Source organism: Nocardia sp. CA-120079 (assembly GCF_050955745.1).
Lineage (GTDB): Bacteria > Actinomycetota > Actinomycetes > Mycobacteriales > Mycobacteriaceae > Nocardia.
The window spans coordinates 5,197,562-5,254,564 of sequence record NZ_CP192088.1; the positions used below are offsets into that span (position 1 = coordinate 5,197,562).

Annotated in this window: 56 protein-coding genes and 4 pseudogenes (2 of these 60 only partly in view); 29 read left to right on the forward strand and 31 right to left on the reverse strand. The window is 65.2% G+C overall.

All coding sequences use genetic code 11. The features are described from left to right. From ACQPYR_RS23895 to ACQPYR_RS23910, 4 genes are all read left to right on the forward strand, one after another. Positions 1-1,066: the 3' portion of an amidohydrolase family protein gene (locus tag ACQPYR_RS23895; RefSeq protein WP_433621186.1), read on the forward strand. The gene continues 233 nt to the left of window position 1, outside the view; only the last 1,066 of its 1,299 coding nucleotides appear in the window; its start codon lies off the left edge, out of view; the stop codon is at positions 1,064-1,066. A gap of 2 nt (positions 1,067-1,068) precedes the next feature. After that, positions 1,069-2,577 (forward strand): class I adenylate-forming enzyme family protein, encoded by a 1,509-nt coding sequence (locus ACQPYR_RS23900; protein ID WP_433621187.1) that lies wholly within the window; start codon positions 1,069-1,071, stop codon positions 2,575-2,577. After that, on the forward strand, positions 2,574-2,873 hold the full coding sequence (locus ACQPYR_RS23905) for a hypothetical protein (RefSeq protein WP_433621188.1): 300 nt from the start codon (positions 2,574-2,576) through the stop codon (positions 2,871-2,873). Before ACQPYR_RS23900 ends, ACQPYR_RS23905 begins: the two co-directional genes overlap by 4 nt. A gap of 82 nt (positions 2,874-2,955) precedes the next feature. After that, the gene (locus ACQPYR_RS23910; RefSeq protein WP_433621189.1) at positions 2,956-3,357 is read left to right on the forward strand and encodes a PPOX class F420-dependent oxidoreductase; all 402 of its coding nucleotides are present in this window, start codon (positions 2,956-2,958) and stop codon (positions 3,355-3,357) included. A gap of 97 nt (positions 3,358-3,454) precedes the next feature. Here ACQPYR_RS23910 and ACQPYR_RS23915 read toward each other — a convergent pair whose 3' ends face one another. The 3 genes and pseudogenes from ACQPYR_RS23915 to ACQPYR_RS23925 form a co-directional block, all read right to left on the reverse strand. Continuing rightward, positions 3,455-3,850, reverse strand: a complete 396-nt coding sequence (locus tag ACQPYR_RS23915) for a hypothetical protein (RefSeq protein ID WP_433621190.1) — start codon at positions 3,848-3,850, stop codon at positions 3,455-3,457. A gap of 143 nt (positions 3,851-3,993) precedes the next feature. Beyond that, entirely contained in the window at positions 3,994-4,395 is a 402-nt protein-coding gene (locus ACQPYR_RS23920) for a hypothetical protein (protein WP_433621191.1), read from the reverse strand. 184 nt (positions 4,396-4,579) lie between these two features. After that, positions 4,580-5,548: pseudogene (locus ACQPYR_RS23925) on the reverse strand (transposase). A 54-nt stretch (positions 5,549-5,602) separates the two neighbouring features. On the opposite strand from ACQPYR_RS23925, the gene ACQPYR_RS23930 reads away from it, so the two are divergent. Then, on the forward strand, positions 5,603-5,965 hold the full coding sequence (locus tag ACQPYR_RS23930) for a hypothetical protein (RefSeq protein WP_433621192.1): 363 nt from the start codon (positions 5,603-5,605) through the stop codon (positions 5,963-5,965). 12 nt (positions 5,966-5,977) lie between these two features. Here ACQPYR_RS23930 and ACQPYR_RS23935 read toward each other — a convergent pair whose 3' ends face one another. Continuing rightward, entirely contained in the window at positions 5,978-6,259 is a 282-nt protein-coding gene (locus ACQPYR_RS23935) for a hypothetical protein (protein WP_433621193.1), read from the reverse strand. Positions 6,260-6,826: 567 nt separating this feature from the next. On the opposite strand from ACQPYR_RS23935, the gene ACQPYR_RS23940 reads away from it, so the two are divergent. Together ACQPYR_RS23940 and ACQPYR_RS23945 are read left to right on the forward strand one after the other, a co-directional pair. Then, positions 6,827-7,354: a DUF6879 family protein gene (locus ACQPYR_RS23940; protein ID WP_433621194.1), complete on the forward strand. Its 528-nt coding sequence runs from the start codon at positions 6,827-6,829 to the stop codon at positions 7,352-7,354. Then, a complete protein-coding gene (locus ACQPYR_RS23945) occupies positions 7,351-8,202 on the forward strand; it encodes a helix-turn-helix domain-containing protein (RefSeq protein WP_433621195.1) in 852 nt (283 codons plus the stop codon). Before ACQPYR_RS23940 ends, ACQPYR_RS23945 begins: the two co-directional genes overlap by 4 nt. A gap of 302 nt (positions 8,203-8,504) precedes the next feature. On the opposite strand, the gene ACQPYR_RS23950 is transcribed toward ACQPYR_RS23945, so the two are convergent. From ACQPYR_RS23950 to ACQPYR_RS23965, 4 genes are all read right to left on the reverse strand, one after another. After that, the gene (locus ACQPYR_RS23950) at positions 8,505-9,434 is read right to left on the reverse strand and encodes an alpha/beta hydrolase (RefSeq protein ID WP_433621196.1); all 930 of its coding nucleotides are present in this window, start codon (positions 9,432-9,434) and stop codon (positions 8,505-8,507) included. After that, positions 9,431-11,074: a thiolase C-terminal domain-containing protein gene (locus ACQPYR_RS23955; RefSeq protein WP_433621197.1), complete on the reverse strand. Its 1,644-nt coding sequence runs from the start codon at positions 11,072-11,074 to the stop codon at positions 9,431-9,433. Before ACQPYR_RS23955 ends, ACQPYR_RS23950 begins: the two co-directional genes overlap by 4 nt. Before the next feature lie 5 nt (positions 11,075-11,079). Further along, entirely contained in the window at positions 11,080-12,312 is a 1,233-nt protein-coding gene (locus tag ACQPYR_RS23960; protein WP_433621198.1) for an amidohydrolase family protein, read from the reverse strand. A 61-nt stretch (positions 12,313-12,373) separates the two neighbouring features. Continuing rightward, complete coding sequence (locus ACQPYR_RS23965; protein WP_433621199.1) at positions 12,374-12,766, reverse strand: pyridoxamine 5'-phosphate oxidase family protein; 393 nt, start codon at positions 12,764-12,766, stop codon at positions 12,374-12,376. A 155-nt stretch (positions 12,767-12,921) separates the two neighbouring features. On the opposite strand from ACQPYR_RS23965, the gene ACQPYR_RS23970 reads away from it, so the two are divergent. Beyond that, on the forward strand, positions 12,922-13,338 hold the full coding sequence (locus ACQPYR_RS23970; protein ID WP_433621200.1) for a Zn-ribbon domain-containing OB-fold protein: 417 nt from the start codon (positions 12,922-12,924) through the stop codon (positions 13,336-13,338). A 17-nt stretch (positions 13,339-13,355) separates the two neighbouring features. Beyond that, entirely contained in the window at positions 13,356-14,504 is a 1,149-nt protein-coding gene (locus tag ACQPYR_RS23975) for a thiolase family protein (RefSeq protein ID WP_433621201.1), read from the forward strand. A 298-nt stretch (positions 14,505-14,802) separates the two neighbouring features. Here the strand turns inward: ACQPYR_RS23975 and ACQPYR_RS23980 are convergent, their stop codons facing one another. The 3 genes from ACQPYR_RS23980 to ACQPYR_RS23990 all read right to left on the reverse strand — a co-directional run bounded on the left by ACQPYR_RS23980 (position 14,803) and on the right by ACQPYR_RS23990 (position 17,424). Further along, the gene (locus ACQPYR_RS23980; protein WP_433621202.1) at positions 14,803-15,423 is read right to left on the reverse strand and encodes a cysteine hydrolase; all 621 of its coding nucleotides are present in this window, start codon (positions 15,421-15,423) and stop codon (positions 14,803-14,805) included. Further along, a complete protein-coding gene (locus ACQPYR_RS23985) occupies positions 15,420-16,421 on the reverse strand; it encodes an aromatic ring-hydroxylating oxygenase subunit alpha (protein WP_433621203.1) in 1,002 nt (333 codons plus the stop codon). The genes ACQPYR_RS23980 and ACQPYR_RS23985 overlap by 4 nt, the downstream gene beginning before the upstream one ends. 88 nt (positions 16,422-16,509) lie before the next feature. Next, complete coding sequence (locus tag ACQPYR_RS23990; protein WP_433621204.1) at positions 16,510-17,424, reverse strand: TIGR03619 family F420-dependent LLM class oxidoreductase; 915 nt, start codon at positions 17,422-17,424, stop codon at positions 16,510-16,512. Positions 17,425-17,444: 20 nt separating this feature from the next. On the opposite strand from ACQPYR_RS23990, the gene ACQPYR_RS23995 reads away from it, so the two are divergent. Next, positions 17,445-17,591, forward strand: a complete 147-nt coding sequence (locus ACQPYR_RS23995) for a hypothetical protein (protein ID WP_433621205.1) — start codon at positions 17,445-17,447, stop codon at positions 17,589-17,591. A gap of 68 nt (positions 17,592-17,659) precedes the next feature. Here the strand turns inward: ACQPYR_RS23995 and ACQPYR_RS24000 are convergent, their stop codons facing one another. From ACQPYR_RS24000 to ACQPYR_RS24025, 6 genes are all read right to left on the reverse strand, one after another. Continuing rightward, positions 17,660-18,856 carry an acyl-CoA dehydrogenase family protein gene (locus tag ACQPYR_RS24000; RefSeq protein ID WP_433621206.1) on the reverse strand — a complete coding sequence of 399 codons (1,197 nt, stop codon included), beginning with the start codon at positions 18,854-18,856 and terminating at the stop codon, positions 17,660-17,662. A 13-nt stretch (positions 18,857-18,869) separates the two neighbouring features. Continuing rightward, complete coding sequence (locus tag ACQPYR_RS24005) at positions 18,870-19,904, reverse strand: acyl-CoA dehydrogenase family protein (RefSeq protein WP_433621207.1); 1,035 nt, start codon at positions 19,902-19,904, stop codon at positions 18,870-18,872. A 31-nt stretch (positions 19,905-19,935) separates the two neighbouring features. Beyond that, on the reverse strand, positions 19,936-20,775 hold the full coding sequence (locus ACQPYR_RS24010) for an amidohydrolase family protein (protein ID WP_433621208.1): 840 nt from the start codon (positions 20,773-20,775) through the stop codon (positions 19,936-19,938). Next, complete coding sequence (locus tag ACQPYR_RS24015) at positions 20,772-22,397, reverse strand: AMP-binding protein (RefSeq protein WP_433635228.1); 1,626 nt, start codon at positions 22,395-22,397, stop codon at positions 20,772-20,774. The genes ACQPYR_RS24010 and ACQPYR_RS24015 overlap by 4 nt, the downstream gene beginning before the upstream one ends. A gap of 13 nt (positions 22,398-22,410) precedes the next feature. Next, positions 22,411-23,613, reverse strand: coding sequence for an amidohydrolase family protein (locus tag ACQPYR_RS24020; RefSeq protein ID WP_433621209.1), 1,203 nt, complete (start codon positions 23,611-23,613; stop codon positions 22,411-22,413). A gap of 330 nt (positions 23,614-23,943) precedes the next feature. Then, complete coding sequence (locus tag ACQPYR_RS24025; protein WP_433621210.1) at positions 23,944-24,633, reverse strand: hypothetical protein; 690 nt, start codon at positions 24,631-24,633, stop codon at positions 23,944-23,946. Here ACQPYR_RS24025 and ACQPYR_RS24030 point away from each other — a divergent pair. Beyond that, on the forward strand, positions 24,608-25,438 hold the full coding sequence (locus ACQPYR_RS24030; RefSeq protein ID WP_433621211.1) for an SDR family oxidoreductase: 831 nt from the start codon (positions 24,608-24,610) through the stop codon (positions 25,436-25,438). The two genes, ACQPYR_RS24025 and ACQPYR_RS24030, sit on opposite strands and share 26 nt — an antisense overlap. A 114-nt stretch (positions 25,439-25,552) precedes the next feature. Here the strand turns inward: ACQPYR_RS24030 and ACQPYR_RS24035 are convergent, their stop codons facing one another. Continuing rightward, positions 25,553-27,049, reverse strand: coding sequence for an acyl-CoA carboxylase subunit beta (locus ACQPYR_RS24035; protein ID WP_433621212.1), 1,497 nt, complete (start codon positions 27,047-27,049; stop codon positions 25,553-25,555). 47 nt (positions 27,050-27,096) lie between these two features. After that, the gene (locus tag ACQPYR_RS24040; protein WP_433621213.1) at positions 27,097-28,332 is read right to left on the reverse strand and encodes a cytochrome P450; all 1,236 of its coding nucleotides are present in this window, start codon (positions 28,330-28,332) and stop codon (positions 27,097-27,099) included. A 154-nt stretch (positions 28,333-28,486) separates the two neighbouring features. Here ACQPYR_RS24040 and ACQPYR_RS24045 point away from each other — a divergent pair, with 154 nt between their 5' ends. The 6 genes from ACQPYR_RS24045 to ACQPYR_RS24070 all read left to right on the forward strand — a co-directional run bounded on the left by ACQPYR_RS24045 (position 28,487) and on the right by ACQPYR_RS24070 (position 34,458). After that, positions 28,487-29,272: an SDR family oxidoreductase gene (locus ACQPYR_RS24045; RefSeq protein ID WP_433621214.1), complete on the forward strand. Its 786-nt coding sequence runs from the start codon at positions 28,487-28,489 to the stop codon at positions 29,270-29,272. Positions 29,273-29,385: 113 nt separating this feature from the next. Beyond that, positions 29,386-30,597 (forward strand): cytochrome P450, encoded by a 1,212-nt coding sequence (locus tag ACQPYR_RS24050; RefSeq protein WP_433621215.1) that lies wholly within the window; start codon positions 29,386-29,388, stop codon positions 30,595-30,597. Between the two features lie 44 nt (positions 30,598-30,641). Next, positions 30,642-31,406 (forward strand): SDR family NAD(P)-dependent oxidoreductase, encoded by a 765-nt coding sequence (locus tag ACQPYR_RS24055; RefSeq protein WP_433621216.1) that lies wholly within the window; start codon positions 30,642-30,644, stop codon positions 31,404-31,406. Then, a complete protein-coding gene (locus tag ACQPYR_RS24060; RefSeq protein WP_433621217.1) occupies positions 31,406-32,638 on the forward strand; it encodes a CaiB/BaiF CoA transferase family protein in 1,233 nt (410 codons plus the stop codon). Before ACQPYR_RS24055 ends, ACQPYR_RS24060 begins: the two co-directional genes overlap by 1 nt. A gap of 255 nt (positions 32,639-32,893) precedes the next feature. Continuing rightward, positions 32,894-33,694: an enoyl-CoA hydratase/isomerase family protein gene (locus ACQPYR_RS24065; protein WP_433621218.1), complete on the forward strand. Its 801-nt coding sequence runs from the start codon at positions 32,894-32,896 to the stop codon at positions 33,692-33,694. 2 nt (positions 33,695-33,696) lie between these two features. Further along, positions 33,697-34,458: a TetR/AcrR family transcriptional regulator C-terminal domain-containing protein gene (locus ACQPYR_RS24070; RefSeq protein ID WP_433621219.1), complete on the forward strand. Its 762-nt coding sequence runs from the start codon at positions 33,697-33,699 to the stop codon at positions 34,456-34,458. 66 nt (positions 34,459-34,524) lie between these two features. Here the strand turns inward: ACQPYR_RS24070 and ACQPYR_RS24075 are convergent, their stop codons facing one another. From ACQPYR_RS24075 to ACQPYR_RS24115, 9 genes are all read right to left on the reverse strand, one after another. Then, on the reverse strand, positions 34,525-35,871 hold the full coding sequence (locus tag ACQPYR_RS24075; RefSeq protein ID WP_433621220.1) for an MFS transporter: 1,347 nt from the start codon (positions 35,869-35,871) through the stop codon (positions 34,525-34,527). A 5-nt stretch (positions 35,872-35,876) separates the two neighbouring features. Further along, the gene (locus ACQPYR_RS24080; protein WP_433621221.1) at positions 35,877-36,140 is read right to left on the reverse strand and encodes a hypothetical protein; all 264 of its coding nucleotides are present in this window, start codon (positions 36,138-36,140) and stop codon (positions 35,877-35,879) included. Between the two features lie 308 nt (positions 36,141-36,448). Beyond that, complete coding sequence (locus ACQPYR_RS24085; RefSeq protein WP_433621222.1) at positions 36,449-37,291, reverse strand: acyl-CoA reductase; 843 nt, start codon at positions 37,289-37,291, stop codon at positions 36,449-36,451. 114 nt (positions 37,292-37,405) lie between these two features. Next, entirely contained in the window at positions 37,406-37,597 is a 192-nt protein-coding gene (locus ACQPYR_RS24090) for a hypothetical protein (protein ID WP_433621223.1), read from the reverse strand. A gap of 6 nt (positions 37,598-37,603) precedes the next feature. Further along, positions 37,604-38,350 (reverse strand): hypothetical protein, encoded by a 747-nt coding sequence (locus tag ACQPYR_RS24095; protein ID WP_433621224.1) that lies wholly within the window; start codon positions 38,348-38,350, stop codon positions 37,604-37,606. Beyond that, positions 38,269-38,826, reverse strand: a complete 558-nt coding sequence (locus ACQPYR_RS24100) for a hypothetical protein (RefSeq protein WP_433621225.1) — start codon at positions 38,824-38,826, stop codon at positions 38,269-38,271. Before ACQPYR_RS24100 ends, ACQPYR_RS24095 begins: the two co-directional genes overlap by 82 nt. A gap of 360 nt (positions 38,827-39,186) precedes the next feature. Then, positions 39,187-40,368, reverse strand: coding sequence for an acyl-CoA dehydrogenase family protein (locus ACQPYR_RS24105; protein WP_433621226.1), 1,182 nt, complete (start codon positions 40,366-40,368; stop codon positions 39,187-39,189). Positions 40,369-40,392: 24 nt separating this feature from the next. Beyond that, a complete protein-coding gene (locus tag ACQPYR_RS24110) occupies positions 40,393-42,069 on the reverse strand; it encodes an acyl-CoA synthetase (protein ID WP_433621227.1) in 1,677 nt (558 codons plus the stop codon). An 84-nt stretch (positions 42,070-42,153) separates the two neighbouring features. Next, positions 42,154-43,683 carry an aldehyde dehydrogenase family protein gene (locus ACQPYR_RS24115; protein ID WP_433621228.1) on the reverse strand — a complete coding sequence of 510 codons (1,530 nt, stop codon included), beginning with the start codon at positions 43,681-43,683 and terminating at the stop codon, positions 42,154-42,156. Between the two features lie 138 nt (positions 43,684-43,821). Between ACQPYR_RS24115 and ACQPYR_RS24120 the strand changes: the two are divergent. Continuing rightward, positions 43,822-44,175 (forward strand): annotated as a pseudogene (locus tag ACQPYR_RS24120) (hypothetical protein); the annotation flags it as partial. Positions 44,176-44,279: 104 nt separating this feature from the next. Here ACQPYR_RS24120 and ACQPYR_RS24125 read toward each other — a convergent pair. Continuing rightward, the gene (locus tag ACQPYR_RS24125) at positions 44,280-44,495 is read right to left on the reverse strand and encodes a hypothetical protein (RefSeq protein WP_433635437.1); all 216 of its coding nucleotides are present in this window, start codon (positions 44,493-44,495) and stop codon (positions 44,280-44,282) included. 179 nt (positions 44,496-44,674) lie between these two features. Between ACQPYR_RS24125 and ACQPYR_RS24130 the strand changes: the two genes are divergently transcribed. Continuing rightward, on the forward strand, positions 44,675-45,115 hold the full coding sequence (locus ACQPYR_RS24130) for a hypothetical protein (protein WP_433635438.1): 441 nt from the start codon (positions 44,675-44,677) through the stop codon (positions 45,113-45,115). Positions 45,116-45,148: 33 nt separating this feature from the next. Here the strand turns inward: ACQPYR_RS24130 and ACQPYR_RS24135 are convergent. Further along, positions 45,149-46,362, reverse strand: a pseudogene (locus ACQPYR_RS24135) (IS110 family transposase). A 231-nt stretch (positions 46,363-46,593) separates the two neighbouring features. Here ACQPYR_RS24135 and ACQPYR_RS24140 point away from each other — a divergent pair. The 7 genes and pseudogenes from ACQPYR_RS24140 to ACQPYR_RS24170 all read left to right on the forward strand — a co-directional run bounded on the left by ACQPYR_RS24140 (position 46,594) and on the right by ACQPYR_RS24170 (position 53,446). Continuing rightward, positions 46,594-47,494: pseudogene (locus tag ACQPYR_RS24140) on the forward strand (alpha/beta hydrolase). 196 nt (positions 47,495-47,690) lie between these two features. After that, entirely contained in the window at positions 47,691-48,299 is a 609-nt protein-coding gene (locus tag ACQPYR_RS24145; RefSeq protein ID WP_433621229.1) for a TetR/AcrR family transcriptional regulator, read from the forward strand. Positions 48,300-48,534: 235 nt separating this feature from the next. Continuing rightward, positions 48,535-50,064: a nitric oxide reductase activation protein NorD gene (locus ACQPYR_RS24150; RefSeq protein WP_433621230.1), complete on the forward strand. Its 1,530-nt coding sequence runs from the start codon at positions 48,535-48,537 to the stop codon at positions 50,062-50,064. A 64-nt stretch (positions 50,065-50,128) separates the two neighbouring features. Then, positions 50,129-50,926, forward strand: a complete 798-nt coding sequence (locus tag ACQPYR_RS24155) for a CbbQ/NirQ/NorQ/GpvN family protein (RefSeq protein WP_433621231.1) — start codon at positions 50,129-50,131, stop codon at positions 50,924-50,926. A 148-nt stretch (positions 50,927-51,074) separates the two neighbouring features. Beyond that, positions 51,075-51,803 carry a hypothetical protein gene (locus ACQPYR_RS24160; protein WP_433621232.1) on the forward strand — a complete coding sequence of 243 codons (729 nt, stop codon included), beginning with the start codon at positions 51,075-51,077 and terminating at the stop codon, positions 51,801-51,803. 35 nt (positions 51,804-51,838) lie between these two features. Continuing rightward, complete coding sequence (locus ACQPYR_RS24165) at positions 51,839-52,273, forward strand: hypothetical protein (RefSeq protein ID WP_433621233.1); 435 nt, start codon at positions 51,839-51,841, stop codon at positions 52,271-52,273. Between the two features lie 15 nt (positions 52,274-52,288). Next, positions 52,289-53,446, forward strand: a complete 1,158-nt coding sequence (locus tag ACQPYR_RS24170) for a phosphotransferase family protein (RefSeq protein ID WP_433621234.1) — start codon at positions 52,289-52,291, stop codon at positions 53,444-53,446. Positions 53,447-53,500: 54 nt separating this feature from the next. Here the strand turns inward: ACQPYR_RS24170 and ACQPYR_RS24175 are convergent, their stop codons facing one another. After that, positions 53,501-54,298 (reverse strand): SDR family NAD(P)-dependent oxidoreductase, encoded by a 798-nt coding sequence (locus ACQPYR_RS24175; RefSeq protein WP_433621235.1) that lies wholly within the window; start codon positions 54,296-54,298, stop codon positions 53,501-53,503. Between the two features lie 235 nt (positions 54,299-54,533). Here ACQPYR_RS24175 and ACQPYR_RS24180 point away from each other — a divergent pair, with 235 nt between their 5' ends. From ACQPYR_RS24180 to ACQPYR_RS24190, 3 genes are all read left to right on the forward strand, one after another. Continuing rightward, entirely contained in the window at positions 54,534-55,361 is an 828-nt protein-coding gene (locus ACQPYR_RS24180) for a TetR/AcrR family transcriptional regulator (protein ID WP_433621236.1), read from the forward strand. A gap of 268 nt (positions 55,362-55,629) precedes the next feature. After that, complete coding sequence (locus ACQPYR_RS24185) at positions 55,630-56,397, forward strand: MlaE family ABC transporter permease (protein ID WP_433621238.1); 768 nt, start codon at positions 55,630-55,632, stop codon at positions 56,395-56,397. Between the two features lie 5 nt (positions 56,398-56,402). Further along, on the forward strand, positions 56,403-57,003 hold the 5' portion of the coding sequence (locus tag ACQPYR_RS24190) for an ABC transporter permease (RefSeq protein WP_433621239.1). Its footprint extends 251 nt past the window's final position; only the first 601 of its 852 coding nucleotides appear in the window; it begins with the start codon at positions 56,403-56,405; its stop codon lies beyond the right edge, outside the window.

The window sequence follows — 57,003 nt, forward strand, 5'->3', positions numbered from 1 at the left end:
CGAGATCCGGCCCGGCTGCTACGACGTCGATGAGCGCGTCAAGGATATGAACGCAGGCGGCATTCTGGCGTCGATGAACTTCCCGTCGTTCCCGGGCTTCGCGGCCCGTCTGTTCGCCACCGACGATTCGGACTTCTCGCTGGCGCTGGTGCGGGCCTACAACGACTGGCACATCGATGAGTGGTGCGGCGCCTATCCGGGGCGCTTCATTCCGATGGCGCTGCCGGTGATCTGGGATGCCGAACTGTGCGCGGCCGAGGTGCGCCGCTGCGCGGCCAAGGGTGTGCATTCGCTGACGTTCACGGAGAACCCGGCGGCATTGGGCTATCCCAGTTTCCATGACCCGTACTGGAATCCGCTGTGGCAGGCCCTGGTCGACACCGACACCGTGTGCAGCGTCCACATCGGATCATCGGGGCGGCTCTCGATCCCCGCGGTCGACTCGCCGCCGGATGTGATGATCACCCTGCAGCCGATGAATATCGTGCAGGCCGCCGCGGATCTGTTGTGGTCCAAGCCCGTCAAGAACTACCCGGATCTGAAGATCGCACTGTCCGAGGGCGGCACCGGCTGGATTCCATACTTCCTGGAACGCGTCGACCGCACCTTCGAAATGCATTCGACGTGGACCATGCAGGACTTCGGCGGCAAGCTGCCCTCGGAGGTCTTCCGGGATCATTTCCTGACCTGTTTCATCAGCGATCCGATCGGTGTGCGGCTGCGCAACGAAATCGGCATCGACAACATCTCATGGGAGGCCGACTACCCGCACAGCGACTCGATGTGGCCCGACGCGCCCGAGGCACTGCACGAGGTGCTGCGGCGCGAGCAGGTGCCCGACGACGAGATCGACAAGATGACGCACCTGAATGCGATGCGCTGGTACTCCTTCGACCCGTTCGCCCATGTGCCGCGAGAGAAGGCCACCGTCGGCGCGTTGCGCGCGGCCGCCGCGGATCACGATGTCAGCATCCAGGCTCGCAGCCACAAGTCGACCGCGGCCGAGGAGAAGCTGCGGCAGTTCCAGTCGCAGATCAAAGCTGCCACCACCCAGAACGCGAGCTGAGGTTGAGCGTTTCGCTATTGCTCGACATGGTCGAGGCCGACGATCCCGATCGGCTCGCGGTGGTATCCGGCGCTGTCCGGGTCACCACCGCGGAACTGGATGCCATGGCCCGCGGCGCGGCGGGACTGATCAGTTCGTCGGGCGTCGGACACGTCGCATACGTCGGCACCGGTGGTCTCATGGTGCCTCTGCTCCTGTTCGGCTCCGCCCGAGCGGGACGGGCCTTCACCCCGTTGAACTACCGTCTCAGCGCTTCGGCGCTGCGCGAGCTGATCGACCGGTTGCCCGCACCGCTGGTGGTGGTCGACGCCGAATACGCCGAGGCGGTCGAGGGTGCGGGCAAACAGGTCATCGACACCGATCTGTTCCTCGCCGCCACCCGGGCGGCGGCCTCGACGACCGAGATCGTCGAGGCCGCACCCGAGGACGTCGCGGTCGTGCTGTTCACCTCCGGCACGACCGCACGTCCCAAGGCGGTGGAGCTGACCCATGCCAACCTGACCAGCTACGTCATGGGCACCGTCGACTTCGGCTCGGCCGAGCCGGGCGACGCCGCGCTGATCTGTGTGCCGCCCTATCACATCGCGGGCGTCGGCGCGGCACTGTCGAATCTCTACGCCGGACGAAAGATGGTGTACCTCAGGCAGTTCGAGCCTCGGGAGTGGATTCGGCTGGTCAACGACGAGCAGATCACCAACGCCACCGTGGTGCCGACGATGCTCGATCGGATCGTCACCATGCTCGAAGCCACGCCGGTGGCCCTGCCGACCCTGCGCACCCTCGCCTACGGCGGCTCGAAGGCGCCGCTGCCGCTGGTGCGCAAGACGATGGAACTGCTGCCCGATGTCGACTTGGTGAACGCCTACGGCCTGACCGAGACCAGTTCGACCATCGCGGTACTCACCCCCGACGATCACCGGAAGGCTTACCACGCCGACGATCTCGCCGTCGCGAAACGGCTCGGCTCGGTCGGCCGCGCGGTCCCCGGCATCGAACTGCAGATCCGCGCCGAGGACGGCACGATCACCGCCCCCGGCGAGACCGGCGCGCTGTTCGTCCGCGGCCCGCAGGTGTCGGGCGCCTACGCCGATATCGGTTCGGTACTCGACGGCGAAGGCTGGTTCCCCACCAACGATCTCGCCACGCTCGACGACGAGGGCTACCTGTTCCTCGGCGGCCGCAGCGACGACACCATCATCCGGGGCGGTGAGAACATCGCACCGGCCGAACTCGAGGACGTGCTCGTGGAGCACCCGCACGTCCACGAGACCGCGGTGATCGGCATCCCCGACCCGCAGTGGGGCCAGATCATCGTCGCGGTGGTCGTCCCGGCGCCCGGCAGCGCGCCCGAACCGGAAGCACTGCGCGACCATGTCCGCGCCAACCTGCGCGGGTCGCGAACACCGGACCGCGTCGTATTCCGCGATCAGCTGCCCACCACACCGACCGGGAAAGTGCTGCGGCGCACCCTGATCGAACAACTCACCCAGACCATCGAGGAAGCATCGTGATCAACAGTGGCGCCCGGCTGGAAAGCCAGGTCTGCGAAACCCAGGTGATCGTCATCAGAGCCACCGACGCCCTCGACGGGCTGCGCTGCGGCGGCGCCCCGATGGTGCCGATCGGCGCCGAGAAGACCACCACCGAACTCGACCAGCGCTTCGCCGACGGCACCGCCCTCGGAAAACGCTACGTCCACGAGACCGGGGCCGAAATCCTCGTCACCCGGCCAGGATCGGGCACGCTCGCGGTGCGCGACATCCCGTTGGAACTCAAGCAGGCCAAAGCACTGCCATCCAGCGACTGACACGTAGGAGCAATCGTGCGTAACCCCTGGCTCCCAAGAATGGCGTGGTCGCTGCCGAGGACATCCCCGCTACGCTTCATTGGTGACTTTCACTACGAATGAGCAGCAGTTCCTCGCGGAGGCCGGGATCGGTCGGCTGGCCACGGTATCGCCCGACGGCGTTGTGCAGAACAACCCGACCAGCTATCGGGTGAATGCCGACGGCACCATCGACATCGGCGGTATGCGCATGCAGACCAGCCGAAAGTACCGCAACGTCGAGGCTGGCAGTCGGGTCTCGTTCGTGGTCGACCAGCAGGTCTCGTTGGAGCCGTATGTTATTCGCGGCATCGAGGTGCGCGGCACGGCCGAGGCGCTCGACGACCAGGAGCCGCCGTTCCCGCCCCAGGAGCGCTCGATCATTCGGATCCATCCCGAACGGATCATCTCGTGGGGCATCGACGGCGGCTCCTTCGATTTCACCAGTCGCACGCCCAATAACTGATTCGAAGGCTGTCAGGCGTCGACGAATTCGCCGACGCCTGTGAAGTCGTTGGGCGAGAGAACCTTTCGCTGAACAATGGAGAAGAAGCCGCGCTTCCCTACGACTTGGACACAGCCTCGGACGCCGTCACATCGCGCTGGATCGCCTCGAAGACGCCGATGTCGGTCTTCTGCTGCCACTCCGGCAGTTGATCCCAAGGCGCGATGTAGCCTGGTTTCGGGTCCGGGATACGAGTTAGAATTTGTCCGATCCAGCAGATCGCGACGAACTGCCCTTTCAGCTCTGGGCTCAAACGGGTAGCGGCGCCGTCCGTGAGCTCGATGAAGTCGACCACTTGACAGTAGACCGCCGCCGCACTGGCACGCTCCCAGTCCGGCGTGTTCTCCCACGGCGTGATGTAACTGTCCTTCGGCGTACCGGGGTAATGCGTGGTGACGCCAGTGATCCAGGCTTCGCGAAAGACCTTGCCGCCGTGATCGTCGTCGCTACTCACAGTGCTCCTCATCAGTGTGTGGCGCGCAAGTCAGTGCGAATGCGGCGGCGTAGTTCTCACGGGTGTTACCGGGTGGAGGCCGTACAGTAGCAACAGCTTTCGGGGACGGCAGCCCGATATGACCTGGATCGGTGGCAGTCAGCTTATCCGTGCCGCTCAATGCCTACCCGAAACTCATCCGAATGCGGCCCCGTCACCTCGTAGGTAACAGCAGCCGGCTCCGTCGGCCCGTGTGCGCCGTTCGGTACTCCCGGCACCATTGCCTGCACCAACGCCTTGACCTCATCGAACGTCAACGTCTCCTGTGGCGCTGACGGATCGACGTCGTTGATCTCGCCGCGGTTCAGTGGTGTTCCGCCGTGCCGGGGCCAGTGCACTTCCAGGATGGAGAGCGGTTCAGCGGTCACGATGGCAGCCAACACGTCTTCCACCCCGATCCAGTTGTGCCCATGCTCGGCAGCAATGGCCGTGGCCTGACGCAGCACCCTGATCAACCCCGGAGCTGCTCCAGTAACCGTGACGGTGGATTCGTCGCGTTCGCTCATGCTGGTCAACCCTATCCGCCATACCGGGAACGGCCGCCGAACTCCAGAATCTCCAGTGGTTCCGGGGAGCCGTAGAAGCCACCGAAACACCACAGTTTGGTGGATTTGCCCGGTGCTGGACAGGTGAGGTCAAGTCCAAATGCGTGGTGTAACTGGGGTGGTCACCGCATGATCCGGTTTTCGGTTATGCGGTGAGGGCTGTGGTGGTGGCTTCCTCCTGTTCGGTGGGGTCGGTGGTGCCGCGGGAGCGGGCGAGGACGTCCAGGCCGAGGTAGCGGCGGCCTTCGATCCATTCGTCGTGTTGTTCGGCCAGGACTGCGCCGACGAGGCGGATGATCGCTTGTCGGTCAGGGAAGATGCCGACGACGTCGGTGCGGCGGCGGATCTCTTTGTTCAACCGTTCCTGGGGGTTGTTGGACCAGATTTGGCGCCAGATCTGTTTGGGGAAGGCGGTGAACGCGAGCAGGTCGGCGCGGGCTGCGTCGAGGTGCGCGGCGACTTTCGGCAGCTTCTCCGACAGGGCGTCGAGCATCCGATCATATTGGGCGGCAACAGATTCGGAGTCCGCTTGGTCGAACACCGAGTGCAGCAGCGTGCGCACCCATGGCCACGATGTCTTCGGGGTGATCGACATCAGGTTGACGGTGTAGTGGGTTCTGCAGCGTTGCCAGGACGCGCCGGGCAGGGTCGCGCCGATCGCGGCGACGAGCCCGGCGCGTCGAGCTCGGCGGCCATGACCGAGACCTGCGACTTGGAAAGCTTTGTCACACCGAGTGATTCGACCAGCTTCTCCATCCGGCGCGTCGAGACGCCGAGCAGGTAGCAGGTCGCCACCACCGACGTCAGCGCCCGCTCGGCGCGTTTGCGGCGCTCGAGCAGCCAATCCGGGAAATAGCTGCCTTGACGCAGTTTCGCCGATGGCGACATCGATCGTGCCGACCCGGGTGTCGAAATCCCTGTGCCGGTAACCGTTTCGGGAATTGACCCGATCATCGGAACGCTCACCATAACCTGCACCGCACAGCGTGTCGGCCTCGGCGCCCATGAGGGCTTGGATGAACGTCGACATCATGTTGCGCAGCAGGTCCGGGCTCGCGACAGCGAGTTGATCGGACAGCATCTTGCTCGGGTCGATAGGCTGAATATTGGTCATCGCGTGGTCTTGTTCCTTCGAGTGACTTTGGACGGTCTCTTGAAGGATCACGCGGTGACCACCCACTTCCTGGTTACGACACACCCTGCGCTGCAAGGACGTTCAGGCCGTACACCATCTTCCTGGACTCAACCGACAGGTGATCTTGTCCTGTCGGGTGATGGGTTGTTCGGCGCAGCGGACCACAATGCCGCCACCATCGACGCACTGGTCGATAGTGATCGCCCCCGCCTGGCCCATAGCCAACGTCAGGAAGGTCAGGATAGCCGCGGCGACGAAGCGGAGCCGAAACAGGATGGTACGCATAGCAATTCCCCCTTGGAGCAGACCCATCGAGCGATGTTGAAAGACAACGTCGCTGCCGAACACTGCAGCGACTCGGTCGTATTCAATTGTGTTGTAACGCATTTCGTATGAGATTCGGCAGTGTTAGGCTGCATCGCTCGGGCCGGTGGCGGCTGGTGTTGCCGCTTCCCACCGAGAAAGCAACGTTGCTCCGAGGGCGAACTCGTCGATGCTGCCGACCACCCGATCCTCGGTGAGGTCGACGCCGAATGTGTCAGGTGTCGCACCGGTGACGGCCGAGATCATCTGTTTCGCGGTCGTCGCGATGGCCTTCTTGTCATCGACCGGCGTCCAGCGATCGATCCCTGGTACGTGGATAAGCCACCGGCTGCCGCAGCAGTGAACCTTGACCAGGTACTGGCGCAATGCCTTTCACTCCTCTCGCGTTCAGCTGAAGACGACTCGGCACCAGGAACCACAGTTGACCGGGAGGATCTTCGTCGGTGCTCACTGGTGCCGAGTGCCTGCTGATCGACGCTAGAAGCGCTGAATACACGGCAGCAACGACCTTGCGTAAACTTGCTCGAGAATCCATGAATCGTTGACCGCAAGCTACGCCAGCGGCGACGATGAACCTGCTCAGCAAGCAAGCTGACGCATACTAGTTGGCAGGGGTCTCCATCATGCGCGTACGTTTCCTCGGCAAGAACACCGGCTCTCACCAGTCGCCCACGCTGTATCTCACCGACCGCGGCACCTACGCGGTACAGGGATGGCGGGTACCGGGCCACCCAGAATTGATCGAAATACCGCACCCCCTCCTCGGGTTCCTAGAGCCTGGAACCTGTTTGGGCACACTGCTTCACGACATGGGACACGGGACGTTCACCCTCACGGGAGAACCCGTGACAGATGCGGAAGCATTGGCGCAGATGGACATTCCGCCGCACGAAACGTGTGTCGAGGTCCCGATAGGAAAGGAGATTCGCCGCGATGTACTCGCTGACCGGTGACGAACTCGACAAACTGTTCCGGTCCCCGTGGCAACGTGCCTTCCATCTCGAACTGCAGGACACATATGCCGTATCCGGAGAGTTCGAACCGCTGCGGCAGTTCCTGGCCGGGGAACCCGAAGAGACCACCTGGCAACAGGGCTGGCTCGATCTGGTCCAGGAGATCACCCATGCCGGCAAAGTGGTACAACGGGTACGGGTGGTGACCGAACCACACACCGACTACACCCGGTGGGCACTGTCGGTATCGCCGCGCAACATCGCAGCCGGTGAGGAAATCCGATGGCTGCCACGACATTCGATCGCGTCGTCCGACCTGACCGCTGACGATTACTGGCTGTTCGATGACCACTTGGCGGCGTTTAGCGTGTTCACTTCCACCGGGGAGGGTGCCGGTTTCGCCGTGACGACCGATCCGGTGATCGCGGCGCATTTCCGCAGTGTCCGTGACCGTGTCTGGCCGGTGGCGGTTCCCCACGACGAATACGTGCACGTGCTGCATCAGTGACCAATCCGCGGGAAGCCCGCGAGGCGCTCGGGCAGCGACTGCGCGAGATCCGTAAGGGTGCCGGTCTGACCGGCCGTGCCCTCGCGGATCTCGAGGGGTGGCACGAGTCGAAGGTCTCGAAAATCGAATATGGCAAGCAGACACCCTCCGAAAAGGACCTCCGGGCGTGGTGTCTGCATTGTCATGCCACCAACCAGTTGCCCGACCTGATCGCCACCCTGCACAACGTCGAAGCCGCCTACCTCGAAGTACGGCGCATGCGTATCCCCCAGTGGCAGCGGGTGATCGCCAAAATGGAAGCCGACGCCGAGTTAGTCCGCTGGTACGAGCCTGGCCTGATCCCCGGCCTGCTGCAGACACCGCGCTACATTCGGGGCGTCCTGGAAACCGTCGAAGCCCTCTACGGCGGACCCACCGCCATCGACGCATCGCTGGCGGCCCGGCTGGAGCGACAAACCGTCCTGTACCGAGGACGGCACCGCTTCCACTTCCTCATCGGCGAACAAGCCCTCCGCACGGTTGTCGGCGGCCCGGAGGTGATGATCGAACAATTGGACCGGCTCCTGGTAGCGATGACCCTGCCGCGCGTCGTACTCGGCGTGATCCCCCTGGATGCCGCCTACCGGATACCCCTGATGAACTTCACCATCTTCGACCGAAAGATGGTGCAGGCCGAGACGATCACCGCGCAGCTGACGGTAACTCAGCCGCGCGAAGTTGTGCTGTACGAAAAAGCGTTCACAGCCTTGACCGAACAGGCGGTGATCGGCAACGGTGCCCGCGAACTGATCCGGGCCGCGATGGACCGGTATAGCCGCGGGGCCGACGATGCAGATCCGGGACGTTGATCCGTACCGTCCGACGACACGGGCAGCTCTAGACCGCCTCGGCCCGCATCTCCAAGAACTCCCGAACTTCGGGCACCGCGGCATGGAGGTAGATGTCCCTACGATGCCGTCGAGAGTGGATTCCAACTGCCTGGACGCCAGGTTGCTGATCTGATCGAAGTCGTCGATCAGCAACTGGCAGCCTTCTTGAAACTCGGCAGCCTGAATATACTCGCACCGCAATAGCTTCCGCGCGGTTGCCTATCGCCCCCGGCGTGCAGTGGATCCTCGGCCGTGGTCATTTGAGCGACGAGGCCGGGTGTTCACTCAGGGCTCGGGCGGGGAGCCGGATTTTCGGCCCGCCTGAGGACCGCGCATTCCTCCACGAACGACAACGTGCCGAGATGGTATGCGGCCGCGCCGAATCCGAGACTCAGGTTGTGTCCGGCCTCGGATTGCACATTGGTGACGAATCGCGGTGCGGCGCTGAACATCTGCCGGATCTCCGCCATGGCGGCGGCATCCGATCGCCAGACCCGCTCGAATTCGCCGTGGCTGAATCGCACCGGTACCCGCACCCGGCGGGCCAATTCCGGGAAGGCGGGTGGCCAGTCGCGGACCACCGCCGCCTCGTAGTCGGGGCCGGTAACCGAGATCGACTTGCCGCCGAAAATCTCCGGCGGATACAGGTATCCGGGCTCCCACAGCATTTCCCGAATGGCGGCCCGGCTGCGCGTCACCGACATCTGCGCAATTCGTCGCTCGGCGTCGGGATGTTTGCGCACGCCGGTTCCGGCGAGCTCGAGCCCCAGCAGATGCGCACCGCGTTCGTCGGCGGCCATGCGCAGCGCCAGATCGCAACCCGCCGAATGCGCCAACAGAAACACTCCGGCACCGCGCGGTCGCGACCCGAGCATCGCGTCGACGGTCCGATAGCACGTGTCCACCCGGTGGTCCGGGTCGGCGAAAGTACCGGCGTGCGGAGCCGACTCGCCGTAGCCGGGCCGGTCCACGGCCAGTGCCGTGAATCCGAGGGCCGCGCCGATTCGCAAGAGCGACATCGACGGTCGCCCCGGGCAGTCGAAGTACTGGGATGTGGTCGCGCCACCGTGCACAGCCACCACCACCGCGCGCGGCTGGTCGACTTCCGCGCACAGCGCCGACATCGCGATCCCGTCGATCTCGGCCACCTGGGCCGTCACTCCCCCGGTTACTGCCTCGCCGATCAGCAGATCGGTCTCCTCCGCCGTCACCGGTTCGCCCGCAGCAGCAGCACACCGCTGGGCGTCAGCCCGCCGCTGGTGACGACACCGACCCGAGCGTCGGGAATCTGTCTGACGCCGGCTTGACCCCGGAGCTGGAGTACGGCCTCGCGGACCAGGCCCATGCCGTGGGTGCGGCCGTGCGAGAGCTGCCCGCCGTGGGTGTTGAGCGGCAGCACACCGTCGCGGGCGATGTTCTTGCCTTGCGCCAGAAAGTCTTTCGCCTCCCCGATACCGCAGAAGCCGAGCGCCTCGATCCAGGACAGACAGTTGAAGGTGAATCCGTCGTAGAGCTCGGCCACATCGACGTCGGCGGGCTTCAGATCGGTGCGCGTCCACATGTGCGCGGCCTGGCCGAGCACCTGCGGCTCATGGGTGAGGGTGCTCTGATCCCATTCCAGCCGTTCGATGATCTGGGTTCCGACGGCCTCCACCAGAACCGGTGGCTGCGCCAGATCCCCGGCGGTTTCCCGGGCGGAGACGATCACCGCCACCGCCCCGTCGCACGGCACGTCGCAGTCGTATAGCCCGAACGGGGTGGTGATGGAGCGCGCCGAGAGGTAATCGTCCATGGTGAGCGGGTCGCGGTAGATCGCGGTGTGGTCCAATGCGGCATTGGCGCGTTGGTTTAGTGCGATCCAGCCGAGGGTCTCGCGATCGGTGCCGTACCGGTGGAAGTGGCGCTGCGCGGTCTGCGCCAGCACATGCGCCGCCGATACCGCGCCGAACGGCACCAGCCAGCCGTCGGCGATCCCGCCGGACGGCGAAATGCGCCCGGCACGAACCAATTCCCCGTAGGTGGACTCCCATACGGTGCGGAAGCACAGCACGTGCCGGGCGAGCCCGCTGGCCACCGCCAGCATTGCGGCGACGACCGAACCCCCCGGCCCGAAGGTCTCCGCGCTGCCGTTGTACCAGGTTGGCCGGATACCCAGGGCCGATTCGAGGGCGGTGACACCGCCCTCGCCGAACGGGCCGAAGGCACCGGATCCCGGATAGGTCGACAGCCCGTCGATATCCTCCAGGCGCAGGCCCGCGTCCTCGACCGCCGTCCGGCAGGCCTGCACTGTCAGCGACAGCGGGTCGGCCATCAACCGCCGCCCGAGCTCCGACATCCCGATTCCGGTGAGCGCGACCCTGTCCTCGAACTTCTCCGGTGACGCCATCGGCCGGACATGGCGCGACACCGAGGCAGGGTCGATGTCGTCGGATGGCAAGGGAGCCAATGGCTTCTGCTCGTCCGCCGGACGGAACAGCGGCAGCCACACCGCGCCGAGACGCTCGAACTCTACCTGCATGCGCATACCGAGGGTCAGCTGCTCGGCTTCACATGCCACCGCGTTGGTGGTCAGCCGCACGCGCGGATCCTCTTCCAGGGCAACCTGTGCCACTACGTACGGCGTGGGCAGGCCCGGCACCTGGAAGCGGTGGTTCACGGTGAAACCGATGAGGGTGGCGAAACCGCTCACCACCCGCGCGCCCATCCGGTCGCCGCGGCAATAGCGGCAGACCGGTTGCGGCGGATGGATCAACGCGGCACAGGACAGGCATTCCCGGACGCGCAGGCGGCCGTCCGCGCCGGAGGTCCAGAAGAACTCGTTCTCGGGTGTGATGGACGGCTGGGGACGCATCACGCTCACCGGCTGCTCTCGAACACCGGCGGATGCTGCGCGGCCGGATCGGGATTCGCGATAGGCAAACCCATGAATCGGCGTGCGTTGTCGCCCATGAAGTCCCAGGTGCGGCGCTCGTCCATACCCTCGGCGTACTTCCAGTAGCCCTTCGGCTCCGGGAGTCCCTCGGGGTGGGGATAATCCGAGCCGAACATCACCCGGTCCCAACCGACCGTCTCGACGACGTCGGCGACCGATCCCTCCCAGAACGGGCTGACCCAGATATTGCGCCGGAAAACCTCCAGCGGGTCTTCGGGGAAGTTCTGCGGCATCTTCTTGGTCAGGTCTGCCAAGTCGTGGAAGAGGGGATGAATCCACGAACTGCCGTTCTCCACACTGGCGATGCGCAGCTTGGGGAACCGGGTGAGGGTGCCGTGGCAGATCAGGCTGCCGATCATGTCGGAGATCTCCCGATGCCCGAGCGCCAGCCACCGAAATGAACTCATGGCCATGAAGTTCTTGGTGGCCGGCGGTTCCCACTTGTTGATGTACTCATCGAGCGGCGGCTGGCTGGCATGCAGCACGATCGCCAGGCCGGCGTTCTCCACGTCACGCCAGAACGGATCGAACTCCGGCAGAGCGGGTGATCGCCATCCGTGCAGGCCCTTTACCGGCGCTGGCTTGATCAGGGCCACCTTCGCCCCGCTGTCGAGGAGATACTCGAGTTCGCGCCGGGCGCCGTCGACTTCGGCGCAGTTGATGATCGGCGTGCTGAAGATCCGATCCTGGTAGGCGAAGGTCCAGTGCTCGAGCATCCATTGGTTGAGCGCGTGGATGATGGCCAGGGTCAACTCGGGATCATCGGCCGCGGAGTGCTCGACGAGGCTTGCCAGTGTTGGATAGTTGAGTGTTTCGCGGACACCCTGGCGGTCGAGTTCGATGATCCGGTCGTCCGGATTGCGGGTGGCGGCGGGCGCTTCGATTGCGGCGCCCTGCATTTCACGCAGGGTGAGGCCCTCGGTGTTCGCACCGGCGAAGAACTTCTCGTGCGCGCCCGGCGCGGCGACCCGATCGAAGGTCGGATTCGGGATGAAGTCCGTGATCCGGCCGTTGATGGCGATCCGGGTGTGGCGTCCGATCTGGACGTACTGGACGGCCTGCCGGTACTGCTCGGGCAGGTATCGGGTGAGAGCTTCGGCGGTCTCGTACATGTGTGAATCGGCATCGAAGATCGGGGCGTCTATCGGCTGCGTCATGTCTTGTCTCCTTCGTGGCGCACGAGTGCGGCCGCAACGGCGTAACCGCCTGGCACACAATCTATTTGGCGATGAACCTAGTGGCATCGAGCAGCAGGACGACCCGATCGTGCACGTCGGGCGGCAGGCCCTTCTCGGTTTCGCCGTACACCTCGTTCAACGTCGAATAGAACGAGCCGTCTTCATCGCCTTTGACGGTGACCAGCCATCCCTGCGCCTCCAAGACCCGAGAAGGGGCGTCCGGATCGGTGATGAGGAAGGAATAGTTGGGGTTCGCCTGCAGGCTCGTGAACTTGCGCCGCGGAATCGTATGACTAAGGCGTAGATGTGCGCCGTCCCAGATGAACCGCATAGGCGTCTGGTCCGGGGATCCGTGCGGGGTCACGGTCGCGAGCACGCCGACGATCGGGCGCCGCAGCAGGTCCTCGAATCCGGCAGGCACTTTCGACATCATGATTCCACCACCCGTTCACCACCAGTATCGAAATATATACAGTAATTCTCTCCAGAGTCCGCCGCAAGCGCCGCCCGAACCTGGCGATCGCACGGTTGTGACACCGCTTCCGGTATGGCTTACTGTATGAACATCTGCAACCCGAAGGAACGAATATGCGGAGAATGATTGCCCCTGAGATCTCCAACTGGCCGGACGAAGAGTTCCGGCTGATCGGCGGATCGTGTGGCGAGTGCGGTGCGACCGTCTTCCCGATCCAGGACCTGTGCCCGCGGTGCAGTCGGCAGTCGATCGAACCGATCACACTGCCGCGCGACGGAACCCTGGTGGCCTGGACCACCCAGGGGTTCCTCCCAGGGGCGCCCTACCTCGGCGACGAGACGGCGAAAACCTTCGTTCCCTTCGGGGTCGGTCTGGTCCAGCTCGGCGATGTCATCCGAGTCGAAGGCCGGCTCACCGAAAACGACCCGGACAAGCTGGAATTCGGAGTGGAAGTAACGCTGACAACCGTGCCGCTCGGCACCGACCCCGAAGGCAACCAGGTGCTCACCTTCGCCTTCCAGCCAGCTTGAGGGACAGGACTTTTCACATGACCAACGATGTAGCGATCATCGGCGTGGGTATGCATCCATTCGGCCGCTTCGAAGGCAAGACGGCGATGCAGATGGGGACAGACGCCATTCGCGCCGCACTCGTCGACGCCGGATTGGCATGGCGAGACATTCAATTCGCCGTCGGTGGCAGTTGGGAGGTCGCCAATCCCGACGCGATCGTGAGCCTGATGGGACTGACCGGGATCCCCTTCACCAATGTCTTCAACGCCTGCGCCACCTCGGCCAGTGCCACCGAAGCCTGCGCCGACGGAATCCGGCTCGGCAAGTACGACATCGGAATCGCGATCGGCATGGACAAGCATCCGCGCGGCGCGTTCACCGTCGACCCCACCCTCGTCGGCATGCCCAAGTGGTACGGCGAGAACGGTCAATACCTGACCACACAGTTCTTCGGGATGAAGGCCAACCGCTACCTGCACGACCACGGGATCTCCGTGCAGACCCTGGCCAAGGTCGCCGCCAAGAACTACCGCAACGGCGTATCGAATCCGAACGCTTTCCGCCGCAAGGCGGTCTCCGAGGCGGACATCCTCGCCGCGCCGATGCTCAACTACCCGCTGACCCACTACATGTTCTGCGCGCCGGACGAAGGCGCCGCCGCGGTGATCATGTGCCGAGCCGATATCGCACACCGCTACACCAGCAAGCCGATATACGTGCGCGCCGTCGAGGTGCGGACGCGCAAATACGGCGCGTACGAGGTCAATACGACCTACGCACCGGTGCAGGAAGACGTGTCCCCCTCGGTCTACGCATCCCGCGCGGCGTTCGAGTCCGCGGGTATCTCACCAAGGGACATCGACGTCCTCCAGCTCCAGGACACCGACGCCGGAGCCGAGGTCATCCACATGGCCGAGGCCGGATTCTGCGCCGATGGAGACCAGGAGAAGCTGATCGCCGAGGGGGTCACCGAGATCTCCGGTTCGATGCCGGTGAACACCGACGGCGGACTCATCGCGAACGGCGAGCCTATCGGCGCCTCGGGAATGCGCCAGCTCCACGAACTCGTCCTGCAACTGCGCGGGACCGCCGGCGACCGTCAGGTATCCGGTCATCCCAAGGCGGGCTTCGCGCTTCTCTACGGCGCTCCGGGCACCGCGGGTGCAACGATCGTGACGACCTGATCTCGCCACCGAAAGCCACCGGCGCAGAGACTGCCCGGTTCGGTGCGTGACACCGTATCTGCACACTGCTGTCGCGCACCGAACTGGCGAAGATCCATTTTCCGGCCCCCGCTGGTCGTCGCCCGCGGCCACACCTACGCCTTGACTTCCGGTGATCCGAACTGCCGCACGGACTTCACGACGACGCGGGCCGCCCCCGAGGCGCCTGCACCCGCCGTCTCTCCAGATCCCACAGGCGCTCACACATCCGGTTCCAGCCGTCCGCCGAAGCGGGATCCAGCTCGGCCGCAAGGTATCCCTATCGGCCCCAGGCTTGCAGCAGGTCCTCGGTCGTGGTCACGGCGGCCAGTAGCGACAGCGTGTTCTCGATGACGGCGGCTCCGTACTCCCGTGGCACCCCCGCGACGGCATCGCGGGGCAGCACAACGTGATAGGCGGCATTGACCGCGTCCATGACCAGGTTGGGGATGGCCACATTGAGAGACACCCCGACCGCGACGATGGTCGAGACACCGAGATTGCGGAGCACCGCGTCCAGATCGGTGCCACCCATGGGGCCGAGGCCGTGTTGCCGTGTGAGAACCAGGTCGCTCGATTCCGGCCCGAATTCCGGCAGCAGCGTCGCTCCGACACTGCCGGGAGTTACCTCGACACCACGGCGGCCGACGGCGAAGAGCTTGGCATTGTGATTGGAGCCCTGGCCGTCGGCTCGTCGGGATACCACGCAGTGCACCACCCGAACTCCGACCGCGCGCGCCGCGGGCAGCAACTTGCCGATATTGGGCAGTGCCTCGCGACGCGCCTCATCCGCCAGGGCGGGCAGACCGGCCTCGGGCCCGACGACCGCGCCCTGGCACTCCTGGGTGACGATGGCCGTGTGCTCGGGCGCGACCAGATCCGGCAGCGCGAGCCGACTCACGCGGTGCCGACCGGCGGAATGTCGTAGAACTGGGTGGCCCACTTGCGAAGCGACAGATATGGTTTCGCGTCCTTGGGCGAGAGCGGCGGACGCTCGACGTACTTCTGATGACGCCAGATGCTCAAGTCTTCCCACACGGTGACCAGGAACTGCTTCTCGACGCGCTCGCGAACCGCCGGCGGCGGGACATCGGAATCGTCACCCGGATTGCGCGGCCACCAGATCGAATAGAACAGATCCGAGCATTCGTCGTCGACGGGTGTCGTGGCGAAGATAAGCCGATGCCTGGACGATCCGTCGAACGCGCTGATGGAGCCGCCAAGACCGAACATCTGCGCGTGGATCTTCAATGCCATCTTGTCCGGATCGTCACTGCGCGCGTCGGGCCAGCCGGTGAGGAAGTTCCAGGTGTGGTCGACAACGCTGTAGTCCAGCATCCGCGGGGTGACGGTGGCGCCGTGCACGTACTCGAAATGCAGACTGTCCGGGCCGTTCTCCAACACGACCTGCGGATGCACCGGCTCGCGTTCGGTCTTGCGGGAGAACTCCGGATACGGCCGGTAGAAGTTATCCGGGTCGATCTCGAGTTCCGGGAACAGCCTGAGAATATCGGGCATCTCCCACTGCGGTTCCTTGCCATCGGGCTGATGCCACATGAACACGCAGCCGTTCTGCTCGTTGACCGGATAGACCCGCAACCGCAGCCCGCGGTTGGTCCGGTCCTCGCCGGGAATGCGGCGATTGGTGCCGTCCGGGCCCCAGCGCCAACCGTGGAACGGGCATTCGACGCAGTCGCCGACCACCTTGCCGCCGTAGCCGATATGGGCACCGAGATGGCGGCAGTGCCCGGTCAATATGTGCAGTTCACCGGATTCGTCACGGTAGGCGACCAAGTCCTCGCCGAAGTACCGGAGCGGGCGAACCTCACCTTGCGGAAATTCAGCCGACCACCCCACCATGAACCACCCGGTGACCTTCCAGGTGAAGGGGACCTTCACATGACACCTCCAGTCGAGAGGGCGGAAACCGCCGATACTGATAGAGTTACAGTAATACATATGGCATGGATCTCGCGACCCTCTGTGGTCATCGATCGGCGATGACGACCTTCCCGAACGTCCGGACGAAATTCGCCGCCGCTTCGGGGCTCGAACCGTCGACGTGCACCACCGCCCAACCGGCACCGCGCTTTTCGAGATCGTCGAGGTAGGCCCCGGCCGTGCGCACCGTGTCCGCGTCGGCGAAATCCAGATGCGGGCATACCACCTGCACGTCGACCGAATCCGGGTCACGGCCAGCGGCGGCCAGCCGCCGACGCAGTTCGGTGACGCCGTCACTGAACTGATCGGGATTCTCGATGGCCTTGGTGCGCATCGCGGCGGCCATATCCGCACCCGCGATGATCGGCATCCAGCCATCGCCGTGCTGGACCACCCGCCGCAGAGCCGCCGGACCATTGCCACCGATCCAGATCGGCGGATGCGGTCGTTGCACGGGGGCCTGCAACCACAGCGACCCCGGTGCCGCGAAATCTCTTCCCTCGACCGGCTTTTCGGGTTCGGTCCAGATCCGCCGCAGCGCGCCCAAGGCCTCGTCGAGGAGTTCGGCGCGGCGTTCGTGCAGCACGCCTACGGCGGCGAACTCCGCTCGGAGATAGCCCGCACCGACACCGGCGATCAACCGCCCGCCCGAGACGATATCCAGGCTGCCGAGCGCCTTCGCGGACAGATATGGGTTGCGGAACGGGAGGACATAGAGGTTGGTCAGCAACCGAATTCGCGCGGTGACGCCCGCCATGAAACTCAGCGCCGCGATCGGATCGAGGGTGTTGTGCCCGCCGTTGCGCCGCCATTTCAGCGACGGCGCCGGATGTTCGCTCAATGCCACCGCCGAGAATCCGGACTCCTCGGCCGCCGTGACGATCGCGCGAATCACCTCCGGCCGCAGAAACGCATCGGAGGCGGTCGGCAGCTCGCTCGGATATTCGAGCACGTATTTCATTGCGCTGGTCTCCTTGTCGAGTGCAGCGCGCATTCCTCGACGAACGAGAGCACGCCGAGGTGATCGGCATCGGCGTCGCGCCTCACGCCGATGTTGTGCCCGCTGCCCGCCTGGGGATTGGTCACGAATCGAGGTACGGCGCGAAACAATGCCTGGATGCCGGCTGATGCCGCCGGATCCGACCGCCGAACCCGTTCAACGATCATTTCGTGACGGCATAGCCACATGCTCCTTTTCAGCTCGTCTTCGCCTTGGCCGGCGCGGCATAGTTGGGACGTCCGAGACCGAGCACGTGCTGCGCGATCAGGTTGCGGAAGACCTCGAGTGTGCCGCCGTAGATTCCGCACAGCGGCGCCCAGCGGTAGAGGTATTCGGCGCCGCCGTCATCGATGGCGCCGTCGGTGTCGATCGGCAACGTGGAAGCGGAACCGAGGATGTCCATCAGATCGGGTGCGATGTCACGCATCGCCTGTGCGATCGCGACCCGGCCGAACATATTCGGCGCCGACAGCGCGGCCTCCGTCCGGGCGATGCTGCGGCCGAGCCGATACGCGACTGATCCGTCGTCGAGTAGCCGACTACCGTCCGGACCGCGCCGCGCGGCTATCGCCGTCACCTTGTCCGCCGACGCCGCCATCACCAGGCCCTGATGCACCAGTACCGACACATCCTGCAGGCCGTCCGCCGAAACGTCGACCACGCCGTGCTCGACGCTGAGCGGCTCCATGAGCACGCGCCAGCCCTCGTTCACCTCGCCGAGCCGATACTTGTCATCGATCCGAACGTCGCTGTAGTAGACGATATTGGTGCGGTCACCGTCCACCGTCCGGATGCCTTGAATCTCGATACCAGGGGTGTCCAACGGAACCAGGAACATGGTGAGGCTCTTGTGTTTTCGCGCCTCGGGATCGGTATTGGCGATCAGGAAGACGTACTGGCAATTGTGCGCGCCGGTGGTGAACATCTTGGCGCCGTTGATAACCCACTGGTCCCCGTCGCGAACCGCGCGGGTCTTGCACGTCGCGACATCGGACCCGCCCTCGGGCTCGGTGTAGCCCAGGCACAACCGGACCTCGCCGGTGAGCACCCGCGGCAGCACCTCCGCGCGCAGCTCGGCAGATCCGAACTGTTCGACGGATTGCGCCACGATGATGGTGGTGCCCCAGGTGACCCAGGGCACGTGCACGCGCCGCTTCTCCAGATCCCAGACGCGCCGCTGCACGCGGGTCATCCCGCCGTCGGCGCCGGTGTTCATCTCGGCGGTCAGCCACCCTTCGGCGCCCATGGCCAGATGCACGCCCGCATCGAAGTTGTCGCCGGTTTCGCGATCGCGGCGCCGCACCTCGTCGGTGACATGGGTGTCGAGAAACTTTCGCACCCGATCGTGGAAGGCCGCGTCCTCGGCGGAGAGTTCAACCAGAGAAAAGTCCATTGTCAGCTCCGTCCTAAGCCCGCGCGAACAGTTCGGCGACCCGCACGGCGCTGGCACCCGGATCACCCGCCGCCAGCGGCCAGCCCCGGGCCCGCACCAGATAAGCCGAGGCGGCCGACTCGGTAGTCACACCCAGTCCGCCCTGGACGTGCACGGCCATGGTGGCCGCCTTGGCGGCCTCCTCGGCCATATACACGAAGGCCGCCGCCGCGAGTCCGGGCTGGATATCGGGTTCGTACTCGAGGAACCAGGCGGCCCGCCGAGCCAGGTTGCGCCCGCTCTGCACAACGATCGCGATATTGGCCAGCGGATGGGAGATGCCCTGCAGGGTCGAGATCGGAACACCCATCGTGTAGCGGGTTTTCGCGAATTCGGCCGCGATGCGCATCGTCTCTTCGACGAGCCCGACCAGCGCGGCCGCGGTGAGCACCCGCCACTCGTCGAGGGCGCGCTCATAGTGCGCGAGCGCCTCGGCGCCACTGGCCAGCACGATCCGCCCATCGGCGACCGCCGGATCGACCCACGCCATGGGCAGGCGGCCGATATTGTCGACCTTCGCCGGTCGGGTGGCGAAACTCAGCGCGACGATATCGTCGCCGTCGCGGACGATGATCCGATCGGCGACCGCCCCCGATGGGATGAGCCGGATTCCCGCTGCGGCGTCGATGCGCGGATCCAGCGCGACCAGCTGTCTGCCTTCCACCACATCGGCATCGGCCGCTAACGCGCCCAGCCGGGCCAGCAGACGCGCCGCGCAAACGTGATCGATCCACGGCACCGGCGCGATGGCGCGGCCCAGTTCCTCTGCGACCAGTGCGAGGTCGACCAGCGTCGCGCCGTCACCGCCCACGGATTCGGGCAGCGCCATGGTGGTCGCGCCGGTACCGCACAGCTGCTCCCACAGATTCTTGTCGAATCCCGTCGGTTCGGCCGCGCGCACTACCTCGAGCGGGCACCGGCTTTTGAAGAACTTCGCGTACGCCGCCTGGAGTTCCGTTTGGTCTTCCGACAGGCTGTAATCCTGCCTGCGCAATTCGTAGCGGTCCATATTTCCCTTGCTCCTCGTTCCGGCGCGCGGCTCAGTCGGCGACCGCTGGGTCACCGAAAAAGAATTCCTGTGCGTTGTTGTAGAGATAGTTACCCAGCACGTCTTCGGGGAGGTCGAGCGCCAGTGCTTCCGGCACCACCCTGCTCATGCGAAGCACCGGCCAATCCGAGCCGAAGATCACCTTCTGCTTGCCCCGGGTCCGCATGAAATGCACCAGGCTGTCCGGCAGCCGCTTGGGCGACCACGCCGAGGTCATGAGACGAAGATTCTCGTATTTCATGAGCAGCCGAATCGCGATATCCCACCACGGATCGGCGCCGTGAATCATGCACAGCCGAAGCTCCGGGAATCGGAAACACACCATATCCAGGTAAATGGGATTCTGCACTTCACCGGGAATCGGCGGCCCCGGCAGTCCGGTATTCATGCACAATGGCAGACCCAGCTCGGCACATTTGTAGTACAGCGGATAGTAGACCGCATCGGTGGGCGGGTATCGACCGTCGCCCCAGAAACTGGGCCCCGCCGTCGTGTAGACCACCGGCAGATCTTTCACCAGCGCATCGAGTTCACGCAGGGACGGAATCGGATGCAGGAGATCGACCCCGTTGATCGCCAGACCGAATCGGTCCGGCCGCGCTTCCACGAATTTCAGCGCGGTCTTCGACGGTTTCGCCATCGAATACATCAGGACCGCCTTCTCGACGCCTTGCTCGTCCATCTCGTCGAGCAATTCGGCGAGATCGACCTGCGCGTACAACGACGCCGGTCCCTTGAAATAGTCATCCCTGACCTTCAGCATCCAGTCCGGTTGGTCTCGCTCACCGAAATGCACATTGACCAGGCAGTCGATTACTTTGCGCACTGTCATGCCCCAATTTCCTCCGCGACGCCCGGCACCACACGTTTCGCGGCCCAGCGGTAATCAGGCTTACCGTTGCCGAGGCGTCGGATCTCCGCTACGAAAATGAATTCCTTCGGCACCTTGAATCCGGCGAGCTCGAGTTTGCACACTTGCCGCAGTGCGACATCGGTGACGTCCTCCCCCGCCCGAGGGCACACCAACGCGACGACCTCCTGACCCCAGCGCGGACTCGGCCGTCCCACCACCAATGCGTCGAATACCCCCGGATGCGCCCGCAGCACCTCCTCGACCTCTTCGACGAAAACCTTCTCACCGCCGGTATTGACGACCAGCGAATCGCGACCGAGCAGCCGGAGCGTGCCATCGGCATCGACGCTCGCCCGATCACCGGGAATGGCCATGCGCTGCCCATCGATCTCCGGAAATGTCCGTTCGGTGGCCGCGCGGTCGTCGAAATAGCCCAGGGGAACCCGGCCGATTCGTGCCGCCCACCCGATCTCGGTGTCGCCGGGCGCGAGAAAACGGGTCCGGTCCTGTGACACCGCGGTCGCACCGGGGCCCGGGGCGAAAGTCTCGACCTCGGCACCGTGCCGACTACGCCCGAAGGCCATACCGCCGGTCTCCGAGGCTCCATAACCCTCGACCAGCATGACGTGCGGCAGCAATTCGAGCAGTTGCCGTTTGTGCTGCGGGTTGGTCGCCGCTCCCCCGGTCCCGAGCACGAGCAGCGATGACAAATCGTAAGAGCGCGCACGCATTTCACGCACCAGCGGTCCGGCATAGGCGTCACCGACGATCGTCATCAGCGCGGCGTTCTCGCGCTGGGCGGTTTCCAGCGCGATGCGTGGATCGAAGGGATTGCGATCGTCGTACAGCACGACCGTCTGCCCGGCCAGCAGTCCCGCGAGCGCGGTCATGATGCCCGCGGCGTGCGATAGCGGCGACACCGCGAACCAGACCTGCCCGGTCATCCGCGCGAGATCGTGCAGCGCCACCGCGGAGTCGTGATCGGCGCCGTTCATCGATGACACATACAAATCGCTCTGCCGCCACAGCACACCCTTCGGCCGTCCGGTCGTGCCGCCGGTGCACAGCATGACCACATCGTCGGAGGTCGTCGCGATGACCCGGTCGGCGTCACCGAGACGCACCGCGTCCTCGAAAGCCACCGTGCCCGCCGGCTCGGTGGCGTCGCTACCGTCGTCGACCGATATCAGCAGTTCCACGTCGTCCGGTGCGGCCTCGGCTACCACCGGCCCGAACGACCGGTGGTAGACGATGCCGCGCGGCCGAACATAGGCCAGCAACTCCCGGATCTCGCGCGCGGTGTAGTGGTAGTTGATATTCACCGGGACGACACGCGCCTGCACACACCCGATCAGCGCGTCGAGATACCGGTCGTTGCGCATGAGCAGGGCGATGCGGTCCTGACCGCACTCCCACCGGTCGAGCCGGTGCCGCGGGGTGTGCTCACCGAAACCCCGAGCCGCGACGAAGTTCGCGAACCGTCGGGTCCGCAGCGCCGACTCGCCGAAGGTGCTGCGCCGGTCGCCGCAGACGGTCATCGTCCGGTCCGGCACCGCCGCCGCGACAGCGTCGAAGACGGCCCCGATACTCCATTCGGTCAACACGGCCTCGATTTCACGCGGTGGCTGCGACGGGCAGCCCCAGGAATTCGAGAGCGTTGTCGCGCATGATCTTTCGCACGTCGGTCGCGTCGAACGCGGTCAGCTCTTCGGTGAAGTCCACCGGCTCGGCCAGTCCCTCGCCGTGCGGCCAGTCCGAGCCGAACAGAATGCGCTCGGCGCCTATCTTTTCCGCGAGCAGCGGCAGATCGTCCTCGTAGTACGGGGCCACCCACACGTGCTCGCGCAGGGTGTCGACCGGATCGTTCGGGAAGGCGCGCGGCGACTGGTTGGCCAGCTTCTTCATCCGCTTGGCCAGCCGGTGCACGAAGTCCGAGCCGTTCTCGATGCTGGCGGCCCGCAGCTTCGGATGCCGATCGAAGACGCCGTGGATGATCAGTGAGGCCATGGTGTCGTGGATGGCGCGGTCGTCGACGAGGATCTTGTCCAGCGCGTCCCCGGGTCCGAACGGCTCGAACGTATCCTTGCCGCCCCACATGGCGGCGATCTTCAGATATCCGCTGTCGCCGAGGTGGAATGCGACCGGCACATCAGCCTCCGCCAGTCGCGCCCACACCGGATCGTGCGAGCGATCACCGAGCGAGCGCGGCTTGCCGACACCGGGCACGGGGGCGGGCCGGATATGGATGACACGTGCGCCACGCGCCAGCACGAAATCGACCTCGGCGACCGCGGCCGCCGGATCGGCCAGCGAGATCATCGGCGCCGACAGGATCCGGTGGTCGGGCCGGTCGAAACCCCAGTCCTCGTCCAGCCACAGGTTGAAGGCGTGCAAGGACGCCGCCGTCGCCTCGACATCGTCCCTGAGTGCCTCCTCCACGCCGCAGCCGAAGGTCGGGAACATGAAGATCGTTTCGATCCCCTGCTTGTCGAGCACGGCCACGCGGGCATCCCGATCTTGGTATTCGGGCCGCATTTCCAGGCTTTCGACCTGCATCAGCGTCGCCGGATCCACGCCCTCGGGAACCTGACCCCGGAAGATCAGATCCAGGCAGCCCGGCACGATAATCGGGTTGAAGGTGGGATTGGGAATGAACCGGTTCACCCGGTTGCCGATGATCGCCGTGTGGTACTTGCCGTCTTGGACGATCTGCACGCCCCGCCGCCGGAACTTCTTGTCCAGGTGCCGAGTGAACGCGTCCAGCGGCTCGTAGTAGTGGTTGTCGACGTCGATCGCCTGGTAGTCGAGCGCAGTCATCAGCATCCTTTCAATTCGCCGGATGGTCGTTTCGACCTGTCCGATGGCCGGCCCGAGCACCGGCCTGGACGACAGCGGTGCCCGCGGCCTCGCAGCGCGGTCCAAGCTGGCCGAATAGTGCGGTGTGACAGCCCATTCCGGATGCCACCTCCTGCTACCGAGCGACCTGCCGCAGGTCGAATAGATATGTCTACTGTATACCCATCAGTAGCGCATTGCACAAGGGTTCCACCGAAGGCTGACGCCCGGCCGTGGGCACCGACCGTCCAACGCCGAGCGCCCGAGTACCGAACGTTGTTCCGGTACCCGGGCGCTCTCGGTGCGCGTGAGTCAGCAGGCCGTGGATTGACCCCCCTGCAGCGCCAGTAGGCTACAGAAGGTCGTCGCGGCGACCTTCCACTGCGCGCCGTCCTTGACCGCCTGACCGACCTGATCCGGCAGCACCGGATTGCCACCCATCAGCAGGGTGTAGGTGACATCGGCATGGGCGGCGTCGAGCAACTTCACCGCCGAAACCGTGGCGGAGGTGCCCTGCGCCTGCGGGTTGCCCGATTGCGCCTGCAACACCGGCCCGAAGTCCTGCCCCTTCTCCACGGCCGCGATCCGCTGATCCGCCGGCGCCGCGCCGTTGAAGAAGGTCACGTACGCGTCGGTGACCGCCTTGGTGGTCGCCGAATCAGCCTGGGCCACGGCAGCCGTAGCATTGGACGAGGCGGCCGACGTAGTTGCGGCGGTGCTGGAGTCGTTGTCCGAGCAACCGGTCAGAGCCGCGGCCGCGAGGACCGCCAGACCACAACACGCCGCGGCAGTGCGAAGGAATGAATCGCGCATGGAAATCCCATCTCGGAGTACAGCAAAACAGCCATACTGTAATTGATACAGTAATACCGGCGGGCGGAATTCCTTCGAATCCACCCAGGCGATAATAGCGTTATCCTTGTAGAAGAATACGATTATCGGGCAATGTCGCCCGATCGCATGAATGGAGACGACCGTGGTTCGTGACGTGCTGGTAGTCATCGGCGCCGGTGGAATGGGCCGGGCGATCGCGCGGCGGCAGGCCGGTGGCAAACACGTACTGCTCGCGGATTTCGACGAAATCACACTGCGGACCGCCGCGGACGCCATGGCGGACGAGGGTCACACGGTCACCGCCGCGCACGTGGACGTCTCCGCCCGCGAGTCGGTCGCCGAACTAGCCAAAACGGCGCAAGCCCTCGGACCGATCACCCAGATCGTGCACACCGCCGGGCTCTCCCCCGCACAGGCGCCGACGGCGGCGATCCTGCGGGTGGACCTCCTCGGCGTCGGCCTGGTGCTCGAGGAATTCGGCCAAGTCGTCGCATCCGGCGGGGCCGGTGTGGTCATCGCGAGCATGGGCGGATATATGGGCAGCGTGCCCGCGGATCTGGAAGCGGCGCTGGCCACGACCCCCACCGACGAGTTGCTGAACCTGCCCGCCCTCGCCCCCGATGCGCTCGAACCGGGCCCGGCCTACGCAATCGCCAAGCGGGCCAACCATTTACAGGTCCGGGCCGCGAGCGTGCCGTGGGGCGAACGCGGTGCACGGATCAATACCATCAGCCCTGGCGTCATCTCCACCCCGATGGGGCGTCAGGAACTGTCCTCAGCGGTTACCGGAGACGGGATGCGCGCCATGATCGGCATGTCCGCGGCCAAGCGAACGGGCACACCGGACGATATCGCCGCCGCGGCGGCCTTCCTACTCGGCCCGGACGCGGCCTTCGCCACCGGCACCGATCTGCTGGTGGACGGCGGCGTGGTGGCCGCCTTCCTCGGCATGGCCGCCGCCGAAACACATTGATCCGCAGGATAATTCAACTACCGACGCACTCGTCGGGACACAGGCCGCCAGGAGAGGCGCCGAACGCTTGTCCGGCGCCTCTCGATATCCGAGGCCTCCCCCTGCGAGACTCGGTCAGGGCATGATGACAGTGCGGGTCACCGGTTCGGCAGCTGCCTGCCGGGCATAGATTCCCCGTTGCACGGACCGCAGCAGGGCGTTTCGCGTCTCCTCGGGGCTGATGAGTTCATCGAAACCCATATGCGCCGCGGAATGGTAGGACGCCTGCAATTCCATCTCGCGCAGCGAGGCCGCGAGGTCTTCCTCCGCCTGCGACGCATGACTCAGCGCCGCCGCGCTCATCGCGCCCATGGTGGCTCCGGGGTACGCGAAGGTCGCCTCTTGGCCGTCGAACCCGATCAAGGACATCACCATGGAGCCGAACCCGTACGCCTTGCGCAGGGTCAGGTGCACCTTCAGTGTTGTCGCGGCCGTCTGCGCGACGAACATCCTTGCGCCGCTGCGCAATACGCCTTGCCGCTCGGATTCGCCACCCGGCAGCATGCCCGGATTGTCGGCCAGGAAGATGATCGGCAGATGGAAGGAGTCCGCGACCGTAATGAAATGGGCGGCCTTATCGGCGGCGTCGGCATCGATCGAGCCCGCGAGCACTTGCGGCTGATTGGCCACTACGGCAACCGGGTGGCCACCGAGATGGGCCAGCGCGCAGATGATCGCCGTGCCGAAATCGGGCTGCACCTCGAACCAATCGGTGCCGTCGAACACCACGTCCAGCACGGCGCGCATGTCGTAGGTGTGCCGATTGTCGCGGGAGATGATGTCGAGCAGTTCCGGCGTGGCCCGCGGCCCGGTGGAATCGTCGGGAAGGTACACCGGCGGATAGGACCACGCACTCGGCGGGAAGTAGGACAGGTAGCGACGGATCTCGTCCAGCACGGCCTCGTCGGTCTCGGCGAGATTGTGGATCACCCCACTCGGGAGCGCGACGTCCGGCCCACCGAGATCTTCCTTCGAAATGTCCTCGCCCGTCGACATTTTCACCACCGGCGGCCCGGCGGTGAAAATCGCGCCCTGGCGGCTCATGATCGCGAAATCCGATACCGGCGCGATGAGCGCACCATGCCCGGCCGAGGGACCGAGTACCCCGGTGACCATCGGTACTCGGCCGGAGCATTTCGCCTGGGCCAGCAGATCTGTTGGCGTGCGCCCGTAATGGTCGCCGGTGGGCCGGAAACCCGCGCCCTCCAACAGCATTACCAGCGGCACCTTATCGCGCACCGCCAGTTCGGCCAGCCGATATCGTTTGGCGTTGCTGCCCGGCGCGATGGTGCCCGCCAGCGTCGTGAAGTCCTCCGCTCCGACCATCACCGGCAAGCCGTTGACAAGACCCGAGCCGGTCACGATCGCGTCGGCCGCGATCTCACCGCCGACCAGAGTGCCGAACTCCTGGAACGTACCCGGATCGAGCAGCCGTTCGATGCGCGCCCGGGCGTCCAGCTTGCCTTTTCCGTGGTGCTTGGCGACCCGCTCGGGCCCGCCGAGGCCGTGCACATGCGCCCGGCGCCGCTCGAGATCCTCGAGCGTTTCCTTCCAGGTGTGCGCATTCGTCATCGCTGCGTCCTCATCCGTTGATCGTTCGCGTCGGTCGCGCATTCCGGTCACTTGAGGGAGTAGCGAATCGGAAGATGTTTCAGTCCGCCGACGAAGGTTGTCGCCGTTAATTCGGGCACACCGTTCAGCTCGATCGAGCTCAGCCGCGGCAGCAGTTCGGTGAGGAATTTATTGATCTCCATCCGCGCCAGTCCGGCGCCCAGACAGAAGTGCACACCAAATCCGAAGGCGACATGTTTATTGGGCTCGCGCTCGATGTCGAAGCGGAACGGGTCGTCGAAGGCGTCCTCGTCCCGGTTCGCCGACACATACGACAGCAGGACCGATTCCCCGGCGGCGATCGCGACGTCGTGCACCGAGGTGTCCACGGCCGCGGTGCGCATGAAAGCCTTGACCGGCGTGACCCAGCGGATGATCTCCTCGGTCGCCTGCGGAATCAGCCCCGGGTTGTCGCGCAGCAGCGCCAACTGGTCGGGGTGCTCGATCAGCGCGCGCAGTCCACCGGAGATGCTGCTGCTGGTGGTGTCGTGCCCGGCCGTGGCGATGATGGCGTAGTACGACATGGTGTCGACGTCCGACAGCGGCTCGCCGTCGATCCGGGCGTTGGCGATCGTGGACCCCAGATCGCCGGTGGGGTTCTCCCGCCACGACGCTGTCAGATGCTGGAAGTACTGAAACATCTCGAGCAGCGAGTTCATCGTCTCGTCCGAAGGTGTGCTGCGCTTGAGTTCGTCGTCGTCACTGCCGACCAGTTCCTGGGTAAGTTTCAGCATCCGCGGGAAATCGGTCTCGGGGACGCCGAGCAGCGACATGATCACATACAGCGGGAAGTTCACCGCGACCTCTTGGACGAAGTCGCATTCGCCACCGGCGTCGCGCATCTTGTCGACATAGCGTTTCGCGAGTTGTTCGATCCGTTCGCCCATGGCCTTCATGGCTTTCGGGCTGAACCAATCCGCGGCGATCGCGCGCACGATGCGGTGTTGCGGATCGTCCATATGGATCAGCGTGCGAATACCGACCGCGGCCTGCATGTCGTCGGACGCGGCGGTCATCAGCACCGGCCGTGGCCAATTCGTGAACACCTGGTTGGCACGCTCGATCGACATGACGTCGGCATGTTTGGTGATCGCCCAGAATGGTTTGTACCCGGGCACGTCGACGTGCGATACCGGAGCCTTGGCCCGCAGTTCGGTCAATGCGGCGTGCAATCTCGCCTCATCGGCGTAAGCAGCAGGTTCCGCAAGTACTTTCGCGGCTTCGTCGGCGATCGACATACTCATCAGCGGCACTTCCGTTCCGTCACGGCTGGAGGCGGTCCGACCAGTGGCGCACCACGCCACCGGATCGTTGTAGCGGCCATTAGAGTCGTTTATAGTGACCCTTACTGTCAAGCATTCTATAACGCCTCTCGGCGCGACGGAACGGTGGGTATTCATGGCATCCGAGCAACGCAAAGTCGTCGTGATCGGCGCTGGTTCGGGGATCGGCGCGGCAACAGCCGCGCATTTCCACAACCGCGGCGACTACGTGCTGGCGGTCGACCTGCGTCCGAATGAAACTCCAGCGGCACGGCACGAGCAGTGCGATCTGCGCGACGCCTCGGCCATCGCGGCACTGCTGGATCGGATCGGGCCGGGCTGGGATCTGCTGGCCTATGTCGCGGGCGTGCCGGGCACCGCGCCCGCGGCGGATGTCTTGAAGGTGAACTATCTCGGCATGCGACTGACGGTCGAGGGCATGCTGCCGCTGCTGCGCCACGACGGTGCGATCGTCACGGTCGCGTCGGTGGCGGCACTCGGCTGGCAGCTGCGCCTGGACGAGCTCGCACCCCTGCTCGACGCGACCGATGCCGAAACCGTCGAACGCTGGCAGGCGGGCCAGGATCCCGCCTATCCGGTGTACAGCACCTCCAAGCAGGCCGCGATCATCTACGCGAAGCGGTTGGCGCCGACAGCGTGGCAGAAGTACGGAATCCGGGTGAACACGGTCAGCCCCGGGCCGACCGAGACCCCGATCCTCGCCGATTTCGAGACGTCGATGGGCAAGGACGTGCTCGACACGGTGAAGGCCACGGTCGGCAGGCACGCCACCGTGGACGACATCGTGCCGGTGATCGCATTCCTCGGCTCACCGGCGGCGCGCTGGATCAACGGCCAGGACATTCATGTCGACGGCGGATTCGTGGCGCCACTGGTGGCCGGTACGCCGATCCAGCTCTAGCCGACGCCACGTCGGCTCAGCACGTCATCGAGCGTCTAATTGTCTATACTGTATTGATTACAGTATCTTGTACCACCAACCGGCCACGCGCTGTAACGACGTAGAGGTGAGCTGTGGATATCCCCGTTCAAGACAAATCGGCTGCCGCCGAAAGCACTCTCGACTTCCGTGATCCCTACCCGTTTTTCGCCGCCAAGCGGCGCGACGGGGGTGTCTTCCACGGGACGGTCATGGACTATTCCAAGACGCCGGAGTCGCTGCGCCCGTCCGACTCCTACGCCGCCGTCTCTTATACGGCGGTCAGCACGGCGCTGCGCAACAGTCGAGTGTTCAGTTCCAAGCTCTACGACAACACCATCGGCATCTTCATGGGCCCGACCATTCTCGCGATGGACGGGAAAACCCATCGGGCACACCGGAATCTGGTGGCCACGGCGTTCAAGCCGCAGTCACTGATGCGCTGGGAACCGGAGATCGTGCGACCGATCTGCGACGGACTCATCGACGGGTTCACCGAGCGCGGCAGCGCCGATCTGATCGAGGAATTCACCTTCGAATTTCCGACCAGGGTCATCGCGCGCCTGCTCGGCCTCCCCGAAGAGGATCTGCCGTTCTTCCGCAAGGCCGCCGTGGCGATCATCAGCTACGCCAACAAGGTGCCCGAAGCGCTGCAGGCATCCAACGATCTGAAGGAGTACTTCCTCGGGCATATCGAGCAGCGGCGGTCCAAGCCGACCGACGACATCATCGGTGATCTGGTGAGCGCCGAGGTCGACGGGGAGAAGCTGACCGACGAGGCCATCTACTCGTTCCTGCGGCTGCTGCTGCCCGCCGGACTGGAGACCACCTACCGGTCTTCCGGAAATCTGCTGTACCTGCTGATGCGGCATCCGGAACAGTTCGAGGCGGTGCAGCGCAATCATGACCTGATCGCACAGGCCGTCGAGGAGGGGCTGCGTTACGAAACGCCGCTCACCCTGGTGCAGCGGTACGTGACCGAGGACACCGAACTGGAGGGTGCCGCCATTCCCCGTGGGGCGGTGCTCGACCTGTGCCTGGGTTCGGCGAACCGCGACGAGAACCGCTGGGAGCGACCGGAGGAATTCGACATCTTCCGCACCCATATTCCGCACATCAGCTTCACCGCCGGGGCGCACACCTGCCTCGGCCTGCATCTGGCTCGGATGGAGACCCGGGTCGCGATGGAATCCCTGCTCAGTCGGCTGACCGGATTCACCCTGGTATCCGATGGCGATCCGCACATCTTCGGGCAGCCGTTCCGCTCACCCAACATGCTGCCGGTCACCTTCGATGTGATCGCCTGAGCCGCAGCGGAATCCAACGACATGGACACTACGAGGAGCATGTGATGGTCGACCGTAATCGCTTCGATCTATCGGGCCGGGCAGCGTTGGTCACCGGCGCCGGCGGCGGAATCGGCGCCGCCGTCGCCACGGCGCTGGCCGACCAGGGCGCCGCCGTCCTGGTCACCGATCTCGACGCGGCGGCAGCGGCGAGCACGGCCGAGAAGATCGTCGCCGACGGCGGGCGAGCCGCGAGCGCCGCACTGGACGTCCGCGACGCGGGGGCCGCCGATGCGGCGGTCGCCGCCGCGGCGGAGCTGGCCGACGGCATCTTGCACATCGTGGTGAACAACGCCGGGGTGACCGCGCCCGCGATGTTCGCCGATACCACCGAGGAGTCGGTGCTGCGGCTGGTCGATATCCACGTGCTCGGCGCATTCCGGTGCGCGCGTGCGGCATTGGAATACCTGCCGACCGACGGGACCGGCCGCATCATCAACGTCACATCGTCGGCCGGTTTGGCGGGCGCGCTCGGGCAGGTCAATTACTCGGCGGCTAAGTCCGCCATCGTCGGGCTGACCAAATCACTCGCCCGCGAGCTGGCGCGCAAACAGATCACCGTCAACGCGCTGGCGCCCGCGGCCGCCACTGCTATGACGGCCAAGATCCGCACCGATCCGAAGTTCGCCGACAAGATGCTCGATCGCATTCCGATGCGGCGGTGGGCCGAACCGGATGAGGTCGCCGGGGCCTTCGTATTTCTGGCCTCCGATGCCGCCGCCTACATCACCGGTCAGGTACTGCCGGTGGACGGTGGCCTGGTGATGTGATGGCCGATCCGACCGCGGGCCCGCTCGCCGGAGTCACCGTCGTGGCCCTGGAGCAGGCCGTCTCCGCTCCCATGTGCACCCGCACGCTGGCCGATTTCGGAGCCAGGGTGATCAAGATCGAGAACCCGCGCGGTGGCGACTTCGCCCGCAACTACGACGATGTGGTGAACGGGCTTGCCGCGCATTTCGTTTGGGTGAACCGGGGCAAGGAATCGGTGACGCTCGACCTCAAAGATCCGGAGGGGATAGCGGTCCTGCACCGGTTGCTGGATTCCGCCGACGTATTCGTATCCAATCTGGCACCGGGCGCGACGGCCGCACTCGGCCTGGCCACAGACGAACTGGCGTTGCGGCATCCGGACGTGATCGCGATGGAGATAGACGGCTATGGCCCAGGCGGGCCGCTGTCTCACAAACGAGCCTATGACCTGCTGATCCAAGCCGAATCAGGGGTCTGCGCGGTCACCGGATTCCCGGATGCCCCGGCCAAACCCGGTCCGCCGATCGCTGACGTGTGTTCGGGCCTGTACGCGGCGTTGACGATCGTGGCGATGATCTGCGGCAGACGAGCGTCGCGCGAGCCCGCGACGAAACCAGCCGCGGCGTCGGTGAGCCTGTTCGATACCGCGGCCGAACTGATGGGGTACGCGCTCAACTACACCCGGCACACCGGAATCGATCAGCAGCCGCTCGGCATGAGTTCCCCGGCGGTCGCGCCATACGGCGCCTATCCCACCGGCGACGGCCGCACCGTGGTGCTCGGCACGACGAACGACCGAGAATGGCAGCGCCTCGCTCGCGACATTCTGAACCGGCCCGATCTCGCCGAGGATCCGAGATTCACCACCAACGCCGGACGGGTGCGCCACCGCGCCGAACTCGATGCCACGATCGCGCAGTGGTGCGCGCGGCACGACCTGGCCACCGTCCAGCTGTGCGCCGACGCGGCCGGAATCGGGAACTCCCGCTACAACACCCCCACCGACGTGATCGCCCATCCACACCTCGCCGCGCGCCGACGCTGGCGTCCGATCGAGACACCCGCCGGTCCGGTACCGGCCCTGCTGCCGCCGCCCGTCATCGCCGGATACGAACCGCCCATGGGCGCGATCCCCGCATTGGGGCAGCACACCGAAACCGTCCTGGCCGCAGCCGGATTCAGCGCCGACGACATTGCTCGCCTACGTGACCGCGGTGCCATCGGGCCCGGTGCCGACCAACCCGTCCGCTGATTACGGATATGAAAGGACGAGATTGTGACCGAGCGCAGCGAGGGAACCATAAGCACAGCACCGCCGGTCACGGCAGAGCCGAGCGACAGCGAGGTGGAGCTGTGACCGAGCGCAGCGAGGGAACCATAAGCACAGCACCGCCGGTCACGGCAGAGCCGAGCGACAGCGAGGTGGAGCTGTGACCGAGCGCAGCGAGGGAACCATAAGCACAGCACCGCCGGTCACGGCGGAGCCGAGCGACAGCGAGGTGGAGCTGTGACCGATGAACCGGTATTGCTCACCGAACAGGTGGGCGCGGTGCTGACGCTGACGCTGAATCGCCCGCACCGTAAGAATGCGCTCACCCGCGAGGTGTGGGCGGGGCTACGCGAGGAGTTCCGCCGGATCGCGCACGGTCATGACGTTCGCGCCGTGGTCCTGACCGGGGCCGAGGGCACCTTCTGTTCGGGCGCCGACATCTCCGATGCCGCGGGCATGGATGAATTCCCGGATCCCAGCCGGGAGTTGCGCACCATCAACGAGGTTGTGCAGCAATTGCACGACCTTCCCGTGCCCACGGTCGCGAAGGTGCGCGGGGTGGCGGCGGGTGCGGGGTGGAATCTCGCGCTCGGATGCGATCTGGTGGTGGCGACGCCCGACGCGCGGTTCTGTCAGATCTTCAGTCGGCGGGCACTGTCGCTGGATTGCGGGGGCTCCTGGCTGCTGCCCAAACTCGTCGGCCTGCAGCAGGCCAAGCGCCTGGCATTGCTGGCCGACATGATCGGAGCCGCGGAAGCGCATGCCCTCGGACTCGTGACATGGATACAGCCCGACGAGGCTGTCGACAAGTTCGTCGATGAGCTGGCGGTGCGGCTGGCCGCCGGGCCGCCGTTGGCACTCGCTCAGACCAAGGCGCTGTTGAACGACGGGACGGATCGGACGATGCGCGAGGCGCTCGCCAACGAGGCGCGCGCCCAGACCATCAACCTGTCCGGCGCCGACGTCATCGAGGCGTTCGCGGCGTTCGCCGAGAAGCGCGACCCAGTCTTCACCGGGGCATGGGGTACAGGAGGTTAGCCATGGCAAAACGGATCACCGTCGAGCGACGGCAGCGACGCGAACGCGGCTCGCTGAATCCGGAGGACATCATCGATGGCGCCTTCGAACTCGCGCAACAGGTTTCGATCGACGGCCTGAGCATGCCGCTGTTGGGTAAGCATCTCAATGTCGGGGTCACCAGTATCTATTGGTACTTCCGTAAAAAGGACGATCTGCTCAACGCGATGACCGACCGCGCGCTGCGACTGTATGTGTATGCCGTGCCCTATCCGTCCGTCGAAGCGGACAATTGGCGTGACACGCTGGGCAACCACGCACGCACCATGCGCCGCACCTTCCTGGCGAGCCCGATTCTCTGCGATCTGATTCTGGTCAGATCGGCGCTGAGTCAGCACGCCGGTCGGGTGGGTGCCGAGCAGGTGGAGCGCACGGTGGCCAGCCTGGTGGACGCGGGCCTATCGGTCGAGCAGGCCTTCGACATCTACTCGGCGATCAATCTGCACATCCGCGGATCGGTTGTGCTGCAACGGCTCTACGACAAGAACCAGGAGCTGGACGCGCAGGGCCGTGCATACTACGACAGCATTCTGGTCGAGCCGGAGACCACACCGCTGCTCGCCGAGGCCATGGCCAAAGGCCTGCGATCGGGTGCCCCGGACGACCGGAATTTCGAATACGGTCTGCGCTGCATCCTCGATCACGCGAGCCTGCTGATCCAGTTGAATTCGTCGGCACACGCGAATTCGGCCGCGTCGGACCGACCTGGCGAGGCCGCCTCGTAGGACATCCGAAACAAGATTCGTCGTCCCGGCCGGGCACCCGCCTGCCGGGACGACGAATTTGTCCGGCTAGTGGACGATTCCCGCCGTGCTGGATTTGCGCCCGTGTCGCATGACGATCGCGATGACCAGCGCGACCAGCGCCAGGGCGCCCATCGTCCAGAACGTGAGCACATACGCCCTATCGGCGAACACCTGCGGAATCGGTTGGGCCACTGACCGATTCATGACATTAATATTGGCCGTGACGGGGTTCGCGGACTGGTACGCGGCCATGATCGCACCCCCGATCGCCGCGCCGACGCCCATCGCCACACCGAGCATGCCGGATCCGATACCCTGCTGTTCCTCGGGCAGCGCGTCGACCATCATGATCGACGCGGCGGCGAAGAACATGCCGAACCCGATCCCGAAGATCCCGTTCAGCAGACGGAAGAGCGCCCAACTGTAGTGCGGCGTGGCGAATGCGAATCCCACTCCCGCGCCGATCATCACCACGCACGCGATGATCGCCGGGATCCGCGCGCCGACGCGGCGGCAGAGGATTCCGGCCACCGGCCCGAACACCATGCTCACCACGCCCGCCCAGATACCCAAGTGCGTCGCGAACGACAGCAGGCCGAAACCGCTGCCGTAGTGGTAGGTGGGATCGAGCGATACCTGCACCAGCTGCAGCGGCAGCGTCATCCCGGTCATCTCGTGCGCCTTGTCGACCGCGGCCTGGGCGACGGTGTGCCGCAACTCATCCGAGCTGGGTGTCTGGCTCATGTAGCCCAACGCGGTCGCCACCACGAGCAGCATGCCCGCGGCGAACAGCATCATCAGCATGGTGAGGCTGACCTTCGGGTTGCGCAGCAGCCTCATGTCCATGATCGGTCGGCGGGATCGGGATTCGATCACGACGAACAGCACGACCAGCACCAGCCCGACGAGCACCCACGCCAGCGAGGAGATCCGGCCCCAGCCCCAGTCCTGTCCCTTGGACAGGTACAGCAGGATGCCGAAGATGCCGGCGGACAGCATGATGATGCCGAAGGGCTGGATCGGCTCACGCACGCGCAGCTTGGATTCCGGGACGACGATCGCGAACAGCGCCATCACGACCGCCGTGTAGACCACCAGGAACCAGAACAGCGCACGCCAGTCGTAATGGTCCACCAGGGCACCGGCGATGATCGGGCCGAGCAGGCCGGAGACCCCGACGCCGCCGGCCACCACGCACAGGCCGATCGACAGGTGCTTGCGCGGCAGCAGGTCACGCACGAGGCCGTAGCTCAACACCAGGGTGGCGGTGGAGAACGCCTGCAGCCCCCGTCCCACGAGGAAGAGCGCCCAGTCCGAGGTCACGGCATCGATCAGGCTCCCGATCAGGAACAACGCACCGCACAGCAGGTAGATGCGCTTCTTGCCCCACATATCGCTCAGCTTGCCGAGTAGCGGCGTCGCGGGGCACCGATGACGCCGGTGATGATGATCGCCCAGTTGATATCGGCGCCGACGGTCGAAAACGTCGTCGTCATCTTCTGCAGCGCCGCGCCGACCATGACGGTCTGGAACGCCGAGGTCTCGGTGAGCAGCACAATTGCCGTGAGCACGGCGACGACCCGCACACCCGAGGCGCCGTCGAGCCGCCCGGTGTCGGCTTGTGCGGTGCCCTCGGGTAGCGGAGTGGTAATGGTGGCCATAGGCCCTCCCAGAGTGAGAACTATGAATACGTCACGGGCGATGCCCGCCTGGACCGACGGGCTGGGCAAGACCGCCGCGCCGTCAGTTACTGAGCTTATTACAGTTCATAGCTCTGTTGGTATTTCTGTAAAACTTTCTGCAAATGCAACCGTGAGAATATTTTCGGTCACTCTTCCACGTCCGGCGTACCCGGCCAGGGGCCGTTGAACTGGCTTTATTACGACACAGTCCGCGACCGGCGGCCCCCATGCCGGGGTACGCCGGTCGCGGCGGTAGAACCGCGCAACGGTGGCGGGTCAACCTATCCTCACCCCACCAGATCGGGGGCCTTCCACAGCGGAAAGACGCGGTCCGGATCGCATTGTTCGTCGACGATCCATTTGCACATCCGCCGGATCGGTTCCATCGCGTCCTGCGGAATCGTGAAATTCACACTGGCCGCATATCCGAGTGAGGTGAGCCGTTGCGCGCCGAACAGCGGAAGGCGATCGCGCAGTTCGGTTTTCAGCGACTCGGGATAGATTCCGATCGTCTGCGTATAGGCGTTGACGGCGTCGGTCACCTTGTCGATGCTGTCGACCGGGACGATATTGGCGACCCGCCCGGACAGCATCATCGAATAATGCACCGGCTCGTCGAGTTGGGACACGACGATGGCACCCTCGCCATCCTCGCCGCCGTAGACGCGGTACCAGTCGTCGTTCAACCGCGACCCCTCGACATGCTCGAGCAGCGTGCGGTTGACGACCTTCGGCTTGGTGCTCAGTGATCCGGGCAGGCGCAGCATCGATTCGTAGACGAGTTCACCGAGTCGATTGGCCCGTTCCAATCCCTGCTCATCGGTGCCGCTGAGCACGTAGATGACCCGGGCGTTGACGCAACCCTCCTGGTTGCCCGCACCGACGTCGCAGGCCGCGCGCACGGCCACCTCGCGCAGAGTGTCCTCGCTCTCGAACGCCTCGGATCCGATGATTGTCGCGCTGCGCTTGGGATCGAGCGAGATCAGCTCCAGTCCCGGCTGGATGTACTTCGTCACGTGCTTGACGGAGGCGAAACCGCCCCAGGCGACGATCTTCTCGATGTGCTCGGGCTTGTAGAGCTGCTCCTCGAAGGCGGTGTCGCCGCCCTTCCAGTAGCAGCGGCAGCGCACTGACGTACTTGTGCGGATCCGGCGCCTGGAAGCTGTGCTCGAGACGGGTGCCGAACGGAACCAGATCCTCGGTGATCACCTCACCGCGAATGAACAGCGGAACGGTGAAAGCACTCATGACTGGAACTCCTCGAGAAAGTCGATGGCCTCGTTGTGGACCTCGTGGCTGGCCGCGCACGAGATGCGGTCGTCGTCGACGCCCTGCTTCTCGCTGAAGCGGACGATGTGGTTTTCGAGGGCGACTGTGGTTCGGCCACAAGGACATTCGAGCGACCAGTCGACAGTCACCTCGTCACCGGTGATCACGCCGCCTCAATGGCTCTGGTTGACCAGGTCGTACACCGCGAACCGTCCGGTCTGACGCCCGGCGCGCGGCAACGGCTCGCTGGTATCGGGGTCGAGCACGTACGGAATGACCCACGGCTGCAGGTGATAACGGCCCTCGGCGCACGCGGCGTGGATGCCGTTGTGTTCGGAGAACCCGTATCCCTCCTGCACCTCGTTGCCGTAGAACTCCCTGATGACGTCCATGAATCCGTCGGGCAGCACGTCACCGGCCTTGCGCCCGCCGCCGGTCTGAATCGCCGAATTCGGCGCGAACGCACCGCGGATGCCCTCCGCGAGCCCGGCCGAGGCCAGGTCGTACATGAGTTTGTAGGTGCTGGACATGAACACTCGCTTACCCCGCAGCTGGTTGGTCAATCGCTCTAGGAAATCGCTCACCTCGAGCGGCGCGCGGTGCTGCATGGCGATGAACTCGTCCTTACGGGCTGCCAACGCCGGATCGATCCGCAGGCGATCCAGTTCGCCCTTGGCGGCGGCGGCCCGCATCTTGGCCGCCAGGGACATCATGTCGGTGTCGAGATGGCCGGAGTAGAGGGCATGGAACCGGCTCTCGTCACCACCGGTGAACTCACGCTTGATCCACGGCACCACCCGGGTGTGCCCGACCCGGCCACCGCTGTAGTTCGGCCAGATCACATCGACCACCGGATTGAGCTGATCCTCGGTCGGCTCCTGTCCGAACTGCTGAAACAGCGTCGCCCGCCAGATCTGCATGCCTCGACGGTCGTGAGCTCGTCCTTGGGGATGATGGAGAGCGTTCCGGTCGTGCCCGACGAGGTGATCACCTGCAGCTTGCTGGCGGACTCCACGGCCTCGAGCCACTCGTCGATGGACTCCGCACCGGTTGCGTCGACCTCGGACAGGTCGTGAATGGTGATCTTGGCCAGCCAGCGGGTCATCAGATCGAAGCGCTTATTGTCGATCAGCGCCGGTGGATAGGACTTGTAGGTGGTGTGCGAGAACATCAGCGGCACCACGTCGTTGAACTTGTCGACCGAGGTGATGCCGAGCCGGTCGGCCAGCTTGCGCACCATCTCGATGCCTTCGCGGTGCTGTGCGAACCGCAGCATCATCGCCTCGCGCTGCAACTCCTCGAGTTCCGCACGGGGAAGGCTGTGCATCTTCGTCACGGACTGGTCGAAGTATTCGAAGGGGTGGTCAATGAAGGTCACGACAGTGTGCTTGCTCATCAATGTGCTCCCAGTTCGTCGAGCCTGCGCTCGGCGCCATCTCGGCCTCGTCCCATGCGCTGGATCACACGCGGGACTCTTAAAACATCAGCGGTTTCTTAACCGTACAAGCGTGGCCCCCGCGGACGCAAGAGACGGCGGCGGAATCGAATGACCCTGGTCAATCTATGCATCCGAGCTGCAACAACAGCTACCGATCCGCAGGCATGACCACCCGCTGCAACAACACGAAAAGGGCTTACCGCAAACAACACGGTAAGCCCATTCAGAAATAGCTTCTCGCTATGTCCGATTCAAAAGTGATCGGACAGCCGACGGTCAAGGCCCTGGCGATCCCCTCGGCTCGGCCTCGATCCGGGACTATTTCGCCGCTGAGTAGTTCGGCCGCCCCAGCCCGAGAACGTATTGCGCGATCATATTGCGGAATACATCCAGGGTCCCGCCGTAGATACCGATCAGCGGCGCCCACCGGTAGAGGTATTCGGCCGCACCGTCGGCCACCGCTCCCCCGTCACCGAACGGCAGCGCCGACCCGTCGCCGAGGACGTCCATGAGGTCCGGGGCGATATCCCGCATGGTCTGCGCGATGGCCACCCGCCCGAACAGGCTCGGCGCGCTGAGCGCCGCCTCGATGCGGGCGTGGGCCCGTCCGAGCCGGTAGGCGATCGATCCGTCGTCGAGACGGCGACGGCCGTCGGGCCCGGTCTCGGCGGCCACCGCCGTCACGCGGTCGGCGGCTACCGCCATGGTGGTGCCGAAGCCGCTCATGATCGCGATATCGGCCAGCCCGTTCGGGTCGGCGCCGCCCGCGCCGTGCTCGGCGGACAACGGACCGTTCAGCACCCGCCAGCCGTCGTTCACCTCGCCGAGCCGGTATCGGTCGGGAACCCGGACATCCTGGTAGTAGGTGATATTCGTGCGTTCACCGTCGACGGTCCGCAGGCCCTGGATGTCGATGCCGGGCGAGTCCAGCGGCACCAGGAACATGGTCAGATTCCGATGTCTGCGCCCGTCCGGATCGGTGTTGGTCAGCAGGAATACGTACCGGCAGTTGTGCGCGCCGGAGGTGAACATCTTCTGCCCGTTGACAGTCCAGTCCGCACCCGCGCGCACCGCCCGCGTCGCACAGGCGGCGATATCGGATCCGCCCTCGGGTTCGGTGTAGCCCATGGCGAACCGGACCTCGCCGCGATACACCCCGGGCAGCACCTCCTGGAGCAGCTCCGGCGAGCCGAACTCCCGCACCGCCCGCAGGATCATCATGGTGGCGCCCCAGGTCACCAGCGGCACCTTGGCCCGGCGCCGCTCGAGATCCCAGATCCGGCGCTGCACCGGCGTCAGTCCCCCGTCCGCCGCGCTGATCGCCTCCCGCTCGAGCCACCCCTGCGCCCCCATAGTCAGATGCAGCTCCTCGACGAATCCGTCGCCGGACTCGTGCGCGCGGCGCAGCACGTCCTCGGTCACGGTGGCCGCGAGGAATTCCCGGGCCCGGTCGAGGAATTCCTGATCTTCGGTGGTCGGCTCGACCCTGGCGAAGTCCACTTCGGTTCCCTTCTCTGTCGCGAATCAGCCTGCGGCGATCGCTTGTTCACGAGCCCAGCGGTAGTCGGCCTTACCCACCGGACTGCGCACGATCTCCGGGCAGAACACGACCGCCTTCGGAAGCTTGTACCGCGCAATGGATTCCGCGGCATGGGCGATCAATTCCTCGACACTCGGCTCGGCCCCCTCGGCCGGCGCGACGATCGCGACGACCTCCTGGCCCCATGGCTCGCTCGGGCGGCCCACCACCACGACGTCGGCGACGGCCGGATGCGACGAGATCGCCAGCTCGACCTCCTCCACGAAGATCTTCTCGCCGCCGGAGTTGATCGTGACCGAATCCCGGCCGAGCAGTTCGATGGATCCGTCTGCCAGCAGTCGTGCCCGGTCTCCTGGCAGCACGTACCGCGCACCGTCGATGACCGGGAAGGTGGCCGCGGTCTTGGCGGCATCGCCCTTGTAGCCGAGCGGTGTGAAGCGGCGTTGTGCGAGCCATCCGATACCGTCGTGGCCCGCTGCCAGCACAGAGCCGAAGTCTTCGGCCACCACGCAGGTGTCCGCCCCCGGTATGAACGTGCCGGTCGATACGGAACCGGACGCCGAGACGTGATTCAGCTGGGTGCCGCCCTCCGAGGAGCCGACGGCGTCCATCACGACCAGGCCGGGAATCGCGGCGATCCACCGCTGTTTGAGCAACGGGCTCAACACGGCGCCGCCGCTGGCCAATGCCACCAGCGACGATACGTCCGCCGAACTCGACTCGATCGCGGCGAGCAGCGGTCGGGCCATCGCGTCACCGACCACGATCAGAATCGCTACCCGCTCCCGCTCGATGGCGCGCACGATCTCGTCGGCATCGAGACGATCCACGACCGGGGACAAGACGACGGTCTGTCCGGTCATCATCGCCGTCAGGACGGCCCACTGCGCCGCACCGTGAATCAGCGGGGGCAGCAACATGAGCCGGACACCGGGATTCGCCGCCACCCGGGCGGCGACCTCGTCGTAGGACTCGATGAGCGATCCGCTGAACATATCCCGCCCACCGCAGGCCGCCATGAAAATATCGTGCTGGCGCCACAGTACCCCCTTGGGCATACCGGTGGTGCCGCCGGTGTAGAGCACGTAGAGATCGTCGGGAGAGGGTTGCACAGGCAGCGGATCCGGTGCGGTCGAGGCGATGACGGTCTCGTAATCGACCGCGCCGTCCAGCAATTCGTTGCCCGACTCGTCGGCGATCTGGATCAGTACGCGCAGGGTGGGCAGTTCGGGCAGCACCTCGGCGAGCCGTGGCGCGAACGCGGCGTGATAGATCAGCGCCGTCGCACCGGCATCCGCCAGCAGCTGTCGCAGTTCGTTCTCGACATATCGGTAGTTGACATTGAACGGTGCGACACGCGCCCGGAAGGCGCCCATCATCGCCTCCACGTACTCGTGTCCGTTGTGGGCGTAGATCCCCAGCAGGTCCTGCCCCACCTGGTGATCGGCGAGTTCCGCGCGTTCGGTGTGGCAGCCGAGCCCCTGGGCGTGCAGGTAGGCCGCTAACCGCTTCGATCGCTCGGCGACCTGCGCGAAGGTATGGCGCCGATCGCCCTGGCAGATCAGTTCCCGATCCACAATGGCGGCCGCGGCGGCATCGGCGGCCGCCGCGAGCGTGAATTGCGATGTCGACGGTTCGGATCTGGTCACGGAACGAGACAACAGTGGCTCCTCGGTCGTGTGCTGCGCGCACGCAGTAGGACGGACAAACTGTAAGTGATACGGTAATGGTTACAACAGATATCGTCAGGAATTTTTCGAGTCCGGTGCTTGGACTCGACGTCCGGACCCACGGGCGCCAAGACGGCGACGCGTGCGCCGGTGCGCGGCACGCAGCGCGATATCGATGACGCGGTGGATGAACCGCGGAAACGGCGGCGCGGCCAGCGCGGTGATGACGAACGGGAGATCGGTGCCGACCACGGTGCGGTAATGGGTGAAGGTGTCGAAGCCCGCCTTCCCGCGATAGGCCCCCATACCGCTGGCCCCGACCCCGCCGAAGGGTGCGTCCTCCGGAAACATATTGAGCGCGAAGTCGTTACGGGAGACCCCGCCGCTGCGCGTATTCCTGACAAAGGCGCGGAAGTCTCGACCGCCCGGCCCGTACCAGTAGGCGACCAGCGGCGCGTGCCCTCCACTCAGGTGGTCGACGACATCGGTGAGCTTCGCATACGGCCGCAGGACGAGAACCGGCCCGAAGATCTCCTCGGTGGCGATCCGCATGTCATCGGTGATGTCGCGGACTACGGTCGGCGGGATCTTTCGAGTGCTCGGATCGGGCAGGGTCTCACCCGGTGGCACGATCTGTTCGACCCGCGCCCCTTGGGCGCGCGCCTCATCGATGAGGGCGCGAACCCTGTCGTAGTTGGCTTGGTCGACGCAGGCCGTGTAGTCCTCGTTGGCCGCGACGGCCGGGAACGTATTCCGAAAACCCGCGCCGAGCGCATCGGCGAAGGCGTCGATGCGGTCCTCGGGCACGAAGACGTAGTCGGGACTCACGCAGACCTGCCCACCATTGATCATCCGCGCGCGGGCGATCCGGGCGGCCGCCCGGGTGACATCGGCGTTCGGCGCCACAACCACCGGATTCTTCCCGCCGAGTTCCAATGTCACCGGGACCAGATTCGCCGAGGCGGCCCGTTGCACCAGCCGGCCGACCCGGGTCGATCCGGTGAAGAACAGATGGTCGAACGGCAGTTCGGTGAAGGCGGCGCCCACGTCGGGACCGCCGGTCACCACGGCGAGCTCCGACGGATCGAAATACTCGGGCGCCAGCGATCGGGTCAGCTCCGCGGTACGCGCGGTAATCTCCGACATCTTGATCATGACCCGGTTACCAGCGGCGAAGGCGGCCGCCGCGGGCACGACGACCAGTTGGAGCGGGAAATTCCAGGGCCCGATGATGCCGACGACACCGAGCGGCGTGGGTTGCACCTGGGCCCGGATCCCGTACAGGCGAGCGATCGGCTTGGGGTTGCGGGGACGCATCCACTTGCCGATATGCGAGCGGGTGTGCTCGATGGTGGACAACATGCCCATGATCTCCGCGAACAGAATCCCGGTTCGCGAGCGAGTGCCGAAATCACGAGCCAGCGCGTCGACATACGCATCGAGATTGTCCAGGACCATCGCGAGCAATCGGTCGATCCGGTGTTGCCGGACCACGGCCGAGGGCGGCCCCTCCCGCACATAGGCCTGCCGCTGCAGTTCAAGGATCGCGGCGGGCGCCGCCGATGCGGTGTCGCCGACCGACTGCTCGGTGGTTCCAGTGCTCATGCGTGACGTCTTTCCAGTCGGAATTCAGCAGAGATCGAGCGGGCGGTCGCGCATCTTCGCCGAGGGCCAACCCAGTTCGAACCCGTTATCCGCCGTCGCACCCAAGCGCGCCGAGACGGAATAGTGGACCATCCAGTAATGCTAACTGTAACACCACTCACAGAAGGAGAGGACGTGAACGGCCGACTCGACAGCTGGGAACCGCACACAGTCGTCACGGAGGAGTTCATCGATCCCGGTCCGGTCGCGGCGCTGTGCGCATTGCTCGAATCGCCCACCATCGAGTCCGGTGCCCCGCTGCCGCCGCTATGGCACTGGGTGGCACTGCCGCGCTGGCCACTGTCCTCGACGATCGGCCTCGACGGCCATCCCGCGCGTGGCACATTCCTGCCGCCGGTGGACCTGCCGCGACGGATGTTCGCGGGCGGGGAGGTCCAGTGGTCCGGTGAGATCACCGCCGGTTCGACGGTGCGCCGGGAAGCGCGCGTCGTCTCGGTGACACCGAAGTCCGGACGCACCGGACGCCTCGTCATCGTGGTGGTCGAGATCGCGCTGTTCACCGGAGACCCGGCACCCTACGCCATCACCGTCGAAGGCTATCCGGGGCTCGTCGTGCACGGCCCACTGATGACGCTGGCGCTGGCCGAGACGGTCCGGCGGGAGGCAACGGATTCGATTCCGGTGCGGCTGCGGCACCGCAACCTCGCCCCGCTGTTCTGTCCGAGTACCGCCCGAATCCGCGGCAGGACAACAGCGATGCCGATCTCGCGGTCGCCGTCGTCGGCGACAACGGGTCCGACGAAGTCACACACACCGTTCTCACCGTCGATTTCGCCACTCCCGCAGACGAACTACGTGGGTAAGCGGCGCACCCCCAGCTACTTGCAGCCGTATACTGAATACTTTACAGTTGATATCACAAGAGCGGTGGCGCTCGACATAGAGCCCTGGTGCACGGTCACGCCCCGGGGCCGTTGCGCTAGGAGAGAGTATGAGCGACAACGAGGTCCCCGGTCTCACACCGCGAACCATACAGGTACTGCTCGGCGCGGCCGAGGCGCTGGCCGAGCAGGTGCGGGCGAAGATCCTGCACAGCCCGCGGCCGGTATTCCTGTACTACATCGAACAGACCTTCGACGCTTTGCGGACGAAACTGTCGCGCGGACTCGACCCGCATCCGGACACACCGGCCCAGCAGCTGTGCCTGTATCTGATGGTCGCGTACGCGGAGCGGCTGACGGGATCGCTCGATGCCGATCTCATCCGTATCCACCGTGCGCTGCTGGCCGACGACGACGGGCTGGTCGAAGTCGGCCGCGTCGGCGGGGACCCGGGTCCGTCCTATGATTTCGTCGCGCTCGGCGACGCGCTGACCGGACGCGGAATGGGCGCGTTCTTCGCCCCGTCGGAGTCGGACGACCTGGTCGCCTGAGGGCGAGCCGAGAGAGGACTCTCAATGACCGTGTCAAGTCGTAGCAGTGACGGGAGTCGGTGTGTCGAGGGTGAATTCGCGGTTGTCGCGCAGCAGCGCCCAGAGCACGTCGACCAGGCGCCTGGCCAGGGCTAGGAGTGCTTGGGTATGGATGAGTCGTTCACCACGTTTTCGGTCGTAGAACTGTCGCGAGGGCCCGTTCTCGTAGCGCAGGCTCGACAAGGCTGCCATGAAGAACACGCGCCGCATGCGCCGGTTGTAGCGTTTCGGGCGGTGCAGGTTGCCGCTGACCCGGCCCGAGTCGCGGGGGCCGGGACGAGGCCGGCGTAGGAGGCCAAGCGGCCCGCGCTGGCGAAGCCGGCCAGGTCACCTCCGGTACCGACGAGGAACTCCGCCCCCAGACTCGGACCCATGCCGGGCAGGGATTCGATGATGCGTGCCCACGGGTGTGCCCGGAATCGGGTCGTGACGAGTTTGTCGGTGTCCTTGATCTCACGGTCCAGATCCAGCAGCTTGCGGGCGATGCGTTTGACCAGCATCGCGGTGTCTGCCTCGCCGGGCAGGGCCAGGCTCTGGCGTCCGGCGGCGTCGAGGGCGGTGGCGGCCGCTTTGGCGATGCCTGGTTTCCAGGCGCCGTTGTCGGTGAGATGTGTTGTGACACCGTCGATTCCGGCTGCTCGAATCTCGGCGGGGGTGCACATTGCGGCGACGAGGATCAGCGGGGTCCGGTTCGAGTAGTCGAACGCGGCCTCCAACGCGGGGAAGATCGACCCGAGCAGGGCGCGCAGCCGGTTGACCCCGGCCACCCAATCCGCCATCAGATCGGTGCGGTAGCTGGTCAGCTGGGTCAGCCCGACCACGAGTTCGTCGGGCATCACGACCTGGTTGAGATCCTCACGCAGGCGGGCGCTCTGGGCGATCACCCGCGCGTCCTTGGCGTCAGTCTTGCCCTCGCCGCGGAAGCCGCCGGTCATCGAATTCACCACCCGGCCCGGCACATACGTCACCGCCTGATCTGCGGCCAACAGCACTGTGATCAGCAGCAACGCCATCGGGCTGGTCAGATCGATCGCCCAGCGCACCCGCTCGGCACCGCGCTCGGCGCGGGCGATCAACGCTTCGATCGCGGCTTGGTCGTTTCCGAACTTCTGGCTGAACACCGTTTTTCCGGTCTCGTCGACCCCGCACGCGTGATGCGCGTGTTTGCCGACATCGATCCCGACCCAAATCTCCGGGCGAACATCCACCCACGTGCTCCTTGACTCCAAAGTCATTGCGCCCATGGACAACTCCGCCGACAGATCCCTAACCAGCGACGACCGCAACAAGCTCTCAATCAGCAGCCGGAGCGTCCAGCGCGGCGGGGCAGCCAGTCCTCTCGAGCCTCGACCGAGGCAAAACACCATCAGCTACACCCCACCGCCCTGGGCATCCAGGGCACCAACCCCAGACACCTACAAACTTAGGGACGAACCACCATGGGTTCGGATGTCGACTTCCACCCGGACCTGCGTATCGCACGGTTTCTGCCACGGTCGGCATTCGGTCCGCTCACCTTCCGCCCGGTCCGCAGGCTGACGAATCTCATGGGGCGTTCCGGACCCAAGAGCGGGACGATCGAACCGGTCAACGCGCATGTCTCGGTGCGGGTGTTCCGACCGACACCGAACCCGCACCCGGCACCCGGCCTGCTGTTCATCCACGGCGGCGGATACGTCATCGGCAACGCCGCGCTCGGAGATCACTTCTGCCGCACGGCCGCCGACCGAGTGGGCGCAGTCGCCGCATCGGTCGAATACCGGCTGGCGCCCGAACACCCGTTCCCCGCACCGCTCGAGGATTGCTACGCGGCACTTCGTTGGCTTGCCGACCAGCCCGACGTCGATCCGGGCCGCATAGCGATCGTCGGGGAGAGCGCCGGGGGCGGACTGGCCGCCGCCCTCGCGCTACTGGCCAGAGAACGCGCCGAGGTGCCCCCGCGCTCCAGGTGCTGTCCTATCCGATGCTGGACGACCGGACCACCGCGCGCACCGATATCAACCGGTCCGCAATGCGCCTGTGGAGTCCGCGCAGCAATCGTTTCGGCTGGCTCGCCTACCTGGGTCCGGCCCCCTCGGCGAGGTGCCACCACTTGCCGCGCCGGCCCGGTACCAGGACCTGTCCGGACTCTGCCCGGCGTGGATCGGCGTCGGCACCAATGATCTTTTCCACGACGAGAACATCGCCTTCGCCGAACGCCTACGTCAGGCCGATGTCCCGTGCACGCTGCACGTGGTGCGCGGCGCCTACCACGGCTTCGACCTGATCGAGCGGTGGACGCCCGTCGCACGCGCCTTCCTGCAGGCGCGGATGACGGTGCTGAACGACGTTCTCCACTGAGGAAATCTGACTTTCGACCGATCCACCGATTTCATTGACACAGTTCAATGACATCTGTCAGTATAGACCCAGACGCCCACGCGAATCGCTGTGAGAGCGAAATATTAAGTCGGAGACGATATTCCGACCGACTGATCAACTGCACCACGCGCCCTTCATTGACGCGTATCAGTGACGGAAGTTAGAAAATCTGTTCATGAGCGAAGTTCAGGACAAGCCACGGGGCCGCGAGGCCCAGCGCCTACAGACCCGGCAGCGGGTACTCGATGCGGCCATCGCCGAGTTCAAGAATGTCGGCATGGCCGAGGCCGATATCGGCGCGATCGTCCAGGCCGCAGGCGTCGCGCGCGGCACCTTCTACTTCCACTTCCCCACCAAGGAGCACGCGCTGCTGGAGTTGGAAGCCCGCGAGGAGGCCAGGATCGCCAAGGAACTGTCCCGGTTCCTCGCCACACCGCACGATCTGAAATCCGCACTGGAAAAAACGATTCAGTTGGTGCTCGGACTGGAACGCCGCCTGGGCAGCCTGCTGTTCAAAGAGTTGCTCGCGATCCACTTCTCGCCGACCCGGCCACTGGACGACGAATGGCGCGAACACCGGGTGATCATTCTGGTGGTCGAGGAGATCCAGCGCGCCCGCGATAACGGCGAGGCCGAGATCGCGGTCGATCCCTACCACAGCGCGGTCTTCTTCCTGCTCGGGCTCTACGCCATGCTGAGCTCGACCTCCGGCTCGAAGTCGTTGCGCGCCAACGCACTCGACAGCTATCTGATCACCGTGCTGCGCAGCCTGGAGCCTCGATGAACCCTGATGCCTCGATGAACCGAGCGTCGCGGACAACTTCCGATAACCATTCAACCGCTTCGAACCGACGGATACGGAGAGACGATCATGCTGCTGGACATCCTGCGCATTGCCCTGTCGTGGGGCCTGGTGCTGCTGGTCATCGGATTCTGGTACTGGGTCCTGAAAAATATCAACACCTTCTGAGCGCGTCCGGCCCCAGCGGTATCCGACGATCGTCCGCACGGAGTACGCCATGAGTCCGCGCGGGATGAGTGGATTGGCGATCGAGCGCAGTTGCGCCGTCACCGCCGTCGCATTCTCCGGGCGTCGCCGGGAGGGTGTCCGGCTGGTGACCGGCGAGCGGCGCGGTTTCGGTCTCGACACGACCCGTCGCGTCGTACACGTCCCCTATCCGCCCGTGGCCGCGGACTGGTCGCGCGCAACGCTGACATGCGGTGTGGCACTGCAGTGTTCGCCGTCGAAGGACCGGATAGCGCGATACCCGTTGCACGAGCTGTCCGCACGGGAACTCGGTGCGCTGTCGATCGTCGAAGGCGGTGTGGCCGTGGGGTGGATCGCCGATCGGCTTCCCGGCCTGCTGCCCGAACTGCGCCGTCTGCTGCCTGATCTCACGATCGCCGACCACGATCTCGCGGAAGACGAAATATTGGACCGCGCCCTGAATTTGGCGCGATCCCGGCATGCGATAGCCGAGCATCCCCTGTTGGGCAAGCTCCCGCTGGCCGCGCCCGCCCGCAGTGGTCTGGCCGTTGCCGTGCACCGGGCGTACGCCCGGATGCCGTGGACCTCGAAACGCAGCGACTCTTATCGCGTCATATCGGTGCCGGTCGGCGGTGACGGCGGCAGCCGGAACTCCAATCTCCCGCCGCCGAGCCGGCCGGAGGACGAGGAACTCGAGATCCGCGCCGATCAGCGTCCCGGGCTCCCCTATCCGGAGTGGAACCTGTGGACGAAAAGCCTGCTGCGCGACCACGTCGCGGTGCTGGAGCGCGGACATCCCACGCGGCCGCGACCGGTCGCACCGGTCGCTCCCGAGATCCGCCGGTGGTTCACCGAACACACGCACCGTGCGATGCGCGGCGGCCTCGAGGACGGGTCGGATCTCGACATCGACCGGTACATCGAGCATTACGTCGATTCCGTCGCCGGGGCGGTGTCCGAGCCCCGCGTGTTCCGTGATCTGCTGCCCAGTTCCCGCGACGTCACCACGGCGGTGCTGTTGGACGGCAGTTCCTCCCTCGGCGTGCACGGCGGCCGGATCTTCCGCCTCGAATTGGCCTGCGCCGATGCCCTTTCGAGAGCCATGACACTGGCCCGGGAACGCCACGGCTTGTTCGTGTTCACCGGCAATACCCGCCATCGGGTCGAGGTGCGCTGCCTCAAGGACTTCGACGATGCCCGTTTCGTGGACCCGGGCAGTCTGGGCTTGAGCACCGGCGGCTACACCCGCCTCGGCGCACCGCTGCGGCACCTGACCCGCCGCCTGCTCGAGCAGCCGTCCGAACGGCGCCTGCTCATCGTGATCGGTGACGGCCTGATGTCCGACGAAGGATATGAGGGCCGCTACGCCTGGGCCGATGTGGCGCACGCCGTCGAGGAGGCCGACGCCGCCGGGGTTTCGATCTACTACCTCGGCGTCGGCCCGACCCGGGTCGATCCGCTCCCCGAGGTCTTCGGCGCGCGCCGATCCCGCCGGATCCGGCGCGTCGAGGAACTGCCCCGCGTCCTCGCCCACATCCATCGCGAACTGGTCGACCGATGACACGAATTCCGTTTCTCCCCAACCGATCACCGATCCCCTACGGCACCGTCGCCGAGGAGTGCGTATGACAACCGATCTCTACTACGCCAGCGGCACCGAGGTGCGGCTGTTCGAATGGGCGTTCCACCAGCGCATGCCGGTCATGCTCACCGGACCGACCGGATGCGGCAAGACGCGCCTGGTCGAGCACATGGGCCACCTGCTCGGCCGGCCCGTGGTCACCATCAGCTGCCACGACGATCTCACCAGCTCCGATCTGGTCGGCCGGTTCCTGGTGTCCGGTGGCGACGTCGCCTGGACCGACGGCCCGCTGACCAGGGCGGTCAAATCCGGCGCGATCTGCTATCTGGACGAGGTGATCGAGGCCCGGCACGATTCGCTGGCCATTCTGCATTCGCTCACCGACCATCGCCGCACGCTCTACCTCGATCGTGCCGACGAGACAGTACCGGCACCCGCGTCGTTCATGCTGGTTTGCTCCTACAACCCGGCCTACCGCAGCTCGCTCAAGGAGTTGAAGCCTTCGTTCCGGCAGCGCTTCGTCACCATCGCCATGAATTACCTGCCGCCCGACCGCGAGGCCGAGGTGCTGGTCGCGGAAGCGAGCATCGGTCTTTCGGTCGCCGCGCGACTCATCAACTGCGCCAACACCATTCGACATGCCGACGACGTATTCCACTTCGAGCCGCCCTCGACGCGGGTGCTGGTAGCGGCGGCGCGGCTCATCGCGGCAGGCGCGAGCGAACTCGAGGCCGTCCAGGCATGCGTGCTCGCACCATTGAGCAGCGATGGAGCCATCAACGACGGCCTGCGCGAAATCGCGACGGCAAGCCTGCTCGCCGCGGACGACTCGCCGGCGTAGTCACCAAGGAGGATCACTCGATGAACGAACAAGATCGAAGGCGCCGCCGGGCGCTGATCGTATTCCAGATCGCCATGTACGGATTTCTGCTCGCGATGTTCCTCATCCAAATGGGGATGTACATGAACCGGGACTGGTAGGTGCGATCATGAATATGCCGACATTCACCCTGCGCCGCGGCTCCGGAAGAAAAGCGCCGGAGCACAATTCGAACACCTACGACGAGCACCATGATGAAAGCCGGCTGGCACAGCGTCGTGCCGACCGCTGGCTCATCACGGGTACCGCGCTGATGGGCACCCTCATCGTTGGGTTCATCGGTTTGCCGATCTTTCTGCGCGGCTTGTGGCTGCAGCGCAAGGCACAACGCGAGGGCCTCTCGGTCCGGCCGATGATGGTCACCCTGATCGGCTATCTGGTCATCCTCGATGCCTTTCTCAACAGCATCGGCTGGGTGCTGGACGTGCTCGCCAGCCACACGATCGTCAATCGCGTGTTCTTCACCGCGTGGGGCAACTTCCTCGATGCCGGTTACTTCTGGCATTACAACGAAATGTGGATAGGCGGCTCCGGCGCGCCGGGCGAAAAAGCCTGGGAAATCGCATGCATATTCGTGGTATTCCCGATGCGTATCGCCGCCGGCATCGCATTCCTGCAGATGAAGCGCTGGGGCCATCAATGGCTGATCGTCACTTGCTGGTTCGGCGTGGTGATCTGGGTGGGCTACGTCGCCAATATGACGTTGTACGCCGATGTGCGCTTCCAGAGCGTCGTGGCGCCGGTGATCGGTTGGTGGTTGTACGACATCTTCTACATCACGCCATTCCTGGCGATTCCCTACTTACACACTGTGAATCGCGAAATCTTCTCCGACTGACCGTCCCCTATCGTTCCTGGCCTCAGGAGAACATCATGAGCACCGAATCACCGAAAGCCGAAGCATCCCCGGAGCAAGACCTGCCGCTGGGTACCACGGCACCGTTCGCGAGGATGCACAAATGGCTCAAACGCGGCATCCTCGTCTGCCTGGTCGTCTTGGTCGTCGAAGGTTCGATGACGGTACCGGCCCTGGCCATCTGGTACGGCTGGCCGACTCTATCGCTCACCGAGATCTGCGACGAGATGATGAAGGTCCGCTACTCCGATGAAACGCTCGAATGCAAGCAGGGCGCGGTCGACGCGCCACCGCTCGGCGGCAAACCCGAAGCCGCGGGCCAGACGACGGCCCAGGATCAATGGGGAGTACAGCCGAAACCGGAATGGAAGCATATCGGTTACCGCGAACTCGTCCGAATCCACGACGAGCGGATCGCCCGCGAGCGGGCGCAGCAAACCGGTCATCGGTAAGGCCAGGTCAGGTCCTTGCGATCAATCGATACCGCGCTCGGCCTCGGAATGGCCGCGCGAGAAGCGGTCCGGGCCGGACTCGATCGAGCCGTACCCGGCCGGACGACGATTCCACTGCGCATCCACGAGGTCACCGAACACTGGCTCGGCGGGGCGCTGGGCCTGCGGCCGGGCGCGCTCACCTCGGTGCGAGTGCTCGACACGCATACCGGCACGGCGGCACGTGCGCGCATCGCCGTGAAGTCCGACAGCGGCACGGTTCCCGAGCACCTGTTCGTGAAATTGCCGCCGCGCAACTACTTACAGCACGTGCTGATGAATGTCTTCCGCCTCGGCACCCGGGAGGTCCTCACCTATCACGCATTGGGCGCGAATCCGCCGGTGCTGGTACCGAAATGCTATGTTGCACAATGTGATCGGCTTCGGCGCCGCAGCATCCTCGTGCTCGAGGATCTGTCGGGAACCGCGCAATTCCGCACGGTCGTCGATACGGTCACGCGAGCCGAGGCCCAGGCCGTCATCGACGCCATGGCCGAACTGCACATCGCATTCCGGGCTAGCGGCCGGTTCGCGCACGACCTCCGGCCACTCACCGTGCGCACGACCGGGGATATCCGCCTCGGCGATCTCATCCGTCGCCGGTTCCTCCAGGACATCACCGGGCATACCAAAGATCTGATACCCGAGGCCATGAAGCGCCGGTGCCAGATCTTCTTTCAGCGCAGCGCGGATATCGATGCCTTCTGGGCCGCGCAGCCGCAGACCCTGATCCATGGCGACCCGCATCTGGGCAACCTCTTCTTCACCGACGCCGGGCCCGGCTTCCTGGACTGGCAGATCGCGACGGCCGGGGTCGGCATCCGCGATGTCGCCTACTTCGCGAACGCCTCGGTCGAGCCGGACCTGCTCCGCACGATCGAACGCGAACTCGTCGAGCGGTATGCCGCCCGGTTCACCGCCGCCGGGATCGGAGTCGACCTCGAACACCTGTGGACGCTGTATCGCGCCAGTATCACCGAACTTTTCCTCGCGGCAGTCTGCACCGCCGAGGCCGGGGAGCGCATGCAGTCCTTCGACGTGTCGCGGGTCGGCGTCGAACGGGCCGTCGCCGGTGCCGCGGCTCACGACAGTTTCGCGGTGCTCACCGCACTCATCGACGGCAAGCGAGTCTGAAGCGGCCGGGCGGCCGTCCGGAGCTGAGGCTCAGGCGGCCGTCCGGAATCAGGCTCAGGTGAAATCCGAGCCGCCATCGACATTGACATTCGCACCGGTCATATACGAATTGCGGCGCGAGGCGAGAAAGGCGACAACCGGACCGATCTCCTCGGGCCGGCCCGCGCGGGGCAGCTGCGCCGGATGCCCGTAATGCTTGGCGATCTCGGCCATCAGCCGATAGGGATCGTCGCTATCGACGCCGACCGAGTGGGCCCAATCCACCAGCGCCGGGGTCACGAAGGTGCCCGGCGAGACCACATTCACCAGAATCTCGTCCTCGGCCAGCAGCAGCGACAGATTCTTGGACGCACTCGTCACCATTGCCTTCGCGGCGGTGTAGGCCGCCAGCGGAATGCTCTGGCGCTGCGTCGAATGCGCCGAAAAGTTGACTATCCGTGCCCATTCGGCCTTGCGCAGCAGCGGTAGCGCCGCACGGACGCTGCGCACCATGGACAGCACGCCGTCCTCGACCGCCTCGAGCCACTGGTCGTCGGTAAGGATGTCGAAGCGGCCCTGCACAGTCGGCCCGACCGTGTTGACCAGCACATTGAGTTCACCGCGCCAGCGCTGCCCCAGCTCGGTGAATGCCGCAGCGACCTGATCGGCATCGCGCACGTCCGCGACCAGGCCGATGACGTCCGGGCTACCGCAGCGGGTCAGCTCCTCAATCGCGTCGTCGAGGTCGGAGCGGGAGCGACCGATCACCGCCACCCGAGCCCCATCGTCGGCCAGGCAGCGAGCGGCGGCCAGGCCCATACCCCGGCTACCGCCGACCACCACCGCTGCCGCGCCGGTCAGTCCCAAATCCATTGCGCTACCACCTCTGTCGCATGCCTATAGATATACATACTGTATCTACCTCAGTATGTATATCTGCGACGCCCACGAGGCGACAACCGCGCGACGGGCTCGGCGGCCTGCGACGCGCCGACAGAAGGCATCGCAGTAGGATTTACGGTTATCGGTACGATGGCTGTTGCTGGCGGTTCCCTGAGACCGGGAAACGATTGCGTCGGAGCGGACTTCACGGAGGGTGGTCGCACATATGGCGAAGCGGGCAGCTGCGGAGAAGCGGCCGCGGCGTGAGCGCGGGTCGCTCAATCCCGGGGACATTCTCGACGGTGCGTTCGAGCTCGCGGATCAGGTGTCGCTGGACAACCTGAGCATGCCGATGCTGGCCAAACATCTCGACGTCGGCGTGACGAGCATCTACTGGTACTTCCGCAAGAAGGACGAACTGCTCAACGCCATGACCGACCGCGCGCTGCGCCAGTACGCCACCTTCGTCACACCCTTCGTCGACGCCAGCGACTGGCGGGAATCGCTGCGCAATCACGCCCGCACGATGCGGGAGACGTTCAACGGCAATCCCATCCTCTGCGATCTGATACTGATCAGGTCGGCACTGAGCCCGGAAGCCGCGCAACTGGGCGCACGGCAGACCGAGGAGGTCATCGCCAATCTGGTCGAGGCCGGGCTGTCGCTCGACGACGCCGTCGGCACCTACTCGGCGGTTCAGCTGCATGTGCGCGGATCGGTTGTGCTGCAACGCCTCTTCGACAAGAACAAGGAATCGGAGTCCGGGGCGGGCGCGTACTACGACAGCCTCACCATCTCGCCCGACACCACACCACTGCTGGCCGAGGCAAGTTCGAAGGGCCTGCACAGCGGGGCACCGGACGATCGGAATTTCGAGTACGGCCTCGACTGCATTCTCGAACGAGCGAGCAGGTTGCTCGAGTCGGGCTCGGGTACGAAGGCGAAGAAGGCACCCGCCAAAAAGGCACCCGTCAAGAAGGCTGCCGCCAAGAAGGCATCGACGGCGAAGTCACCGACCACGCGCCGCCCCACCAAGGCCGCCGCCGCGAAGTAGTCCCCACCCCCCGCGTGAGCGGCCGGAGCTCAGCGAGTTCCGGCCGTCTTACCGACGGCATTTCACACGGTTCGACCCGACCTCCGGAGACAGCGCGTTGTCGCCTGTCGTAACTCCTCGCAAACACGTGGACAAGATTCCTCGCAAACGCCTGGGAAAGACCAATGCCGTCATGTATCGTCGGTCGCACTGTAAGCGCAATAGTTAGACATTCGACCGACTCGGTATCGGCATCGTCCATTGCACCGAGTGGCCCGCTGGAGGATCGATGGAACTAGAACGGCTGAACACACCGGTTCGGGAAGTCGGTCAGTTCTTCGCCATGATCGCCGAGGTCGGACGAGGGCTGGTGACGACGCGGTTCCGGGTGGGGGAATTCATCGAGCAGAGCTGGATGCTGGCCCGGGTGTCGCTGCTGCCGACCGTTCTGGTGGCGGTGCCGTTCACCGTGCTGGTGAGCTTCACCCTCAACATCCTGTTACGCGAGATCGGTGCGGCCACCATGAGCGGGGCGGGGGCGGCATTCGGCGCGGTCACCCAGGTCGGCCCGATGGTGACCGTACTGATCGTCGCCGGTGCGGGGGCGACCGCGATGTGCGCGGATCTGGGGTCACGAGTCATCCGCGAGGAGATCGCGGCCATGGAGGTGCTCGGCATCGATCCCATTCAACGGCTGGTGATTCCGCGCGTCGTGGCATCGACGATGATCGCGGTCCTGCTCAACGGTCTGGTGTGCGCCATCGGGATCACCGGCGGATTCGTGTTCTCGGTATTGCTACAAGGCGTGAATCCTGGAGCGTTCGCCGCTGGTGTCACATTGCTCACCGGGTCTACCGAACTGGCCATCTCCGCGGTCAAGGCCATGCTGTTCGGACTGATCGCCGGGCTGGTGGCGTGCTACCGCGGTTTGTCGGTATCCGGTGGCCCGAAAAGCGTCGGGCAGGCGGTCAACGAAACCGTCGTCTACGCCTTCATCGCCCTTTTCGTAGTGAACACCGTGGTGACCGCCGGCGGAATCCGATTTTCGGGGAGGTGAAACCGATGCACATCGCCGAAACCGGCAAATTCGTCCGCTCCCGTCAGCGGCTGCGTATCTGGAACCGCGAAATCGACGCTGTCGGTGCGCGAATTGTCTTCTATGGCAAGGCAATTCTGCAGACTCCGGGCGCTGTGGCCAGACATCCGGGCGAGACCCTGCGCCTGGTGGCCGAAATCAGTATGGGCAGTGGCGCTCTCGCGATGATCGGCGGAACCGCGGCGATCGTCGGATTCATGACGCTGGCGACCGGCAGCACCATCGCGATCCAGGGTTTCAGCTCACTGGGCAATATCGGCATCGAGGCGCTGTCCGGATTCCTGTCGGCCTTCATCAATGTGCGGATCGCGGTGCCGGTGATCGCCGGGATCGCATTGTCGGCGACGCTCGGGGCCGGGGCGACGGCGCAGATCGGGGCCATGCGGATCGCCGAGGAGATCGACGCGCTCGAGTCCATGGCCATCCGTCCCGTGCCCTATGTCGTGAGCACCCGGGTCGCGGCGGGCATGATCACGATCATTCCGCTGTACTCGCTGGCTTTGGCGGCGTCGTTCCTGGCCGGCCGGTTCACCACTGTGGTGATCTTCGGGCAGTCACCCGGGCTCT

Coding starts and splice junctions, on each gene's coding strand:
- ACQPYR_RS23920 (WP_433621191.1), bottom strand. CDS start 4,395: ATGAGCGAACGCGACGAATCCACCGTCACGGTTACTGGAGCAGCTCCG.
- ACQPYR_RS23940 (WP_433621194.1), top strand. CDS start 6,827: ATGTACTCGCTGACCGGTGACGAACTCGACAAACTGTTCCGGTCCCCG.
- ACQPYR_RS23955 (WP_433621197.1), bottom strand. CDS start 11,074: ATGCGTCCCCAGCCGTCCATCACACCCGAGAACGAGTTCTTCTGGACC.
- ACQPYR_RS23960 (WP_433621198.1), bottom strand. CDS start 12,312: ATGACGCAGCCGATAGACGCCCCGATCTTCGATGCCGATTCACACATG.
- ACQPYR_RS23965 (WP_433621199.1), bottom strand. CDS start 12,766: ATGATGTCGAAAGTGCCTGCCGGATTCGAGGACCTGCTGCGGCGCCCG.
- ACQPYR_RS23970 (WP_433621200.1), top strand. CDS start 12,922: ATGCGGAGAATGATTGCCCCTGAGATCTCCAACTGGCCGGACGAAGAG.
- ACQPYR_RS23975 (WP_433621201.1), top strand. CDS start 13,356: ATGACCAACGATGTAGCGATCATCGGCGTGGGTATGCATCCATTCGGC.
- ACQPYR_RS23990 (WP_433621204.1), bottom strand. CDS start 17,424: ATGAAATACGTGCTCGAATATCCGAGCGAGCTGCCGACCGCCTCCGAT.
- ACQPYR_RS24000 (WP_433621206.1), bottom strand. CDS start 18,856: ATGGACTTTTCTCTGGTTGAACTCTCCGCCGAGGACGCGGCCTTCCAC.
- ACQPYR_RS24005 (WP_433621207.1), bottom strand. CDS start 19,904: ATGGACCGCTACGAATTGCGCAGGCAGGATTACAGCCTGTCGGAAGAC.
- ACQPYR_RS24010 (WP_433621208.1), bottom strand. CDS start 20,775: ATGACAGTGCGCAAAGTAATCGACTGCCTGGTCAATGTGCATTTCGGT.
- ACQPYR_RS24020 (WP_433621209.1), bottom strand. CDS start 23,613: ATGACTGCGCTCGACTACCAGGCGATCGACGTCGACAACCACTACTAC.
- ACQPYR_RS24025 (WP_433621210.1), bottom strand. CDS start 24,633: ATGACTACCAGCACGTCACGAACCACGGTCGTCTCCATTCATGCGATC.
- ACQPYR_RS24035 (WP_433621212.1), bottom strand. CDS start 27,049: ATGACGAATGCGCACACCTGGAAGGAAACGCTCGAGGATCTCGAGCGG.
- ACQPYR_RS24040 (WP_433621213.1), bottom strand. CDS start 28,332: ATGAGTATGTCGATCGCCGACGAAGCCGCGAAAGTACTTGCGGAACCT.
- ACQPYR_RS24045 (WP_433621214.1), top strand. CDS start 28,487: ATGGCATCCGAGCAACGCAAAGTCGTCGTGATCGGCGCTGGTTCGGGG.
- ACQPYR_RS24055 (WP_433621216.1), top strand. CDS start 30,642: ATGGTCGACCGTAATCGCTTCGATCTATCGGGCCGGGCAGCGTTGGTC.
- ACQPYR_RS24060 (WP_433621217.1), top strand. CDS start 31,406: ATGGCCGATCCGACCGCGGGCCCGCTCGCCGGAGTCACCGTCGTGGCC.
- ACQPYR_RS24070 (WP_433621219.1), top strand. CDS start 33,697: ATGGCAAAACGGATCACCGTCGAGCGACGGCAGCGACGCGAACGCGGC.
- ACQPYR_RS24075 (WP_433621220.1), bottom strand. CDS start 35,871: ATGTGGGGCAAGAAGCGCATCTACCTGCTGTGCGGTGCGTTGTTCCTG.
- ACQPYR_RS24080 (WP_433621221.1), bottom strand. CDS start 36,140: ATGGCCACCATTACCACTCCGCTACCCGAGGGCACCGCACAAGCCGAC.
- ACQPYR_RS24095 (WP_433621224.1), bottom strand. CDS start 38,350: ATGCAGATCTGGCGGGCGACGCTGTTTCAGCAGTTCGGACAGGAGCCG.
- ACQPYR_RS24100 (WP_433621225.1), bottom strand. CDS start 38,826: ATGAGCAAGCACACTGTCGTGACCTTCATTGACCACCCCTTCGAATAC.
- ACQPYR_RS24115 (WP_433621228.1), bottom strand. CDS start 43,683: ATGAGCACTGGAACCACCGAGCAGTCGGTCGGCGACACCGCATCGGCG.
- ACQPYR_RS24130 (WP_433635438.1), top strand. CDS start 44,675: ATGAGCGACAACGAGGTCCCCGGTCTCACACCGCGAACCATACAGGTA.
- ACQPYR_RS24145 (WP_433621229.1), top strand. CDS start 47,691: ATGAGCGAAGTTCAGGACAAGCCACGGGGCCGCGAGGCCCAGCGCCTA.
- ACQPYR_RS24150 (WP_433621230.1), top strand. CDS start 48,535: ATGAGTCCGCGCGGGATGAGTGGATTGGCGATCGAGCGCAGTTGCGCC.
- ACQPYR_RS24155 (WP_433621231.1), top strand. CDS start 50,129: ATGACAACCGATCTCTACTACGCCAGCGGCACCGAGGTGCGGCTGTTC.
- ACQPYR_RS24160 (WP_433621232.1), top strand. CDS start 51,075: ATGAATATGCCGACATTCACCCTGCGCCGCGGCTCCGGAAGAAAAGCG.
- ACQPYR_RS24165 (WP_433621233.1), top strand. CDS start 51,839: ATGAGCACCGAATCACCGAAAGCCGAAGCATCCCCGGAGCAAGACCTG.
- ACQPYR_RS24175 (WP_433621235.1), bottom strand. CDS start 54,298: ATGGATTTGGGACTGACCGGCGCGGCAGCGGTGGTGGTCGGCGGTAGC.
- ACQPYR_RS24180 (WP_433621236.1), top strand. CDS start 54,534: ATGGCGAAGCGGGCAGCTGCGGAGAAGCGGCCGCGGCGTGAGCGCGGG.
- ACQPYR_RS24185 (WP_433621238.1), top strand. CDS start 55,630: ATGGAACTAGAACGGCTGAACACACCGGTTCGGGAAGTCGGTCAGTTC.